48 protein-coding genes and 1 riboswitch are annotated in these 55,430 nt (G+C 44.9%); of the genes, 36 read left to right on the forward strand and 12 right to left on the reverse strand.

Annotated features, from left to right (window positions below; translation table 11 throughout):
- Positions 1 to 71: 71 nt before the first annotated feature.
- The 21 genes from AC1TPC_RS19315 to AC1TPC_RS19415 all read left to right on the forward strand — a co-directional run bounded on the left by AC1TPC_RS19315 (position 72) and on the right by AC1TPC_RS19415 (position 24,985).
- Entirely contained in the window at positions 72 to 929 is an 858-nt protein-coding gene (locus tag AC1TPC_RS19315; protein WP_482068429.1) for a hypothetical protein, read from the forward strand.
- The gene (gene murJ / locus AC1TPC_RS19320; RefSeq protein ID WP_482068430.1) at positions 926 to 2,494 is read left to right on the forward strand and encodes a murein biosynthesis integral membrane protein MurJ; all 1,569 of its coding nucleotides are present in this window, start codon (positions 926 to 928) and stop codon (positions 2,492 to 2,494) included. Before AC1TPC_RS19315 ends, murJ begins: the two co-directional genes overlap by 4 nt.
- Entirely contained in the window at positions 2,475 to 3,632 is a 1,158-nt protein-coding gene (locus AC1TPC_RS19325; protein WP_482068431.1) for a glycosyltransferase, read from the forward strand. Before murJ ends, AC1TPC_RS19325 begins: the two co-directional genes overlap by 20 nt.
- Positions 3,633 to 3,657: 25 nt before the next feature.
- Positions 3,658 to 5,037 (forward strand): O-antigen ligase family protein, encoded by a 1,380-nt coding sequence (locus AC1TPC_RS19330; protein WP_482068432.1) that lies wholly within the window; start codon positions 3,658 to 3,660, stop codon positions 5,035 to 5,037.
- A 37-nt stretch (positions 5,038 to 5,074) separates the two neighbouring features.
- Entirely contained in the window at positions 5,075 to 7,051 is a 1,977-nt protein-coding gene (gene asnB / locus AC1TPC_RS19335; RefSeq protein WP_482068433.1) for an asparagine synthase (glutamine-hydrolyzing), read from the forward strand.
- A 24-nt stretch (positions 7,052 to 7,075) separates the two neighbouring features.
- Positions 7,076 to 8,356 (forward strand): nucleotide sugar dehydrogenase, encoded by a 1,281-nt coding sequence (locus AC1TPC_RS19340; protein ID WP_482068434.1) that lies wholly within the window; start codon positions 7,076 to 7,078, stop codon positions 8,354 to 8,356.
- A gap of 3 nt (positions 8,357 to 8,359) precedes the next feature.
- Positions 8,360 to 9,241, forward strand: coding sequence for an NAD-dependent epimerase/dehydratase family protein (locus AC1TPC_RS19345; protein ID WP_482068435.1), 882 nt, complete (start codon positions 8,360 to 8,362; stop codon positions 9,239 to 9,241).
- Entirely contained in the window at positions 9,238 to 10,386 is a 1,149-nt protein-coding gene (locus AC1TPC_RS19350; RefSeq protein WP_482068436.1) for a glycosyltransferase family 4 protein, read from the forward strand. Before AC1TPC_RS19345 ends, AC1TPC_RS19350 begins: the two co-directional genes overlap by 4 nt.
- Before the next feature lies 1 nt (position 10,387).
- Positions 10,388 to 10,960 carry a sugar transferase gene (locus AC1TPC_RS19355; protein WP_482068437.1) on the forward strand — a complete coding sequence of 191 codons (573 nt, stop codon included), beginning with the start codon at positions 10,388 to 10,390 and terminating at the stop codon, positions 10,958 to 10,960.
- A 38-nt stretch (positions 10,961 to 10,998) separates the two neighbouring features.
- Positions 10,999 to 12,003, forward strand: a complete 1,005-nt coding sequence (locus AC1TPC_RS19360; RefSeq protein WP_482068438.1) for an SDR family oxidoreductase — start codon at positions 10,999 to 11,001, stop codon at positions 12,001 to 12,003.
- 262 nt (positions 12,004 to 12,265) lie between these two features.
- Positions 12,266 to 12,350, forward strand: a riboswitch (cyclic di-GMP riboswitch).
- Between the two features lie 51 nt (positions 12,351 to 12,401).
- The gene (locus AC1TPC_RS19365) at positions 12,402 to 12,557 is read left to right on the forward strand and encodes a hypothetical protein (RefSeq protein WP_482068439.1); all 156 of its coding nucleotides are present in this window, start codon (positions 12,402 to 12,404) and stop codon (positions 12,555 to 12,557) included.
- Between the two features lie 116 nt (positions 12,558 to 12,673).
- The gene (locus AC1TPC_RS19370; RefSeq protein WP_482068440.1) at positions 12,674 to 13,456 is read left to right on the forward strand and encodes a hypothetical protein; all 783 of its coding nucleotides are present in this window, start codon (positions 12,674 to 12,676) and stop codon (positions 13,454 to 13,456) included.
- 24 nt (positions 13,457 to 13,480) lie between these two features.
- Positions 13,481 to 14,434 carry a copper amine oxidase N-terminal domain-containing protein gene (locus AC1TPC_RS19375; RefSeq protein WP_482068441.1) on the forward strand — a complete coding sequence of 318 codons (954 nt, stop codon included), beginning with the start codon at positions 13,481 to 13,483 and terminating at the stop codon, positions 14,432 to 14,434.
- A 625-nt stretch (positions 14,435 to 15,059) separates the two neighbouring features.
- Positions 15,060 to 15,257: an aspartyl-phosphate phosphatase Spo0E family protein gene (locus AC1TPC_RS19380; RefSeq protein ID WP_482068475.1), complete on the forward strand. Its 198-nt coding sequence runs from the start codon at positions 15,060 to 15,062 to the stop codon at positions 15,255 to 15,257.
- A 421-nt stretch (positions 15,258 to 15,678) separates the two neighbouring features.
- A complete protein-coding gene (locus AC1TPC_RS19385; protein ID WP_482068442.1) occupies positions 15,679 to 16,221 on the forward strand; it encodes a VanZ family protein in 543 nt (180 codons plus the stop codon).
- Between the two features lie 77 nt (positions 16,222 to 16,298).
- The gene (locus tag AC1TPC_RS19390) at positions 16,299 to 17,687 is read left to right on the forward strand and encodes a stalk domain-containing protein (protein WP_482068443.1); all 1,389 of its coding nucleotides are present in this window, start codon (positions 16,299 to 16,301) and stop codon (positions 17,685 to 17,687) included.
- A 117-nt stretch (positions 17,688 to 17,804) separates the two neighbouring features.
- Entirely contained in the window at positions 17,805 to 18,986 is a 1,182-nt protein-coding gene (locus AC1TPC_RS19395) for an acyltransferase family protein (protein WP_482068444.1), read from the forward strand.
- A 240-nt stretch (positions 18,987 to 19,226) separates the two neighbouring features.
- Positions 19,227 to 19,715, forward strand: a complete 489-nt coding sequence (infC, locus tag AC1TPC_RS19400; RefSeq protein ID WP_482068476.1) for a translation initiation factor IF-3 — start codon at positions 19,227 to 19,229, stop codon at positions 19,713 to 19,715.
- Between the two features lie 263 nt (positions 19,716 to 19,978).
- Positions 19,979 to 22,333 (forward strand): FdhF/YdeP family oxidoreductase, encoded by a 2,355-nt coding sequence (locus tag AC1TPC_RS19405; protein ID WP_482068445.1) that lies wholly within the window; start codon positions 19,979 to 19,981, stop codon positions 22,331 to 22,333.
- 64 nt (positions 22,334 to 22,397) lie between these two features.
- Positions 22,398 to 23,210, forward strand: a complete 813-nt coding sequence (gene fdhD, locus AC1TPC_RS19410; RefSeq protein WP_482068446.1) for a formate dehydrogenase accessory sulfurtransferase FdhD — start codon at positions 22,398 to 22,400, stop codon at positions 23,208 to 23,210.
- A 56-nt stretch (positions 23,211 to 23,266) separates the two neighbouring features.
- Positions 23,267 to 24,985, forward strand: a complete 1,719-nt coding sequence (locus AC1TPC_RS19415; RefSeq protein WP_482068447.1) for an ABC transporter ATP-binding protein — start codon at positions 23,267 to 23,269, stop codon at positions 24,983 to 24,985.
- Positions 24,986 to 25,446: 461 nt separating this feature from the next.
- Here AC1TPC_RS19415 and AC1TPC_RS19420 read toward each other — a convergent pair whose 3' ends face one another.
- Positions 25,447 to 26,142: a hypothetical protein gene (locus tag AC1TPC_RS19420; RefSeq protein WP_482068448.1), complete on the reverse strand. Its 696-nt coding sequence runs from the start codon at positions 26,140 to 26,142 to the stop codon at positions 25,447 to 25,449.
- A gap of 123 nt (positions 26,143 to 26,265) precedes the next feature.
- Between AC1TPC_RS19420 and AC1TPC_RS19425 the strand changes: the two genes are divergently transcribed.
- Both AC1TPC_RS19425 and AC1TPC_RS19430 read left to right on the forward strand, forming a co-directional pair.
- Positions 26,266 to 27,045, forward strand: a complete 780-nt coding sequence (locus AC1TPC_RS19425) for a gluconate 2-dehydrogenase subunit 3 family protein (RefSeq protein ID WP_482068449.1) — start codon at positions 26,266 to 26,268, stop codon at positions 27,043 to 27,045.
- Between the two features lie 16 nt (positions 27,046 to 27,061).
- The gene (locus AC1TPC_RS19430; protein ID WP_482068450.1) at positions 27,062 to 28,777 is read left to right on the forward strand and encodes a GMC family oxidoreductase; all 1,716 of its coding nucleotides are present in this window, start codon (positions 27,062 to 27,064) and stop codon (positions 28,775 to 28,777) included.
- A 77-nt stretch (positions 28,778 to 28,854) separates the two neighbouring features.
- Here the strand turns inward: AC1TPC_RS19430 and tatA are convergent, their stop codons facing one another.
- The gene (tatA, locus tag AC1TPC_RS19435; protein WP_169087736.1) at positions 28,855 to 29,058 is read right to left on the reverse strand and encodes a twin-arginine translocase TatA/TatE family subunit; all 204 of its coding nucleotides are present in this window, start codon (positions 29,056 to 29,058) and stop codon (positions 28,855 to 28,857) included.
- A 19-nt stretch (positions 29,059 to 29,077) separates the two neighbouring features.
- Complete coding sequence (gene tatC, locus AC1TPC_RS19440; RefSeq protein WP_482068451.1) at positions 29,078 to 29,809, reverse strand: twin-arginine translocase subunit TatC; 732 nt, start codon at positions 29,807 to 29,809, stop codon at positions 29,078 to 29,080.
- A 182-nt stretch (positions 29,810 to 29,991) separates the two neighbouring features.
- Here tatC and AC1TPC_RS19445 point away from each other — a divergent pair, with 182 nt between their 5' ends.
- The 5 genes from AC1TPC_RS19445 to AC1TPC_RS19465 all read left to right on the forward strand — a co-directional run bounded on the left by AC1TPC_RS19445 (position 29,992) and on the right by AC1TPC_RS19465 (position 33,636).
- On the forward strand, positions 29,992 to 30,366 hold the full coding sequence (locus AC1TPC_RS19445; RefSeq protein WP_482068452.1) for a c-type cytochrome: 375 nt from the start codon (positions 29,992 to 29,994) through the stop codon (positions 30,364 to 30,366).
- A 102-nt stretch (positions 30,367 to 30,468) separates the two neighbouring features.
- Positions 30,469 to 30,975 (forward strand): hypothetical protein, encoded by a 507-nt coding sequence (locus AC1TPC_RS19450; protein ID WP_482068453.1) that lies wholly within the window; start codon positions 30,469 to 30,471, stop codon positions 30,973 to 30,975.
- A 170-nt stretch (positions 30,976 to 31,145) separates the two neighbouring features.
- Positions 31,146 to 31,766, forward strand: coding sequence for a DUF4275 family protein (locus tag AC1TPC_RS19455; protein WP_482068454.1), 621 nt, complete (start codon positions 31,146 to 31,148; stop codon positions 31,764 to 31,766).
- 269 nt (positions 31,767 to 32,035) lie between these two features.
- Positions 32,036 to 33,343, forward strand: a complete 1,308-nt coding sequence (locus AC1TPC_RS19460; protein ID WP_482068455.1) for a YVTN family beta-propeller repeat protein — start codon at positions 32,036 to 32,038, stop codon at positions 33,341 to 33,343.
- A gap of 74 nt (positions 33,344 to 33,417) precedes the next feature.
- Entirely contained in the window at positions 33,418 to 33,636 is a 219-nt protein-coding gene (locus AC1TPC_RS19465) for a hypothetical protein (RefSeq protein ID WP_482068456.1), read from the forward strand.
- Between the two features lie 618 nt (positions 33,637 to 34,254).
- On the opposite strand, the gene AC1TPC_RS19470 is transcribed toward AC1TPC_RS19465, so the two are convergent.
- The 3 genes from AC1TPC_RS19470 to AC1TPC_RS19480 all read right to left on the reverse strand — a co-directional run bounded on the left by AC1TPC_RS19470 (position 34,255) and on the right by AC1TPC_RS19480 (position 36,402).
- Complete coding sequence (locus AC1TPC_RS19470; protein WP_482068457.1) at positions 34,255 to 35,496, reverse strand: cation:proton antiporter; 1,242 nt, start codon at positions 35,494 to 35,496, stop codon at positions 34,255 to 34,257.
- A gap of 2 nt (positions 35,497 to 35,498) precedes the next feature.
- Complete coding sequence (locus AC1TPC_RS19475; protein WP_482068458.1) at positions 35,499 to 35,990, reverse strand: cation:proton antiporter regulatory subunit; 492 nt, start codon at positions 35,988 to 35,990, stop codon at positions 35,499 to 35,501.
- A 94-nt stretch (positions 35,991 to 36,084) separates the two neighbouring features.
- Positions 36,085 to 36,402 (reverse strand): hypothetical protein, encoded by a 318-nt coding sequence (locus AC1TPC_RS19480; RefSeq protein WP_482068459.1) that lies wholly within the window; start codon positions 36,400 to 36,402, stop codon positions 36,085 to 36,087.
- Between the two features lie 204 nt (positions 36,403 to 36,606).
- On the opposite strand from AC1TPC_RS19480, the gene AC1TPC_RS19485 reads away from it, so the two are divergent.
- Complete coding sequence (locus AC1TPC_RS19485; protein WP_482068460.1) at positions 36,607 to 37,068, forward strand: cupin domain-containing protein; 462 nt, start codon at positions 36,607 to 36,609, stop codon at positions 37,066 to 37,068.
- Positions 37,069 to 37,147: 79 nt separating this feature from the next.
- Here the strand turns inward: AC1TPC_RS19485 and AC1TPC_RS19490 are convergent, their stop codons facing one another.
- Positions 37,148 to 38,692 (reverse strand): HD-GYP domain-containing protein, encoded by a 1,545-nt coding sequence (locus AC1TPC_RS19490; RefSeq protein WP_482068461.1) that lies wholly within the window; start codon positions 38,690 to 38,692, stop codon positions 37,148 to 37,150.
- Positions 38,693 to 38,833: 141 nt separating this feature from the next.
- On the opposite strand from AC1TPC_RS19490, the gene AC1TPC_RS19495 reads away from it, so the two are divergent.
- On the forward strand, positions 38,834 to 40,030 hold the full coding sequence (locus AC1TPC_RS19495; protein WP_482068462.1) for an MFS transporter: 1,197 nt from the start codon (positions 38,834 to 38,836) through the stop codon (positions 40,028 to 40,030).
- A gap of 31 nt (positions 40,031 to 40,061) precedes the next feature.
- On the opposite strand, the gene AC1TPC_RS19500 is transcribed toward AC1TPC_RS19495, so the two are convergent.
- Positions 40,062 to 41,723, reverse strand: a complete 1,662-nt coding sequence (locus tag AC1TPC_RS19500) for a PAS domain S-box protein (RefSeq protein WP_482068463.1) — start codon at positions 41,721 to 41,723, stop codon at positions 40,062 to 40,064.
- A gap of 350 nt (positions 41,724 to 42,073) precedes the next feature.
- On the opposite strand from AC1TPC_RS19500, the gene deoC reads away from it, so the two are divergent.
- Positions 42,074 to 42,763 (forward strand): deoxyribose-phosphate aldolase, encoded by a 690-nt coding sequence (gene deoC, locus AC1TPC_RS19505; protein WP_482068464.1) that lies wholly within the window; start codon positions 42,074 to 42,076, stop codon positions 42,761 to 42,763.
- Between the two features lie 121 nt (positions 42,764 to 42,884).
- On the opposite strand, the gene AC1TPC_RS19510 is transcribed toward deoC, so the two are convergent.
- Together AC1TPC_RS19510 and AC1TPC_RS19515 are read right to left on the reverse strand one after the other, a co-directional pair.
- Complete coding sequence (locus tag AC1TPC_RS19510; protein WP_482068465.1) at positions 42,885 to 43,760, reverse strand: aldose epimerase family protein; 876 nt, start codon at positions 43,758 to 43,760, stop codon at positions 42,885 to 42,887.
- Between the two features lie 457 nt (positions 43,761 to 44,217).
- A complete protein-coding gene (locus AC1TPC_RS19515; protein WP_482068466.1) occupies positions 44,218 to 45,372 on the reverse strand; it encodes a peptidylprolyl isomerase in 1,155 nt (384 codons plus the stop codon).
- 376 nt (positions 45,373 to 45,748) lie between these two features.
- Here AC1TPC_RS19515 and AC1TPC_RS19520 point away from each other — a divergent pair, with 376 nt between their 5' ends.
- The 5 genes from AC1TPC_RS19520 (at position 45,749) to AC1TPC_RS19540 (ending at position 54,688) form a co-directional block, all read left to right on the forward strand.
- Positions 45,749 to 47,194, forward strand: coding sequence for an HD-GYP domain-containing protein (locus AC1TPC_RS19520; RefSeq protein WP_482068467.1), 1,446 nt, complete (start codon positions 45,749 to 45,751; stop codon positions 47,192 to 47,194).
- Positions 47,195 to 47,304: 110 nt separating this feature from the next.
- Complete coding sequence (gene mgrA, locus AC1TPC_RS19525) at positions 47,305 to 48,300, forward strand: L-glyceraldehyde 3-phosphate reductase (RefSeq protein WP_482068468.1); 996 nt, start codon at positions 47,305 to 47,307, stop codon at positions 48,298 to 48,300.
- Between the two features lie 197 nt (positions 48,301 to 48,497).
- Positions 48,498 to 52,358 carry a response regulator gene (locus AC1TPC_RS19530; RefSeq protein ID WP_482068477.1) on the forward strand — a complete coding sequence of 1,287 codons (3,861 nt, stop codon included), beginning with the start codon at positions 48,498 to 48,500 and terminating at the stop codon, positions 52,356 to 52,358.
- Between the two features lie 102 nt (positions 52,359 to 52,460).
- Positions 52,461 to 53,192 carry a response regulator transcription factor gene (locus tag AC1TPC_RS19535; protein ID WP_482068469.1) on the forward strand — a complete coding sequence of 244 codons (732 nt, stop codon included), beginning with the start codon at positions 52,461 to 52,463 and terminating at the stop codon, positions 53,190 to 53,192.
- 200 nt (positions 53,193 to 53,392) lie between these two features.
- Entirely contained in the window at positions 53,393 to 54,688 is a 1,296-nt protein-coding gene (locus AC1TPC_RS19540; RefSeq protein WP_482068470.1) for a putative bifunctional diguanylate cyclase/phosphodiesterase, read from the forward strand.
- Positions 54,689 to 54,789: 101 nt separating this feature from the next.
- On the opposite strand, the gene AC1TPC_RS19545 is transcribed toward AC1TPC_RS19540, so the two are convergent.
- Together AC1TPC_RS19545 and AC1TPC_RS19550 are read right to left on the reverse strand one after the other, a co-directional pair.
- Positions 54,790 to 55,008 carry a hypothetical protein gene (locus tag AC1TPC_RS19545; protein ID WP_482068471.1) on the reverse strand — a complete coding sequence of 73 codons (219 nt, stop codon included), beginning with the start codon at positions 55,006 to 55,008 and terminating at the stop codon, positions 54,790 to 54,792.
- A 129-nt stretch (positions 55,009 to 55,137) separates the two neighbouring features.
- Positions 55,138 to 55,305, reverse strand: a complete 168-nt coding sequence (locus AC1TPC_RS19550; RefSeq protein WP_482068472.1) for a hypothetical protein — start codon at positions 55,303 to 55,305, stop codon at positions 55,138 to 55,140.
- Between the last annotated feature and the right edge of the window lie 125 nt (positions 55,306 to 55,430).

The following is a 55,430-nucleotide window of genomic DNA, read 5'->3' on the forward strand; positions in this document are numbered from 1 at the left end:
GTTATTAGATGTTATGGTTACGCGAAACCGTACATTAACATGTTTTAATTGTAATGGGAGTTGGTGTTTAGTTGAAAAAAAAAAATATCACATCAAATATTTGTTTAATAAGCGGTTTGTTATTGCTTATATTTTCTTTTCTGGGGTCAACTCGCTTAGGGCAGTATAATAACAAATCTGCTCGTGATTTTGAAAAATTCGATATAAATCTAGTTAATAAAACATCTACTCTTAATGCGTTGTATAAAGAAGCAGAGAATAGAGTTAATGGCCAAATGAAAGAACTATCTAGTAATGAAAAAATGGAGTTATTATTCAACGTTACAGCAGAACGATTTACCCATGGTGAAAATGCGAAATATAATATTTTTAGTAATTGGTTCTTATGGGGTTTAGGTTTAATTAACGTGGAGTTTCAATTGATTCGAGAACCAAATGATTTACTGAAATATGGTTATTCAGTTATTTGCAGCGAGTCATCTTTTATATTATTAAAGCTTGCTCAGAAAGCTGGAATTACTGTAAGGCATGTAGGATTAAATGGTCATGTTGTTATGGAAGCTTGGTACGATAATGATTGGCATATGTATGATCCAGACTATGAGGTAATACCTGAAAACGATATAGGGGAAATTTTAAGTGTAGAAGAATTAAGCCATAGTTCAGAACAGATAAGGACATCATACAATGAAAAAAAATATAACGAAGCTAATCTTGAAGAACTGGTCTCCATATATATAAGTCGGGAAGATAATAGTTATACGACCATATCTCAGGGGGCTCAATTTAACATAAAAAGTGAAATTTTACTAAATGCACAAATAACCTCTAAGTATTTTAAAAATGGTTTTCCTCTCCTATTAATTATTTTAGGTTTATATATTAAGTATGATATTTATAATATGCGTAGAAAAGTGCGTGCATCATGAAAGTCTATCAATTTAATAAGACTCACGTAAATATTTTTAAAAATGCTACTTTTATTCTAATGGTTTTTGTTCTGTTAAATAACTGTATTAGTTTTTCTAAAAATATTATCATTGCAAACCTCTTTGGAACAAATGGTAATTTAGATGTTTTTTTAATATCGTTAAATATACCGACCCTTTTTTCAGGTCTTCTTATGGGACCATTGCAGGGGGCATTAATTCCAATATTAATTTCAAGCATGAAATCATTGGGGGAGACAAAGGCATTACAAATTTATAAGGGGATTAGTCTTTCAGTTATTGCCTTGGTGATAGTACTCTCAATTGTATATGTCTCTCAGTCGAGGAATATTTTGAATGTTTTATCGATTGGTTTTAATGTAGATCAATTGAGTCTTGCAGTGTCTTTAAGTAAAATTTTAATATTTATGTTTCTATTTAATTGCATAATAATACTTATAAACAATCTTTATCAAACGAAAGGGAATTATTGGTTCCCCGCATTGTCTTCTTTAGTAGGAGCTATAGTTTCTATAGGATATCTTATTTGCTTTAATAATTATGGCATTTATTCTTTATGTTACAGTTTAGCAATTGGATCAATTACGGATATCATAATACAACTATTATTTTTAAAAAGATTTAGAATTATATTACCAAAAGGAATTGTACTTAAAAGTAAAGAAGCAAGTAAAATGTATGTTCTTATGCTTCCTCTTTTAATAAGTGCTACTTTAGGTCATGCAAGTCCATTAATAGATCAAATAATGGCTAGTAGATTGTATGAAGGGGCAATTGCGGCACTTAGCTATGCTGACAAATTACATAGTATGCTAGTACAAATATTTGTAATGACGTTATCGTTAACTCTGTTAAGGAGCTTTTCTCAATTTGTAAGCGAAGGTAGAATGAACGAATTAAAAGAAGATGTTAATAAAATACTCTATTTATATAGTGCAATATTATTTCCGATAGTGTCAATTATTATTGTATTTGGAGACTTGATTGTGAGCTTATTATTTGAGAGAGGGGCTTTTAACCAAGAATCAGTGACTAATACGTCTAGTGCTTGGGTTTATTACTCAATTAGTATCTATATAGTTTTGTGTGGAAATATATTTGCAAGAGTTTATAATGCACTACAGGCAGTTACTATTCAGGTGTATGTTGCATTGATTGGTTTGTTATTAAACATAGTATTTAATATCGTGTTAATACGATATATGGGACACAATGGTATTGCTTTAAGTACAACACTTTCAACACTAGTGACCACCACATTACTTTATTATTTTTTGCGTAGAAGGATAGGGAATCTAGTTAAAAGAGAAATTCAAGTCCAGATATTTAAGATAATATTAATAAGTACAAGTAATTGTTTGTTTTTGTACTTTATAAAAATAATCGTGATGACAAGCAATAATGATAAGTTAAATATGTTTTTTCAATTGATAATTGCGATAACATTAAGTTTTGTATTTTTTCTAGTTGGATATAAGATATTTAATATTCGCTTAAATATGTTTATAAAAGGTGAGGAAAATAATGAAATCAGAACCTCGTAAGAAAATTGTTTATGTCATAGGAAGTCTTGCTTCAGGTGGTGCAGAGAGACATCTAGTTGAGTTGATAAAGGTTATGGATAAAAACCTATATGATCCACTAGTTTATTGTTTAGTTGAAAAAGGTATATTAGCAAAAGAATTGGATTTAATTGGAGTTGTAGTGAAAGATTTTGGTTTAAAATTAAATAATGAATATACAAAATGGTCGTATATTAAAAGAGTAATTAAAACAATATTAGCTATGATTGGTGAGCTGAAAAAGGATAAACCTATAATTGTTCATACTTATTTATATTGGGCTAATATTTTTGGTGGAATGGCAGCAAAGTTAACGGGTGTAAAGTATTTAATTACAAGTAGAAGAAGTATGGGGCATTTTAAAGACAGAAAAATATATATGCAAACAATAGAAAATATTCTTAATCTGTTTACTGACGTAGTTACTACAAATTCTAAAGAGGTATATAAGGATTCATTAATAAGAGAAAAATTTAATAAGAAGAAGCTTCAGTTAATTTACAACGGAGTAGATCCAGAACGTTTTAAAAAAAACTATGATACTGGAGGTAAAGAGCTTAGGAAATACATTGGAATACCTTCTGAAGACATAGTAGTAACAAACATCTCTAATTTAATTCACTACAAAGGGCATAAGGAATTTATCAAAGCGGCAATTTATTTATTGACTAGGCATCCAAATTTAACTTTTTTATTAGTTGGTCGTGATGGAGGAATGGAACAAGAGTTAAAAAGATTGGTCCAAGAACATAACGTCGAAAGTAAAATTCTTTTTTTAGGGAGCCGGAGTGATGTAGTTAATATATTGAATACAACTGATATACAGGTGTTATCCTCTTATGAGGAGGGATTCTCGAACGCTATCCTTGAGGGTATGGCATGTGAATTACCACTTATAGTTACAGATGTTGGTGGTAATGCAGAAGCTGTCCAGCATAATTTGAACGGCTATATTGTTAAACCTAAAGATTCAATGCAATTAGCAAATTCTATAGAAGAATTGGTTAATAATAAGGAGAAAAGATATTCAATGGGAAAAAAGAGCAGGGAATTAATTGAACAAAATTTCACAATTAATAATATGAAGAGACAGTATCATAATTTATACAAAAATTTGTAAAAAGTCGTATTGAATGGTGAAAATAATGATGCACATTAAAGCTAATAATTATTTATTAATAGCATTGCTAACTTTGTTGGCTTGCGTGACTGGATGGTTAACAATAAACAATTTATTTATAGTTGTAGTTGTACTTTCGTTAGTAATAATCTGCTTAGTAACAGTGAAAAACTTTTATTACTTCATATATTTTCTAGTTTTAATTATTCCTATGAAAAATCCGCATATTGTATCAGTAATATGGCTGAAAGATTTAATTATTATGATCTTCTTCACGTTAATAATACTAAAAGTAGTGAAAGAAAGAAAATATATACTCGACAAAATTGACATTGCTGTTTTTTTTCTTATTGTACATGCTCTTGTATCGATACAATGGGCGCTATCAAATGTAAACACAGTTTACCATGAAAATATTTATAGTGGCTTGAAGTACTTTGTATTAAATTTAATATTTTTAATAGTGATAAAACATTATCTAAAATTAAAGCAACAAATTTTATTAGTTAACAGTTTAATTATAATTTCAAGTGCAATAATATCTGGTCTTGTAATCTTACAAAGTTATCAACCAGAAATTTCGTCGAATCTATCTTTTTTATACTATACTTCTGAGTTTTCGAGGATATCTGCCACTTTTGCAAATCCAAACTATTTAGGTATCTATTTAGCTATTTGTGTGCCGATAACATTCAGTAAAGTATTTTTTTACAGAAAGATTTCAATTAAATTGATGACTTTAGGTATACTATCAATGCAATTTTATGCAATATACTTAACTTACTCAAGAGCTGCTCTTGCGCTATCAATTGCTGGTTGTTTTTTATGTTTATTATTTAAGATTAAATCATTTGCTTTAAAAATAATTTTAATTGTTTTAATATTGTTTTCCTCGTATATCTCATACATGTATGTATTACCTATTTTTATGGAGTCTCGGATTAGTGTTACATATAGTGGCGATATATCTGATGGATATGCGTCACAATCAGACTCAGATTTTGTAAGACTAGCAATGATATATTCTGCAATAGAAATTGTAAAAGAGAAGCCCTTTCTTGGGATCGGTTATGGAGCGTTTAATTATACGAGTGGAAATTATAATATGTGGGGATTATCAGCGAATACTCATAATGAATATTTAAGAATTTTCACCGAATTGGGTGTTGTAGGGTTTTTAATTTATTTATTTATCTTAATAATGTGTTTGGTTAAAGCAATAAAAGTAGTTAAAAATGAACCAAACTATATTAATATAGGATTATTTAGTTCATATTTCGTTTTTTTGTTCTCAAGTTTGATAATAAATCCTTTGGAAAACTTACAAGTTATTGGTGCGGCGTGGCTAGTTATAGCTAGCATACTCAATATTAATTCTATACATCAAGAAGAAAGTAAAACATAACAGAAAATCATAAAATTATTAGACAGAAGGTGAATATATGTGTGGAATTGTTGGGTTTTTAAATTGCAAAAATAGCAATTATTCATATGACGTGGATAGAATTATTAGGGAAATGTCTAATAGTATTGCGCATAGGGGACCTGATGGAAGGGGTCATTGGTTAGATAAAGAAAATGGAGTGGCATTAGGCCATCGTCGCTTAGCGATCGTTGATCTTTCAGCAGAGGGCCAACAACCAATGCTATCGAATGAAGAAAGGTATGTAATTGTATTTAACGGTGAGATTTATAACTTTAGGGAAATAAGAAAACAATTAATAGATAGTGGTTTCACATTTAGAGGGAACTCAGATACTGAGGTAATGCTTGCTGCCATTGAAGCTTGGGGTATAAAAAGTGCTACTAATAAATTTATTGGAATGTTCGCATTTGCTCTTTGGGATAGGAGTAAACGATTACTACATCTTGTAAGGGATCGTATTGGAGAGAAACCTCTATACTATGGACAAATAGAAAATACTTTTATGTTTGGATCAGAATTAAAATCGTTTAAACGTCATCCGAATTTTAATGGTGAAATAGACCGTGATGCGCTAGCCCTTTATTTCCGACATAATTACATTCCATGCCCGTACAGTATATATAAAAATATTTACAAATTAAAGCCAGGTACAATATTAACTGTAGATACAAATAAGAATTCTTTCGAAGTATCTGAAGACACTTATTGGTCATTGGCAGCAAGCGTAGTAAATGGTCTAAGTAATACTAAAGAGATATCTGATCAAGAGGCGGTTTCTGAATTAGAAAGATTACTTATACAATCAATTTCCGAGCAGATGGTAGCGGATGTACCTCTCGGAGCATTTTTATCAGGTGGAATTGATTCTAGTACGACTACTGCAATCATGCAGTCCCTTAATAATCAGCCAGTTAAAACTTTCACAATCGGGTTTAATGAAGAAGGTTACAACGAAGCAGTACATGCGAAGAAGATTGCTGAGTATCTTGGTACTGACCATACTGAACTGTACATTGATTCTAAAACTGCAATAGATGTAATACCTAAACTACCAAGCCTATATGATGAACCATTTTCAGATTCTTCTCAAATTCCTACATATTTAGTTTCAGAGCTTGCTAGGAAATCTGTGACGGTTTCAATATCAGGTGATGCTGGTGATGAGTTGTTTGCTGGATATAATCGATATTCATTAGCAGAAGGTATGTGGGGCAAAATTGAGAGAATACCTGATATTGCTCGTAAAATTTCATCGCGCGCATTAATAAGCATTTCTCCACAAATATGGGATGGTGTTTTCTCAGTCGTATCACCAATGTTACCTGATAAATATAAATACAAACAGTTTGGTGATAAACTTCACAAGCTTGCAGATATCCTAAAAATAAACAATCCAGAATTAATATATTACGATTTAGTTTCTCATTGGAAATATCCAACTGAGATAGTGATTAATTCTAAGGAACCTTTGACGGCACTTACAGATGTAGCTAAATGGATTGATACAAAATCTTTTACAAATCGTATGATGTACCTGGATATGCTTACATATCTACCGGACGATATTTTAGTAAAAGTTGATAGAGCTAGTATGGGAGTTAGTTTGGAATCAAGGGTGCCAATGTTAGATCATCGAATAGTTGATTTCGCTTGGCAAACACCATTAAGACAGAAAATAAAAGATGGTAAAAGTAAATGGATATTAAGAGAGGTTCTTTATAAATATATTCCGAAGGATCTGGTAGAGAGACCGAAAATGGGATTTGGGGTTCCCATCGATTCATGGCTAAGAGGACCTTTACGTGAGTGGGCAGAAGGGTTGCTTGACAAGCAGAACATGTTGGATGACGGTTACTTGAACCCTGAACCAATTCATATTAAATGGAATGAACACATAGCTGGTAGTAGGAACTGGCAATACCATTTGTGGGATGTATTAATGTTTCAAGCATGGCTTAAAGAAGAGAAGAAAACATATTGTTCAGATATTTAACAATCAAACTATGGGGTGAAATAATTGACTAGAAGAATTGGTGTTGTTGGTTTGGGTTATGTCGGTTTACCCGTTGCAGTTGCATTTGGTGAAGTTAATTCAATTATTGGTTTTGATATTAATAAGAATAGAATTGAAACGCTTATGAATAATGAGGATTATACGGGCGAAATTACAGAAAAACAATTAGAAGACACAAGGATTTCCTTTACTTCTGATGCTAAAAGACTTCGTGAGTGTGACTTTTTAATTATAGCAGTTCCTACACCAATAGATGAAGCTAAGAGGCCAGATTTAACGCCTCTGATTAAGGCTTCTGAGACTGTAGGTAAAAATATAAAACCAGGAACTATTGTTGTTTATGAATCTACAGTATATCCGGGAGCTACGGAAGAAATTTGTATTCCAATTCTTGAAAAACATTCTGGTCTAAAAGCTGGAGAGGACTTTTATGTTGGATATTCACCGGAAAGAATAAATCCAGGTGATAAAGAACATACATTTAAAAAAATTGTTAAGGTTGTTTCTGGTGATAATGAATTCTCTGCATCAATTATTGCAGATGTATATGGATCCGTTGTTGAAGCAGGTGTTTATAAAGCGCCATCTATTAAAGTGGCAGAGGCCGCAAAAGTAATAGAAAATACACAACGTGATTTAAACATTTCATTAATGAATGAATTAGCAATAATATTTGATCGCTTAGGAATAGATACTACAGAAGTACTCAGAGCAGCAGGAACGAAATGGAATTTTCTAAAGTTTACACCGGGTTTAGTAGGAGGTCATTGTATTGGAGTTGATCCTTACTACCTAACACATAAAGCAGAAAGTGTTGGCTACCATCCTCAAGTTATATTGGCGGGCCGTAGAATAAATGATGGAGTAGGGCAATTTATAGCAACCTCATTGATAAAGCAATTAATTCTTAAAGGTATCCCAGTACAAGGTGCTAAAGTTACGGTTCTGGGGATGACTTTTAAAGAAAATGTTCCAGATTTAAGAAACTCAAAAGTAATTGATATCATATCTGAGTTAGAAGAGTTTGGTGTTAATGTACAGGTGACAGACCCTATTGCAGATTCGAGAGAAGCTCATGAGGAATACGGAAAATCATTATACAGTTTTGAACAGCTAGAACCCTCTGATGCATTAGTGCTTGCTGTATGCCATCGAGAATATCTTGATTTAGGTTGGGATGGTCTAGTCCCGCTACTAACAGGTGGCAAGGGTATCGTAGTGGATGTGAAAAGTGTGCTTAATAAGGAAGAGTGCCCAGAAGAGATCACATTATGGAGATTATAATCGATGATATTAGTTACTGGCTGGACTGGGAATACTGGTAGTTTTGTTGTAGACAGCTTATTAAAGCAATACCCTGGTAAGAGGATAGTTGGTGTATCTCGAGTGAAACCAGTAAATGAGCATCCACAAATAATATCTGAGACCATGGATCTCAATGACGTTCAAAATGTAAATGAATTATTTAATAAATATAATTTCGACTTAGTTATTAATATTGCTAACATAAGATATTCGACATTGTTGATGGAGCTTGCCAACCAATATAAGATTTCTCAGATCATTCTTATTCATACAACAGGAATTTATTCAAAGTATCGATCATACAGCCAATTATATAATGATATAGAAAATAAGATACTAAAGAATGATTATCCTAATACAAGCTTTACTATACTAAGACCGACTATGATATATGGGAATAGAAGAGATCATAATATGCATAAATTAATTAAATTTTTAAATAAGTACCCTATATTCCCTTTGTTTGGTAGTGGTAATTCTTTGATGCAACCGGTTTATGTAGAAGATCTCGCTAATGCAATTGTTACATGTATTGGGCATAACAAAGTCAAAAATAAAGCATATGATTTATCTGGTGGTTCAATAATTTCTTATAAAGAATCAATAAACATAATAAAAGAGATATTAAAGAAAAGAGTCATTTATGTATATATTCCAATGAGCATTGCAATTGGACTAGCTAATGTTTACAACAAAGTATTCAAAGGTGCGATTATTTCAGTAGAACAAGTAAGACGATTACAAGAAGATAAAGCCTACTCTCATAAACAAGCTCAAATCGATTTTGATTATAAGCCAAGGCCGTTTCGTGAAGGAATTGAGCAAGAAATAATGCTTCTAAAGAATGAAGGACATCTAACATGAAAATTCTTCAAGTAACAGCAGTGGATTTTACAATTGAGAAATTTTTACTACCATTAATTGATGCAAGTCAACAAGAAGGTTATGAGGTTGATATCGCTTGTCACTGTGGAGAGATCGCAACTCATTTACGGCAGAAAGGCTATCGTATTCATAATATACCTTTTTCAAGAAACCTTAATGTACTTAATCATTTAATTAATGTTATTCGATTGGTTAGACTTTACAAGAAAGAAAGATATGATGTAGTGCATGTGCATACACCATTGGCTAGTATTATATCTAGGTTAGCTGCTAAAATTGCAGGTGTTCCAACTATTATTTATACTGCACACGGATTTTATTTCCACGAAAACATGAAACCAATAGTGTATAAGATTGCATATCTACTGGAAAAAGCTTGGGGAAGGATGTTTACAGATTTAATTTTCTTTCAAAGTAAAGAAGATTATAAATTAGCTTTAAATAATAAATTCAATTCACCCAATCATCTATTTCACATTGGTAATGGGGTTTCGGCTAAAAGGTTTAATCCGACTCTTTACTCTAGACAGATGATACGGGAACAATACAATATTGATGATCAAGATACGGTTTTAATCTTTGTAGGACGACTAGTAAAGGAAAAAGGAATTAGAGAACTAATTGAAGCCTTTAATATAGTTAGTCATAAACACAATTCAATTAAGTTATTACTAGTGGGTGGAAGCGTTATGGGAGATAGAGATGGTATATCTCATGAGGAAATCACAACTTTACTTTCGGAAAATAATATGAAAAATGTGTATTTGCTTGGGCCAAGGAATGACATACCTGAGTTGCTAGTTGCATCTGACATCTTTATATTGCCATCTTATAGAGAAGGGCTGCCGCGATCTATTATTGAAGCTATGGCTATGGGCAAGCCAGTGATTGCAACTAATATTAGAGGTTGTCGAGAAGAGGTAGTTCCGGAATACAATGGGTATCTTTGTAATTCTAAAGACAGTAAGGACCTTGCTGAAACAATGCAAAGATTATTAAATCATCCGGAGAACATTCATATTTTAGGGGAAAATTCAAGGGAAATGTTTCTAACTGAGTTTGATGAAACTGTGGTGGTAGAAAAACAATTGAAAATTTTCCGGTCATTATCGAAAGAGGGATAATATGTACAGACATGTAAAGGCAATTCTTGATATACTTTTTGCTACATTAATATTTGTTATTCTAATTCCACTATTTATAGTTATCGGAATATTTATAAAAGCGGAATCGAAAGGACCAATTATATTCATTCAACGCAGAGTTGGAACAAATGGAAGGTTATTTAATATTTATAAATTCAGAAGTATGCGAATTGACACCCCAAATATTGCAACTGATCGTTTGGGGGACCCTACTAAGTATGTTACCCGAGTTGGGAGATTTTTAAGAAAATTTAGTTTTGACGAGTTACCTCAATTAATTAATTTAATAAAAGGGGAGATGTCTTTTATTGGCCCTAGACCTGCTCTTTATAATCAATACGAGCTAATTAAGTCTAGAAAAGAGCGAGGAATTGATAAATTGACTCCTGGAATAACGGGATATTCACAAATCATGGGCAGGGATTTCATATCAGATGAGTCAAAGGTTTTATATGATGAATACTATCTTGAAAATGCATCTTTTTTACTAGATATAAAAATAATTTTCCTTACCTTTTTCAAGGTAGTTAAAGCTGAAAATGTAAAAGGATAATTTTGAAATACATTTGTAACGAGAAGGGATTTGATTAAATGAATTATAAAAACTTACAATTTCCTCAGAATTCAACATTTCTTATTACTGGTGGAGCGGGTTTTATTGGAACGAATTTAGCCGAAGCTTTACTTGAAATGGGATACAAAGTGAGAATATTAGATGATTTATCAAATGGTAGACCAGAGAATATTGCAGAATTAAAAAAGAAATATAACTTTGAATTTATAGAAGAAAGTATCGTAGATTTTGATGCATGTAAGAAGGCTTGTGAAGGCGTTGATTATGTATTACACCAGGCAGCATGGGGCTCAGTTCCTCGTTCTATTAAGATGCCTCTTGTATATGACACAATTAATGTTCACGGAACTCTTAATATCTTTCAAGCTGCTGTTGAATCAGGCGTTAAGAAAGTTGTATATGCATCATCATCCTCTGTTTATGGTGATGAGCTTAATCTTCCAAAGGTAGAGCACAAGATGGGGAAACCACTTTCTCCATATGCAATTACAAAAACAGTTAATGAGCTATATGCTAGAAATTATTATGAAGTGTATGGTTTAAAGACGGTGGGTTTACGATATTTTAATGTATTTGGTAGAAGACAAGATCCTCAGTCAACTTATGCTGCGGTTATTCCTGTTTTTGTGAAAGCATTGTTAAACAATAAATCGCCTATTATAAATGGTGATGGAACACAGACTCGTGATTTTACATATATAGAAAATGTAATTGAAGCAAACCTTAAATCATGTTTAGCAGGTGATGAGGCGAACGGTGAAGCTTTTAATATAGCATTTGGTGAAAATGTGACTCTAAATGAACTTTATGACAAACTATGTACACTACTTAATAAAGATCTTCAAGCAATACATGGTATCCCGCGTGCAGGTGACATTCCTCATTCTCTTGCTGATATTTCTAAAGCCAAAGCATTAATTGGATATAATCCCAAGTTTGATCTTAATACAGGTCTAGAGTTAACAATAGAATGGTATGTAAATAACTTAAAAATAAATGATCCTATTCCAAAACCAGTTTGATCGTTTATAATTTTTAAAGTTGAATTAAATGCGGCTACACAAAAACTGACTAAATTATACTTGTTTACTAGCTATACCTGATTGGATAGGTTATCTTATTGTTTTTTTGTAATATTGAATAGTTAAAAGTGAAATCGAGTATTCCATAACAATTTATCCGAATACAATCATCTAGTTTAAACAAATAAGGTCATAGTAATAATCCCTATACACCCTCCTGAAATTTTGTTAACATACCATTAAACAACACAACACATAAACCGTACGATAAATGCAAAACCATTGAAAAGTGGCGACGCAAAGCTAAAGGGGCTTATCTGAAATCAGACTGCCAGCCAGCTACCGAATATCGTGCCTCCCGTCGAGGTTTATGTGGAAAATTGGAGGTTATTCATAGGATGATACACACAAATATTGTACGTGAATGGCATCAGCTTTGGATGGAGTTCCATGAAATGCTGTGGAAAGATTGCTTGGATGAAGAGAAACGTATGGAGCTCTATCTAAAAATGGTTTATCATAAGAATAAACTAGCGGCTGTCACTCTCTCATAAACAAGCTCATGGAGTACGATTTCTTGTTGGTCTGTAAAAAGCGATATCTGAAGCTGGCGCCCTGTCTTATAAGAAGCGTCAGCTTGTTTTTTTGAAAATAAGACAAGGAGGATCATATGGGGTCATTGCTCATGCAGCGCCCGTATGAAACCAAAACGATGAAAATATCGAGTAAAATGCTATTTATAATTGCAGGCGCAATCGTTGTTATCGGTATTGTGATTTATGGAAGTATGAGTCTCTTTTCAAAGCTGAATCAGGTAGAAGAGCTAAATGGACGTATAGAAGAAACGGCTCGGATTGATGGGGGGCAAAATACTGCTGCGGGCACAGAGAAGCCTAACGATCAGCCGGAGCAGACGCCTGAAGCTGTTCCAGCTCAGACGCCTGAAGCTGTTCCAGCTCAGACAGAGGTGCCAGTTCCATCGCCTCAGACAGCGGAAGACCTTCAGCCTAGCCCAACTTCATCTTTGACACCTGAACCAACGTCTGATAATTTAGATGTAGGCCAGAAGTCAGGGGATGAATCTGCCAATTCGGAAGAAAAGTCCCGAAAGAAGAAAGAGATTGATGCCTCGGTTACAGCGGAGCTGGAGAAGCTGAAGTCTTCGTGCAAGGCAAGCAGCAATAGCCTGGTCCGTCAGATCGCACAAGAGCTTAGCGGTGATGAAGATGCAGCGATTGCGACTATTCAGAGCAAATATCTGAATAAGGTTTTTGCAGCTGAGGCTGACTGTGATGCGAAGTACAATCTATTAATCAGCAATGCCAAGAGCGAGTATAAGGCAGCAGATTTAGGCGATCAACCCTTTCCTGATTGGAGCTCGCAATATGAAAGTGCTAAAGCTGGAGCCAGAGCCGATGCGCTTGCCATTATTGCCAACTCGCTCGACAAGTAAGCTCTATTATTCTGAGGAGGCTCTATGAAAAAGTCACGAGCATTATCTATTTTTCTAGTTGTTACGATGCTTTCATCTTTACTTGCTGCCGTCGCATCAGCGGCAACGACAACAATAAAGGCGACAACGCAGCCGATTAAACTGCAATTTGATGGTCAATCGCTACAACTGCCGGAAGGTCAATACTCGTTTATTTATCAAGGTCGTACATATGTGCCGATTCGCTACATTTCCTATGCGCTGCAAAAAACGGTGAAATGGGATGGAACGAAGGCTGCAATTTCTAAACCAACGGAGAAGGAGCTTGCTGCGCTGAAGAAGCAATTGCAAACTGGAGCATCAGGCAGCCAAAAGCCGCAAGCAAGCATTTCAATTGCGATTCAACCTGTTAAGGCATCCTTGGTATTCGATGGGAAGACAGCAGCCTTGCCGGCTGGCCAATCTCTTTACGTTTTTAGCGGTTCAATCTATGCGCCTCTTCGTTTTTTGTCAGAGGCGGCAGGGACGCTGATCAACTTTGACCCGGTGACGCAGATGGTTAGCGGTGAATCCGCTGCATATCGGTCAGAGCTAGAAGCCGGCGGCGGTATACAGCCAGAAACAAGCACAGTTACGGGTAAAACCGGTAATACTGGCGCAGGTGCTGGCGGCGCAGGTGAAGGATCTGTTAAACCGACAGAAGAACAAATTACGGATGATGCCAAAGCGAAGCTCGTTGCGCTTCAGAATAGCTGTGACGCGGCTCTTCGGAAAATTCTTTTGGAATACAATTCGGCAAAGGCTGAGGATAAAGCTAATATAGAGGAAAAAGGGCGTCTGACGCTTAACAATTGCACCACGAGGTTTGAGGACATTATATCAGACACGACGTCAAAGCTGACTGCGAACGGGTATAGTACGGACGTTATTGCTGCCTATCGAGAAGAATTCAATAATCTGCTTAAGGCTGGAAGAATAGTTGCGGAGAATTTGAAATAATCGTTATTTTATTGAGCATTTAGGAGCAGTTGTGAAGTCTCATTGACTTCATTACTGCTCCTTTGTCTGTTGACCAGCAACTACTGTTGCTTTCGCTATTCTCCTGAGTTCAATTGCAAGCGAGATGGATAGCGTAAAATCCGATTCAATGGTAAGTCGAATATGTCAAAATGAGCCTCGAGTATGCCTTTTTTTTTCATACTTTTTTCTTTCCTTCCTTCCAATTGTGGAGTAATGCGAAAAATTAACACATTTCATTAGCAAACCCACTACCATAGTACTAAAATTTGGATTACACTATGATTAGAAACTAACCTAAATCTATACAAAAGTGTCAATATAGGGGGACTAAGGTCATAATTGAAGTGTTCCATCTATTCGATCGATGTACTTTCAGTCTATTTAGCCTAGATACAGATGCGATTATGCTTTCTCGCGGATTAGGTCTAAGTGCTCAAGAGATGGGCTGCTTGCTGGATTGGATGATAATTGGCCGTTATGTTGGAATGATATAGGTTTGGCGAGGGAAAGCCCGTTGATGTCGATTCTAATCGTTTTAATCAGGGAGAGGTGAGGGTCCATTAATAGAGATACTGTTCTACAAAAAAGGAAGCTAGAGCATACGATCGAGCAGCTGCGGCAGGAAATGGTCGATAAGCTATTTGTGTACCAGTCATACCAATCTGATGAAGTGTTAGGAGCAAGCCAAGCGTTGGATCGTGTGCTTAATTGCTATGATTGCGTAAGATATGAGAAAGAGTGTATAAATAAGACGAATTGTGCTTCGTTTGTGTTCACATGGAAAGAAAATAACTCTATTTAAACAGACGCTTCCGTTTATTTTTTCTGAATTTGTACCAATATTTCCCGTTTTCATCCTTAAAAATCCTAATTCCGATTAGTTTGAATGGTGTTGCTATTTCAGTAAACATTAAATAACTAGACATCATGATCACCCTCGTTTCTCTTCCTTTAAGTCATAATACCAAACTTTAGATGTATTGACTATATGAAAATAGGACTTTCATACCTCTCCCTTATGAAAAATGGTTGGGTTATACTTCTTTTTTTTCCAATTATGTACTATTAAAAATGTCAGCGGCTGCTTCTTTTGAGGAAGTAGGCCGTTCTTTGGCATGTCTCTCCAGCTCTCTGCATGCTCAAATTTTGTTTGTGCCTTTCTTTTCAAGTATGATAGATGAAGAGAATAGGGATAAGGTTTCTTTGCAGGAGGTGCTGGAGAATTGACCAAATCTATGAAATGGATGCCAACCCTCATATGGGGGATCCTGTTTGCGGGTTGGCTCGCGCTTTTATTTATGTTTTCGTCCCAGTCGTATGAGCAGCAAAGCATTCAGCCTTTCTTGCGCAGCCATTTTGATTACCATCAGCTTGTAAGATGGCTGCCTGATGTGACGATTACATATCGAACCAGCGTTATTAATTCACATGAACGTCCATATAGCTTCATTGAATTCCTATTTCGCAAAGGCGCGCATTTATTTGTGTACGCTGCGTTCGCTGCCATGCTGTACATGTTCCTGCGTGCGCTGAGCGGTGGACGTTGGTTTATTTCGATTGTGATTACGCTGCTGGTTGCAATTGCTGTCCCGGCGTTAGATGAATGGAATCAGCTTGGCTCTGACGAGCGGACGGGCAACGCCACGGATGTTGTGCTTGATTTTGTCGGGGGCAGTGCGGGCCTATTTGTCTGCTTGTGCATCTTAGGGTTAGTTAAGCTATGGCGCTCCCTATCACGGTCGAGAACAAGAAATAACATGGAATAGGCATGCAGCAACTTTTTTATACGTCTAAACGTCTAATTGGTATAAAATGCATAATTTGCTAATTAGGAGTGTTTGGAATGAAAAAGTCCATTGCTTTGCTGTTCGTTATTTTGTTTTTGCTGTCAATTGGGAACTTGAGCTTTGTTGCCGGTGCGAAGGCCCAAACCATCCAATCGATCTCTCTCACCCGTATTATCGATATGGATGATAGGAGCCATTCGGAGCACTATTATGCTTTGCAGGCAGATGGAACGATATGGATAGGCACTGTTGATGCTCCTGCAGTTAGAGGGCCACGAATCGAAGGCGCCGTAAAAATATCAGGCAACCTTGTCCTTACCGCATCTGGCGATGTATGGACTTGGAGTACCAATCCTCTTGAGCGTCCAAAGCGAGTCCCTGAGTTGTCCAATATTCAAGATATCAGTGCTGGTCCAGCATTCATGGCTTTGAATAGTAAGGGGCAAGTATTTGTATGGGGCAACGTATGCTTTGTGTCGCTTATGAGACCTGACTTGCAGAATCCCCAAGAACCGACCTGCTATACACCTGATCAGGCGACACAAGCAGATGTTGATCTAGCGAGCATTCCTAAGATTGCGCTTGAGCATGTGAAGGCGATTCGGAGCTCTCTGCAAAGCCTGATGGTGCTGATGAATGATGGGAAGACGATTCGTTGGTATGGCAACACCTACATAATGGACATGGGAATGTACGAGGTGGTATCGAAATCGCTTATAACGGATTTTACCGGCTTTGATAGCGATGCTGTCGGGAGAGGGGAAGTGAAAATGCTTCCGGATAAAGAGCTTGTATCCTCGGTGCCGAATGCACAGTTTCGCAAGCTTAGCGTGAGTTATGAAAGCTTCTACTCGTTATATTTAAACCAAGATGGCACCGTATGGGGCAAATCAGACTGGGTGAATAGAGCGCTGCAGCGGATACAGCCCTTGAATAATATCGTTGAGGTCAATGCTGTCGCCTTAAATAGCGGTACAGCCTTAGATAAGAATGGAGTAGTCTGGACATGGGGAAATCGTCGTAACATGCCCTATAGCGGGAAACCGGATAAGTTTGAAAGTAAAATCGATGCCAAGCCGGCGCAGCGGCAATTATCGTTAAAAATCAATGGAAAATATATTGCTTCAAATCCCGGCCCTATCCAAATGAATGGAGTCACCTTCGTACCGCTGCGTGTATTATTCGAGTCGATTGGCGCAAAGGTTAACTATGCTAACGACGAAATTTCGATCTCTTACAGCAATCAGGCCATGCAGATCAGGGTGTACGACACGAAGGCTGTATGGAATGGGAAAAGTGTTAAAATGAACGCCGCTGTGACCTCTTATCAGGGTAAAACGTATGTGCCTGTCAGGTTTATTGCAGAGGCATTAGGTGCAAAGGTGCAATGGGATGCCGGAGATGGCTGCGTCATTATTCAGCTTGCAGCATCTAATTCGGATTAACAGCTGTTATGGATTGGAAAATAGCGAAAAAAACAAAAAAACGGACAAACAGGCCGGCTATCCTATATAATCGTCTTTGTTACTATAAAGACTCATTACATGTGGAGGTATCACAGCTTGCAGCGCTATGAAGAGTTGGATTCGCTTAGAGGTTTGGCGGCGTTAGCCGTTATGGTTGGCCATTTCTTAATGGTGTTTACGCCAATCGTGCAAAATACATCAGGCTTAAGCTTTCTGGATTATCCGCTTAACCTGCTGAAATATACACCGCTGCATGCGATTTGGGGAGGCCATGAAGCAGTTATTATGTTTTTTCTGCTTAGCGGGTTCGTGCTCTCCTTGCCGTTCTTCAGCAATCGCCAGCAGAATTATACGAAATATGTGATTAAGCGGATCTGCCGCATTTACATCCCTTTTCTGGTCGCTTTAGTGATCGCCATTCTAATGAGGGAAGCGGTCTACGTGTCGAAGCTTACGGACTTAACGACCTATTATAACAATCTATGGGTAGCACCTCCGGATATGGGCTCCATTATTCATCACCTTCTGTTTGTGGGGAATTACAATACGACGAGATATGATCCGATATTGTGGACGCTGGTCCATGAGATGCGAATCTCGTTATTATTCCCTTTCATTATGTTTGCTATTGTGAGAGGCGGATGGAAATTCGGACTTCCGCTTGCGATTGTCTTATCCTATGGAGCAGCAATTATGCTCGAAAATATAGAAACCCGTTACATGACTAATTTTGTTGTATCCCTGCATTATGCCTCTTTCTTTATTGTGGGAGCGCTGCTTGCCAAATATCAGAAGCAGCTGAGGGCGGTTTTCTCGAAGTTAAATGGCTGGTGGACAACCTTGCTTCTTATTGCAGCATTATGCTGCTATTCGTTCAAATGGATCGGTTATGGCGAGGATTTCCATGACAGGTTCATGCCGCATGGCGGCGATTGGATGACGGCGATCGGTGCTTCCATCTTCATTATAGCAGTTCTATCGTCCGTTCGATTATCGCAGCAGCTGCAGCGGAAGCCGTTATTATTTTTGGGCAAAATCTCGTACAGTCTTTATTTATATCATATGATCGTGCTTCTATCGCTCGTTCATCTGCTTGATGGAGAGCTTGATAAAATGTTTATCGTCATGCTCGCTTTTGTTGTTTCATTCGGCGCGGGGGCGCTAAGCTATTATTTCATAGAGCTGCCTTCCATTCGTTTAGGCAGGTGGCTTACAGGTTGGGGAAAGAAGCCGAGCGTGGTTGTAGGAAGCAGTGGAGAAAGAAGCATCTCGTCTTGAGTAGGATGATCGACTGAACAGAGGAAAGGAATGGCTCTCCTAGCGGGGGCATTCCTTTTTTTTGCTTATCCATGTGCTAGAGTAATGCAGCAGAAGCTGCTGATCGTTCGATTCAAAAACAAACCGCGCTAGACGTCTAATAAAAGCGTATAATAGAAGTAGGAAATAGCAGCGGCTTTGCTAGTAAAGGCTGCTGTTTTCCTTATTCACGGTATGGGAGTGATACGTTGTATGGCATCAATGGTTATTATGAATGAAAAAATACGCGCATCCGAGGTGAGGCTAACAGGTTTGCGGGGCGAGGATCTGGGCATTGTCTCGCGTGATGAAGCGCTGGCGAAGGCGCGCGAGCTGAAGGCAGACCTCGTCTGCACCTCGCTTATGAGCAGCCCGCCGCCTTGCAAGCTTGTTGGCAAGGGACAGGCTAAGCAGCAGGCGGATCAAGAGAATCGCAGCGCTAAGGTGAAGGAACAGCCTAGCAAGGTAAAGGAGCTCCGCTTGACCCCTCATATCGAGGAGCATGATTATGATACGAAGCTGCGGCAGGCGGCGAAGCTTCTCGGCTCGGGCAACGGCGTCCAGCTCGTTGTTAAGATTCAAGGCAAGGAAGGTCCGAAAGCGAAGGAGCTTCTGGAGCGTATGCTGAAGGATCTGGCGGAGAGCGGCAAGAAGCAATCAGGCATTCAAGTGAGCGGAAAGCAAGCGGCTGTGCAAGTATTGCCATTGTGAGCAGTTCGCGTCTAATGAAAGCTTTTTGAAGGGGAAGGATCGCTGAGCGGCGCTTCGAATGACTTGGTGTACCATCATGCCATTCTTGGGCTGCTCAGCATTCTCGGCGTCAACGCTAACGCTCTGCATTTGTATACGCTTACTTTAAAGCAGGGGGCTGTTAATGAGGCTTATCGTATAGGAGCAGAACCAGTTGGTGCAGCATGAACAGATTTATGGGCTTAATAGTATTTATACCATTCTATTAACGAGGTGAATGATTAATGAAGAAAACCGTTCATACTGGACCCATCAAGCTGCCTGCGCGGCCTGATCCGAAGCTGTGGGTCAGCAAAGCGCCGTTTGGGCTAGGAAAAATCAAGCCGCATCATATTCGGGATACGCTCAAGGTAGCGTGGGACAACCGCGATAATTTGCCTTATGCTTACCGGATTTTGACACAGGGGGTATGCGATGGCTGCGCGCTGGGCGTATCCGGGTTATATGATCAGACGCTGGATGGCCCGCATATTTGCACGACTCGTCTGAATGTTCTGCGACTTAATACGATGCCGGCCATTAAGGGGGCAACGCTGCATTCGGATATCGATGAGCTGCGTAAGCTCGACAGCACGCAGTTGCGCAAGCTGGGGCGCTTGCCGTACCCGCTTATTAGGGCGAAAGGGGAGCGCAGCTTCCGCAGGCTGTCATGGGAGGATGCGCTTGACCGGATTGCGGCGAAAGCAAGGTCGATCGATCCGAAGCAGCTGGCCTTTTATTTAACGGCGCGCGGAATAACAAATGAGTCCTATTATGTGGCGGCGAAGGCGGCGCGGCTTATCGGAACCAACAATATTGATAATGCCTCGCGAATTTGCCATTCCCCCTCCAAGACGGCGATGAAGCGCTCGGTTGGGGTAGGGGCTTCAACCTGCAATTACAAGGATTGGATCGGTACGGATGTGCTTGTATTCTGGGGCAGCGTAGCCGCAAACAATCAGCCTGTATCCACCAAGTATATGTATGCCGCGAAGCGGAAGGGGACCAAGATCATCGTCATCAATCCTTACCGCGAGCCGGCGATGGAGGGCTACTGGATTCCGTCGATCCCGGAATCGGCTCTGTTTGGCACAAAGCTGGCTGATGACTTCTATCAGGTAAATATCGGCGGCGACATTGCGTTTATGCACGGCGTGATGAAGTGGTGGTTTGAGATGGAGGAGGAGCAGCCGGGATCGGCGATTGATCATGCATTTGTTCAGGAGCATGCGAATGGCTATGAGGAGCTGAGGGCGCATGTCGTGCAGCAGGAATGGGAGCTGCTCGAGCAGTCATCCGGCCTCACAAGGGAGCGGATGAGGGATTTCGCTGTAGAGCTGGCAGGGGCGAAGTCCGGCGTATTCGTCTGGAGCATGGGGCTTACGCAGCATCGGTTCGGAACGGACAACATATCGCAGGTGGCGAACCTTGCGCTGCTGCGAGGCTTCCTTGGACGCGAGCACTGCGGCTTGATGCCGATTCGCGGCCATAGCGGCGTTCAGGGCTCGGGCGAAATGGGTGCCGATCCGTTCAGCCTGCCCGGCGGCGAGTTTAAAGGCGGGGATATCGGCCGAATCGAACGCCTATGGGGCTTCAAGCTGCCGGATTGGCAGGGCGATATCGTCGGCGTATCGCTGGAGAACGCTTTGCTGCCGGAGCAGCATGAGCGCAGGCTGAAGCTGTTCTATACGTCTGGCGGCAATTTTGTCGAGACGATGCCGGACCCGGATTTTATGAAGCGATGCTTGGAAGCGGTTGATCTGAGGGTGCATCAGGATATTGTGCTGAACAGCTCTACGCTGCTGGACGCGCAGGAGGAGGTTATCGTGCTGCCGGCGATGACGCGTTATGAGCAGCCTGGCGGCGGCACGTCTACCTCGACGGAGCGGATGGTTTATTTTTCCCCGATGATTGAAGGCCCTAGGTTGGAGGAGGCTCGTGCGGAATGGCAAATCTATGCGGACCTCGCTGCTCGCATTCGGCCTGAAATGAGAGAGTCGATTGTCTTTAAGGATGCCGACGCAGTCAGGCGGGAGATTGCTTTGGCAGCGCCTAATTATGATGGCATTCAGAAGCTGCGCAATAAAGGCGATGTGTTCCAGTGGGGAGGGGCTTGGCTGTGCGAGGATGGCATCTGTCCAACGGAAGATGGCAAAGGCCATTTAATCAAGGTTGATCTGCCTGAGCTGCGTATACCAGAAGGCCATTTCTATGCGACAACGCGGCGAGGCAAGCAGTTCAATTCCATGATTTACGGAGAGAAGGATGTCTTCAACGATGCCGGCCGCTACGATGTGCTGATGAGCGGAGCAGATTTAGCCAAGCTTGCGATTGCTGAAGGAGAAGCGATTGTGGTCTATAACCGGAACGGCGCCTACCATGGCCGGGCCAAAAGCGAGGATATCGCGCCTGGGAATATTGAGCTGTACTGGCCGGAGGGCAACAGTCTTTTTCCAAGAGGGGTATATGAGCCGGTTGCCGGCATTCCTGAATACAATACATCGGTTATTGTGGAGCGGGCGGAAACATATCATGCATTTAAGGACACGAAATATATCGAGAAGCGGATTGTCGAGCTTGAGATTGAGCCGCCGGCTTAAGCATGTATGATTGGCAGGAAGCGAAGCATGCCTAAGCGGGAAGCGAAAGGGGAGGGGCACTCGGATGGATCTATCCAACACGACCAAATGGCGGGTACTCAAATACGACGGAAGCGCGAGCTTCGAGAAGGATGATGATATCGCCGCGGAATTTCCGCTTACCTTGAAGCTGGATGGCGAGGAGTTCGCAACCTTGGTGTGCTCGCCATCTGACCTGCAGGAGCTTGTCATTGGCTTTCTCGCTTCCGAAGGCGTTATACGCACGGCTGGTCAGGTGAAGTCTCTGAGCATCCATGAGGATACGGGCTTTGCCTACATCGAGCTTGAACATAAGCATACGGTGAGCCTCGACCATTACTCCAAACGTTTTATCGGCTCCTGCTGCGGGAAGGGGCGCCAGTTTTATTTGCACAACGATATGCTTACGGCAAAAACGATCATGACCCGCACGAAAATATCGGCTGAGCAGTGTATACGCTTTATGCGGGAGCTGCAGGACAGCTCTGCGGATTTCCGCAGCACGGGCGGAGTCCACAACGCAGCAATCGGAACGCCTGCCGAGCTGCTCGCCGTACGAACGGACATCGGCCGTCACAATGCGCTCGACAAGCTCTTCGGTTATTGTCTGCTGCATCGGTTGCGCACCTCGGACAAAGTGATCGCCTTCAGCGGAAGGCTTTCCTCGGAAGCGGTGTTGAAGGCGGCGAAGATCGGCTGCGGTATTTTGCTCAGCAAGTCGGCGCCTACCGATCTCGCCCTTCGGCTCGCGGACGATCTGGGCATCACCTGCGTAGGCTTTATACGGGGCGGGGAAATGAACGTCTATACGCATCATGATCGGATTGAATTTGGGAATGGATTGACAGGCTGGCAGTGATTGTATATCATTTTAAATGAAAATGATTATCACTACAGAAAGAGAAGGAGTTCAAGATGTTTTTACGATTTTTTGCTTATTATAAGCCTTACAAAAAGCTGTTCTTGCTAGATTTCTGCTGTGCAGTTCTGCTGTCGGTGCTGGAGCTATGCTTCCCTCTAGCGGTCAGCTATGTGATTGATACGCTGCTGCCGGACGAGAACTGGGGTTTGATTATAACAGCCTGCGCTATCCTTCTCGTCGTTTATGTCATTAATACCATATTGCAATATATCGTCACCTACTGGGGGCATATGCTTGGCATTAATATTGAGACGGACATGCGGAAGAAGCTGTTCGATCATATCCAGAAGCTGTCGTTCCGATTTTTCGATAATACGAAAACCGGCCACCTGATCTCGCGCCTTACGAATGATTTGTTCGAGATCGGCGAGGTTGCCCATCACGGACCGGAGGATATGTTCATAGCCGCGATGACGTTGGTCGGAGCATTCGGCATCATGGCCTATATTAATTTGGAGTTAGCCATTCTAACGTTCATTATCGTTCCAATTATTATATGGCTCGTTCTGCTGTTCAACGGCAAAATGACGAAAGCAGCGAATCGGCTGTTCTCGGATATGGCTGATTTCAACGCACGCGTTGAGGATACGGTTGGCGGCATTCGTGTCGTTCAAGCGTTCTCGAACGAGAAGCATGAGAAAAAGCTGTTCAAGGTCAACAATCTGCGCTTTCGTGAAGCCAAGCTTATTTCCTACAAAATTATTGGCTTGAACTCGTCGATTACGTACATGCTGATGAGGCTTGTATCGGTATTTGTGCTCGTGGCGGGGACATGGTTCGTTATTAAGGGAGACCTGAAATACGGCGAATTCATTAGCTTTGTTTTGCTGACAAACATCTTCTTTAAGCCGATTGAGAAAATTAATGCCGTTATTGAAAGCTATCCGAAAGGCATCGCCGGCTTTAAGCGCTACGTGCAGCTGCTGGAGACAGCGCCAGACGTTGCAGATAAGCCGGATGCTGTTGAGGTGGATCGTTTAAGCGGAAATATTGTTTATCAAAATGTTACGTTCGGCTATGAAGGCGAAGCGAAGGTTCTGCAAAATATCGATCTGAAAATCCGCGCAGGCGAGACGATTGCTTTTGTTGGACCATCCGGTGCCGGCAAAACGACGCTTTGCAGCTTGCTGCCGCGTTTCTATGAGATAGAGGGCGGCAGCATTTCAGTCGACGGCTACGATATTCGCGATCTGAAGATGGAATCGCTGCGGAAGCAGATTGGTATCGTACAGCAGGATGTATTCCTGTTCGCGGGCACGATTCGTGAAAATATTATTTACGGCAAGCTGAGCGCATCCGATGAGGATATTTGGCAGGCAGCTCGCAGAGCGAAGCTCGAGGAGTTCATCCAAGCGCAGCCACAGGGGCTGGATACGGTTGTCGGCGAACGCGGCGTGAAGCTGTCCGGCGGGCAGAAGCAGCGCCTGGCAATTGCGCGGATGTTCCTCAAAAATCCGCCAATCCTTATTCTCGACGAAGCGACGTCGGCGCTCGATACAGAAACAGAAGCGGCGATTCAGCAATCGCTGGCTGAGCTGTCCGTCGGTCGCACGACGCTCGTAATCGCGCACCGACTTGCGACGATCAAGAATGCGGATCGCATCGTCGTTGTAACGGAGCAGGGCATTACCGAGCAAGGCCGCCACGAGGAGCTAGTTTCGGCGGGCGGCATTTACAGCCGCTTGCACCACGCGCAGTTCGGCGCCAATTAATCGCAGGGCGATGCCTTCGCGAGCGTTGAGGCTGGGAGAATGGATGGGGCTGGCTCGAAAGTTATACCGGATGTCCCCTTCCCCGAATACTGACAGGAAGCATCCATACCGAAAAACGCCCCCAACCCTGCTTGAGCAGCGGTTTTGGAGGCGTTTTTCTTTTTATTTGGGACTCATGACTCTGATTAATACTCGAACCATTCCCGTTTATTCGCTGATGCCCCTTGAAACAAGCTTCTTCATTATGATTGCTGACAACTCTTCGGTTGCTGTTTCAGCTCTAATCGCTACAGTGCAGAAAATACAGCAGAAACCTGACATGCCTCTCCAAATGACGGCTACACTGCAGAAAATACAACAGAAATAGCCTCCAATGCGGAAAATGAGCACATTGATTCAGCTACGGTTTGAACTGGCGGCTGCCAGCCTTTTGCCGGCAGCCGCTGCTTTATTTAATGAGATTAACGGTTGCGGCGTTGCTCTGCCTTTACCAGCCTCAGTAGATCCCGGATACCGTTTGCCACCTTATCTGGGGATATGTTTTTAGCCATCGCATCCGCACGAATCTGCTCGATGACCTTTACTGCTCTAGCGCCCGTTACGGTCAGTACCTTGACGTCTCCGCCCATGAACGTCTTGATCTGGCTTGCTGCCATCGCCAGATTGTCGTGGCTGTCCTTGTCCGTGCCGCTCATGCCGCCGAGGCCATCTTCCGGCGAATAGCCTTTGCCAGAAAGCCCTTCGGTCTGATCGAGCAGCTTTCTCTGAAGGCTGTCATATTGCGAGGCGGAAGCCGCATGCTTCTCCGCGGCGAGCACGACCGTATCGTCAAAGACGAATACGCGCACGTCAGGGATGCCGATGCCGCTGAGGCGCGATTCCAGATGCGCGGAGAAGCCGCTTGCGTTCAGCCCTGAGCTGCCGATCATACTGTAGACGGATGTGCCCATGCCGTAAGTGGTTTTGCCATGCTCATTGGTCGTATGCAGCTTCGGTCCGCCTTCACTTGGAATGATGGAGGGATCATGAAGCATATGAGCCTGCTGCTGCTGATCAGATTTTGTTTGGGTGTTGGGCGTTGTCCCATTGGCGCAGCCAGTTAAAGCCAAAGCTAAAGCGGCGGATGTCAGTACGAGCAGTTTGCGGGTGGTAGTCATTGAAAAATCATCCTCCATAGGTTGCATTTTGCTTTTAGGATGACCCTTTCCATGAAATGAATATTCATGACTTCTTGGAAAATAATAAAGGAGAAAGAGTGAAGCTTCCAGGAGGTGCAAGCATTGGATCGGATAGACAAACAGAAAGACCCAGGCAAACGAGCAGTAGACAACAGCTCCCGACGTAAGTTTCTTGTCAATACAGGCTATGCGCTGGGCGGTATTATGGTGGGTGGGGCACTCGGCTCCCTGATCAAGAGAAAGCCAGCCACAGATAATGCGCCGGCAGCGCCAGATGAAGGAAAGACGCCCGAGGCCAAAAACTACAATCACGCGCTCATGTTTTTTACGCAAGAGCAGTTCCGAATCACCGAGAGCGCCACAGAGCGTATCTTTCCTGAGGATGAGAATGGTCCCGGTGCGAAGTCGCTTGGGGTTGCCTTCTTTATCGACCACCAGCTGGCTGGGGAATGGGGCTTCAACGGGCGGGATTATATGACGCCGCCGTTCTTCACAGGAGAGAAGGAGCAGGGCTACCAAGGCCGGTTGAAGCGGCGGGAAATTTTCGAAATCGGGCTGCGTGAGATGGAGAACTATAGCATGACCAAATATCAGAAAAGCTTCGTGGAATTAGCCGGCGAGGAGCAGGATGAGGTGCTTAAGAGCTTCGAGTCAGACGCTGTGAAGCTGACGACGATCTCTGCGAGCAGCTTCTTCAAGATGCTGCGAACCAACACCCTTGAAGGCGCGTATAGCGACCCACTATATGGGGGCAATACGAACATGAATGGGTGGAAGATGCGCAGCTATCCGGGCAATCAGATGAGCTATGTCAGCATTATTGATAAGGATTTTACCAAAATCGAACCGAGCAGCCTGCAAGATCATTTGGTTTCTCATTAGTGAATCGGAGGATAATATGGCCAAAACATTACCGAAAACCGATGTCGTCATCGTAGGCGTCGGATGGTCAGGCGGCATCATCGCTGCCGAGCTGACAAAGAAAGGCTTAAATGTAGTTGGATTAGAGCGAGGCAAGGAGCGGAAGACTGAGGACTATTTTATGATCCATGACGAGCTCCGGTACGCGCTTCGCTACGAAATGATGCAGGATTTGTCGAAGGAAACGATCACGTTCCGCAGCAATGAGAAAATTCGTGCGCTGCCTATGCGGCAATACGGCTCCTTTCTAATTGGAGACGGGCTTGGCGGAGCCGGCGTTCATTGGAACGGCCAAACGTATCGTTTCTTGCCTTACGATTTTGAAATCCGCAGCAAAACGATTGAGAAATACGGAAAAAATAAAATTCCGGCTAACATGACGATTCAGGATTGGGGCATCACCTATGACGAGCTTGAGCCGTATTACGATAAATTCGAGATCATGGCCGGTATTTCAGGCGAGGAGAACTCGCTTGGCGGCAAACGAAGCAAGCCTTATCCGACCCCACCGATGAAAAAATCGCCCGCGATGCAGCTCTTTGTCGATGCGACTACCCGCATGAAGCTGAATCCGTATATGATGCCCTCTGCGAATTTATCGGAAAATTACACGAATCCCGACGGCATTGCCCGCGCGGCATGCCAGTACTGCGGATATTGCGAGCGCTTCGGCTGTGAATACGGGGCCAAAGCTGATCCTGTGGTGACCGTCATTCCGGTTGCCAATAAGACGGGGAAGTTTGAAATCCGCACCCATTCAAATGTTCGTCGCATTTTACATAAGGGCGGAAAGGCGACAGGCGTCATGTATACGGATGTGACCACGGGAGAGGAAATCATTCAGCCTGCGGATATCGTCGTCGTGACGAGCTATGTGTTCAACAATGTTCGCCTGCTGCTCATGTCCGGGCTTGGGAAGCCTTACGATCCGTCGACAGGTACTGGAGTCATCGGCCGGAACTATGCGTATCAGGTCATCAAAGGGAGCGCTGTAGGCTTTTTCGAAAAACAGCAGTTCAATAGCTTTGCGGGCGCAGGCGCGCTGGGCGTCTCAATTGACGATTTCAATGGCGATAACTTCGACCACTCCGAGCTGAATTTTATCCATGGAGGCGTCATCTCGATCGGTCAAGCCGGCGCTCGTCCGATTCAGAATAATCCCACTCCGTCGGGTACAGCCTCATGGGGCTATGAATTCAAGGAGAAATCAGTCCATTATGCGAATCGTACGCTTAGTATTGGAGTGCAGGGGTCCTCGATGGCGTTCAAGCATCATTTTCTCGATCTGGATACGACTTATAAAGACGTCTATGGCGACCCGCTGCTTCGCATAACGTTTGATTTCGAGGAGCAGGATCGAGAGCTGGCGAAATTTTTGTCCCAGCGCTGCTCACAGATTATGAAGGAGATGGGTGCGGATAAAGTCGATTATTTAAAGGAGCTTGGTCCGTACGAAATTATGACCTATCAGTCGACGCATAATACGGGAGGCGTCATGATGGGAACTCAGCCAGACACATCAGCAGTCAATAGGTATAGTCAAATGTGGGATGCGGACAATGTTTTTGTCGTTGGTGCAAGCTCATTTCCGCAGAACGCCGGCTATAATCCGACGAATACCGTTGGGGCGCTGGCGTACCTTGCTGCAGAGGGCATCTTGAAGTACAAAGAAAAGGTCGGATTGCTCGTCTAATGGAAAGAAGCGTCCGTTAAACGCAAAGAAAGACCGCTCCCGAAGCGATACGGGAGCGGTCTTTTTATATCCGCGGACTAAAGCAGCTTCTTGATGTCATCCTTTTTGTCCGTGGACGGATCGTCTTGCTCCTCGTCGACAATGCCGCGCGTTGAGCTGCGGAATTCACGCAGCGTATCGCCGAATGCCCTGCCGAGCAGCGGCAGCTTGGCAGGCCCAAACACGATGAGCGCGATAAGCAAAATAATAACTAACCCCGAAACGCCGATATTGTTAAACATGTGCAAATCTCCTTTTGGTTCAAGTAGGGGAAGGAACAGCAGCTAGCCGCTTGGCGTATCTCCGGGTAACGAGCACGCTGATCTCGAAGAGCAACAGCAGCGGAACGGTTACGGAGAGATGTGAGACAAAGTCCGGCGGGGAGATGCAAGACCCGACAACGGCTAGACTAACATAGGCATATTTGCGCGAGCTGCTCAGCCGCTCAGGGGTCAGCAGTCCGAGCCTCGTCAGAAACAAAATAATAAGCGGCATCTCGAACGCGACGCCAAGCGGGAACACGACGCTGAATAGAAAGCTGAAATACCGATCAATGCCGTATGTCTCGACTGCGCCTACATTATGATTCATTTCAATCATGAATCCGAGCATCATCGGAAATACAAGAAAGTAGCTGAAGGATACGCCTGTGAGAAACAGCAGGAAGGATACGGGCACATAGGCCAGCGTTCCCTTTGCTTCGGTTTCCGTTAGGCCAGGCCGCACGAATGCCCATGTCTGATACAGCAATACCGGCAGCGTGAACAGTATGGCGAACAGGAAGGCGCAGCGCAAATAAATGAACAAACCGTCCGTGAACGAGAAGACGTTCCACTCCACTGATTTGGCGGTTAGTCCTGACTTGATGTATCGCAAAATGGCCGGGGACACATACAGCCCTCCGCTCATCGCCACGAAAAAGCAGGTGATCACGATGATCAGCCTCTTCCGCAGCTCGGTCAAGTGGTTGACCAGATCCCCCTCAATATCCACATTTTCACCCCGCATCACAAGCTTTTTACAGTTAATCCCCCATGATATTTCCTTAGGATAACCAGTAACCTTACGGTTATGCGCTGTGCTGCCTTTTCTGAAAATCTTTGGGAGCGTCTGTATATGACATGTGTATTTCGGGAAACGTAACTACGATTTTCCCTGAATTAGGAGGCAAAAAAATGATGAGAAAAAACAAATGGTTTCTATGGGTTGCCGGCACTTTACTGGTAATCGGGCTGTCCGCTTGCGGCGGCAATAATACGAATAACGGAGCAAACGAGCAACCGCCTGCCGAGAACAACGGGGGGAACGGGGGAACAACCGTTAATACGGAAGAAGCGGAATCCCTTTACGGGAAAAACTGCGTAAGCTGCCATGCTGTTGACCTCTCTGGCGGCGTTGGTCCCAACTTGCAGAAAATAGGCTCCAGAATGACCGTCGATCAGATCAATGCGCAAATCAGCAATGGTGGAAACGGGATGCCTGCTTACAAAGGGCAACTGAAGGATACTGAGATTGCAGCGCTCTCAGCGTGGCTGGCCGAGCACAAGTAGTGAGGGCAGAATGAATAGTATAGGTTTTGAGAAGGGGCAGCTGCGGCTGCTTCTTTTTTTGTTGTAAAGGGAATAATCCTATACTCATGGATTATCGTTGTTTTGCACGGCATTTTTGGAATGGCGCTTGGTCTCCTCTTTCCTTATTGGTTGTTGGTCTTGTACGGCATGGCGACTGCATTAGGGTATGGGATTATCGACTGGTGGCTGAGAGTAAGGCCTCTAGGGTCAAAAGGAATGATCATTGTTGTTCTTTCTCCCGTGCTTCTGTATGGGGTGTCATGGGGAACGCTGCAGTCCCTTTCGCCGCCGTTGCCGCCTTTTACAATAGAGGAAGCCGTTGCATTTGCTACTGCTGGGGAAGGAACGTCAACAAGTCTATTCCCTGATGAAATCGGGCGTTGGCAAGGAACGGTCGACGGTTATCAGGTCGTTAGAGAAACAAGCGCGAGAGAGATGGCCAATAACAAATATATTGTTACCTTTAGCGAAAGCTGGACCAAAGATGCGCAAACGAACTCGCGGTACCTGTCTTATCGAGTAGAACGCTCAGGAATGACCATTTACAAAAGAGAAGGGGAAGACCCTCCATATCTAAAGCGGACATAGATTTTTGAAGGAAAGTGTTTGAAGCCGCCTCTAATTATAGATTAGAGGTGATTTTATGTTTTCAAAAAAGAGGCATATCCGGATTGATAACGATGATTTCGTTGAAGGTGATGAGAATGCTCAGGTTTGTGTAGTCGTAACTTTCCCTGATTCGTCGCAATGGCTTACGAATGTCTATACTTGAATATTTTGGTGCGGTTGAGACAAGTCAGATTAAACAGTACCCCGAAGGTTTTTTTGAAAAGGCTTCAACAATCGATCAAGATCTTGTCTTACGTCAAGCGAGCACGCTGCTGCAAATGCTGGGGCATTCGAGCGATGAATTTAAGGAAATGGTCAAAGCGGACTTATTTGGCGAAACGGTAGAAGGGTTCGAGTATTTGAAGCTCTTGCCGATTCTGGAAGCTAAAAATATAAGAGCGGTAAAAGCGGATTTTGACGGACAAGAGATCAAGCGCATGTGGGAGCAAGCTTTTGCCGATGGATTAGTTGCTCTTGAGAAAGAAGCCATTTATATGGATCAGTTTTTATGGCATCTATTTAGCTATAAGAGAAAGCCGTGCTTAAGCGATGATGCGGCAGTTGAAGCATTTTGTAACGTTGAAAAGCAAGGCTGTTACGTCTTTTACCAGTATGGACATTCGTCTATCTATATCGAAAATGCGGCTGATTTGACCTCGGCAGATTTGGAAGGCGAGTCTGACATCTATATCGTGGACAAGTCGTTTCAATGGACCTATGTGCAGACGCATGAGTCACAGTGCGGGCCTTATTTTAGCTGCAAAAGTTAACCAATGGATGAGTCCACATTACTTTATGGAACCCTATACTCTCTAATTCTCATACCCCTTAATCCTCGGAATAGGCGGATAATTAGGCTCGCCGTAATGAATAGTGACGGTACCGTGAAAGCTTTGCGGAATTTGGTGGATAACCCACGGACGCTGTTGGAGATCAGATGTAATAAGGCTTGGGTTTCAAGCTCCAATAGACGCAAGTCCATGCCCCCGATAGATATTAAGCATAGGATTTAGTAAATGTATCTATAAGGTGGTGATTGATGGTGGATTTTTGCGAAAATCCAAAGAAAAGAAAGTTAAAACGAAAACCTTTGCACATTCGACGAGATTTAAATAGGCTGTGTAAAAAGGTATGCAGGCTTGAAGGGGAAGTTGAGGAGCTTGAAGAAACAGGAAGGCTTCGCGGACCACGTGGATATAGAGGGGCGCGCGGATATAGAGGATCCGAAGGCGCTCAGGGTGCTCAAGGTCCACAAGGTCCACAAGGTCCACAAGGTCCACAAGGTATTCAAGGTCCACAAGGTACACAAGGTACACAAGGTCCACAAGGGCCAGTCGGGCCGTCAGGTGAAGTCGGAGCAACGGGGGCAGTTGGACCTCAGGGTGCTGCCGGAGCAACGGGGGCAGCCGGACCGGAGGGTCCGATCGGGCCACAAGGACCTGCCGCAAATCAAGCGGTTAATCGTATATATGTAGCCAATTTCATTAGCAACAATGTTTCCGTGATTGATGGTGCAACAAATGTGGTGATTGCTACCATCCCTGTTGGGGTAAGTCCTGCGGGAGTAGATGTTAATCCATTAATTAATCGGATCTATGTAGCGAATCTGAGCAGCGATGAAGTATCCGTAATTGATGGAATAACGAATACGGTAATCGCTACTGTTCCAGTCGGGAGTGGACCGAGCGCAGTGGCGGTGAATCCGGCTACCAATGCCATTTACACAGCAAATTTCAATAGTAATGCTGTTTCTGAGATTGAAGGCTTGACCGATACCGAGGTTGCGACCATTGTGCCTGTCGGAGGCCTCTCTCTTCCAACTGGTGTAGGAGTCAATCCAACCACCAATCGTATTTATGTTGCGAATTTTAATTTTGATATCGTTTCTGTCATAGATGGAGCAACGAATACGGTGATTACTAACATTCCAGTGGGGGTAAACCCATTTAGAGTAGGGGTCAATCCGGATACTAATCGTATTTATATTTCAAATTTTACAGGCAATTCGATATCAGTAATCGATGGTGCCAGCAATACGGTCATCGCTACCGTTCCTGTAGGAACTACACCAGGGGAAGTGGGAATTGATCGTGCTACGAATGCGATTTATGTACCAAATCGAGATACTAATAACGTATCGGTTATTAGTGGGCTTACAAATATCGTCATTGCTACAATCCCAGTAGGGAATAATCCGAATGGAGCAGGGGTCAATCCAATAACGAATCGTGTTTATGTAACCAATCAGGATGATAACAACATTTCTGTCATTGATGGAGCTACCAATACGGTAATTGCAAGCATTCCAGTTGGCGCTAGTCCATTTGCAATCGGAGTTAACCCGTAGGTTTTTTTGAAGCGCAGATAACAAGATAGGAACCTTTGTTAGGATTCATGATTTTACAACGGGCGGTGATGTAGATGAAAGAAGTTAGAACGAAAGAGAATCTAATGGAGCTGTTCTCAACTATGAGTAAAGAGAATGCTGTCTCCCAAGTCTTTATTCCGGGCATTGGGAAATTCACTATAGTACTGCAAGAGGTGGACGATCAGTCCTCTGAACCAGCTATTTTAGAGGAAGCAGTCAAAGTAGGACATGCCAAATCGATATCCGAATTAAAGAGGAATCCATTTATTTAAGAAGCGGTAGTCTAAAACATGATTCTCATGTTCTAGACTGCGGCATTCATAAGACAAGCTTATATTTCTTTGCGTTTAAAATAGAGCAGACCGGCTGCCAGGAATAAAATAAAGCTGCCCGTAATGGTGACCAGTATGTTGGTCAGCGGCAGGCTGACCCCATATGATCATGCCTGGGGTTGGCTGAGGCTGTAGCAACAAAGTTTGGTACGTTGTAGAAAGTGCAATAGAAACCTGACATGGCAGAGTATTTAAGGAGCTACGCTGCACTTTTGCAACCAAAATCGCCCCTAAAGCAGAAAATGGGCTAGTTAGCGTCCATTCTGTTGTAGTAACTGCAACGTAGCTGATGGGGTTCAGCTGGGAAGGGGTTTACGGTGTATTAACTGCAACGTAGCAAGGAGAGTAGAGTGTGGTGAGTGGTTAGTTTTTTGGAGCTGTAACGTAGCAAGGGGAGTTCAGAGTGGTGAGTGGTTAGTTTTTTGGAGCTGCAACGTAGCAAGGAGAGCAGGGTATGGTGAGAGGTTGTACCACCCAACCACCCAACCGACCGACCGTCGCAGCTATGTCCACTAAATAAAGAAGAGGCCTGGATAAAGCATCCAGGCCTCCTTTGTGTCAACTATTGTCTGCCGGTTCCTTCGCTGGCACTGGCTCACGAGGCTTTTTCGGTTTTTCCCATCGGAAAATCGAATTTAATCCTTTGAACACAAGCTTCGACTCCTTCGTCAGAAGCGGTCCTAGTATCGCAAGGATGAGCACATACAAGGCAGCGAACGGCTGAAGAAGCTCGAGCAAGCCGCCGGTCTTGCCTAGGTTCGCCATAATGATGGAGAACTCGCCGCGTGATACGATAGTCAGACCAATGTTAGCGGATGCCTTGGGCGACAAGCCGGCGCTTTTTCCCGCTAGCATGCCGGCGACGAAGTTGCCAAATAGCGTAATGCCAACGGCTCCAAGCGACAGCCATACCGCACCGCCAAGCGCGAACGGGTCGATGGTCAGACCGAAGCTGAAGAAGAATAACGCTCCGAAGAAATCGCGGAAGGGTAGGATAAGATGCTCGATCCGCTTCATATGGACCGTCTCCGCCAGCACCAAGCCAACGAGCAGCGCTCCGATTGCCTCTGCCACGTGAATCGTTTCAGAGAAGCCTGCCACGAGGAACAGGAAGCCGAATACGAGCAGCAGAAACAGCTCATTCGAGCGAATATTGAAAATTTTGTTCAAGAGAGGGGCTGCTTTCCTGCCAATGATAAGGAAGAGCAGCATAAAGCCTAATGCGTACGATGCGGACAGCAGCACGCCGCCTAAGGATGACGAGTCGCTGAGGACAAGTCCGGAGAGGACGGATATATAAACAGCTAGGAAAATATACTCAAACATAATGATTCCAAGAATCATCTCCGTCTCCGGGTTTGCTGTCCGCTTCAAATCGACGAGTACCTTCGCGACGATGGCGCTCGACGAAATCGTTGTAATTCCGGCAATGACCATCGTTTCCTCAACAGGGAAGTCGTTGATCCAGCCGAATAACAAGCCAAGTGAAAAGTTGATAAGGATATAGATGGTTCCGCCTATCGCAATAGAGCGACCCGATTTCATTAATCGACCCACAGAAAACTCCAGACCTAAATAGAACAGCAGGAACAGCACGCCGAGCCGCCCCATAAATTCGATTAGTTCTGCACTATGAATAAACCTAAAGTCCAATATGCCTACGTGAGGCGCATGAGGACCTACGGCCATGCCGATTAAAATATAAAACGGGATGACGGAAAACCGAATTTTTGCAGCTAACAGCCCGACTAAGGCGATGAGTATAACAGCAAGACCGATCTCCAGCACCATATGATCCATAATTAACGGCTCCCGTTTTGCAGCATAAGCTTAAGAAGCTTCAAATGCTGGCGTTCACCTGCGACGATGAGGGTCGTATCTGTCTTGAAAATATAGTCGGGGCCGGGATTAATATGCTTTGCTTCCTTCTCGACAGCAGCGATGATCGTCGCTCCGGTCGTTTGGCGGATATCGGCTTGGCCGATCGTCATGCCGATGCATGCGGCGTTTGGTTCGATTTTGTACCATTCAATCGTCAGGTCGTCAAGCGCCACCTCGATGGTCTCGAGCGCCTTCGGCTTGTAGGTCATGCCGCCAATGATGGCAGCGACTTGCCTTGCTTCTTCATCCTCAAGGGTAACCATGGAAATGCTATCATCTGGATCCTCGTAGTCAAAGTGGTACATCTCGCGGCGCCCGTCATCATGAATGATGATCACAAACTTATCGCCGCTTCTCGTCATAACTTGGTATTTACGCCCGATACCGGGCAGATCGGATTCTCTGATATTCATTGTATGTGCCTCCTCATTTGTTGTTAGTATACGAACCAAATGAGAGGATTAACCAACGAAATGGGATGTGAATTTAATTGGAGTCATAAGCAAATCACGCAATCGCTGCGGAACAGTCGTGCGAAGTGCGGACAGGCTCGCGGCTAGCCAGTGCATATGCATGAATGCATGCATATAAGCAGCCAGGAGTACGTTCTCGGGAAAAAAAAACTTTCGTTGTGGTGTTCTGTTTCCCAACAATTGCTGTCGAGTATTTCGCTGACGCCGTCATTCGACTTGCGCCAGCAGTCAGCTCGAACGTATTGCCTGCTTGGTAGGCGAACAGCGCTGCCAGCAGCAGCGGAACAATAATAAGCAAATTCATCAAATGCTTGCGGCTGATTCGACCAAAATCATATACGCTATTGTTCATCTGTCCACCTCCAACAAGTTAGTTAATATAAGTATAACTTATAAATCAAAAATAACAAAGCCGATTCCATATATTAGTTGGGCAAAAAATGAACATTATCCTTCAATCCCACCTGAATTGACGATATAAGCTGATGCGTTATAAAATGAGGGAACGAATGGATGAACGATATGTATGCAAAAGAGAGAAAGAAGGTTGAGATGGATGGGAGTATCAGTAAAACAACTGTCGCCGCTGGTGCAGTCGCTTGGACTCAAGCAGCATGTGGAAGGCGGATGGTACAAGGAAATTTGGAAGGCTGGATTTGAAATACCGCAGGAGGTGCTCGGTGCTCCCTATTCAGGGCCTCGCTTTGCGGCATCGTCTATATACTTCCTGCTGCATCCCGACGAGTTTTCCGATTGGCACACCGTTTATTCGGACGAGCTGTGGATGTGGCATGCCGGCAGCCCTTTGATGCTGACGCTTGGCGGAACGCAAGAGTCGCCGGAGACAAGGAAAGAAATCATTGTTGGGCCAGATGTGCTGGCAGGTCATCACCCGCAGGCGCTCGTGCCGGCGAATGAATGGCAAATGTCTCGTCCGCTTGGCGATGAGCCGGTGCTCGTTTCCTGCGTCGTGGCGCCAGGCTTTCACTATGATGATTTTAAGCTTATCCAACGGTAATCAGCACTCTTATTCATAAGAACATAGAAAGAGCCATTCGAGAAGGGGAACATCCCTTGCCGGATGGCTCTTATTGTATTTAAGAGGCTTCTTCGTCAACTCTTTCCTTCCCGCGAATCGATTCAATGAAGAGCTGCGCGAGCTTAGGATCCCATTGGGTGCCTTTGCCTTCTTCTATAATCGAGATAGCTCGCTCAAAGGTCATGCCCTTCCGGTACGGTCTATCCGAGGTCATCGCATCGAAGGCATCTGCAATGGCGATCGCGCGGCCAAACAGCGGGATATCGTTGCCAGCCAGCCCGTCGGGATAACCTTTGCCGTCGTAACGCTCATGATGCGAGCGAACGCCTGGCAGCAGGTCAGCCATCGCATCAGCCGGCTCGATCTGCTTCAAAATATTTTCGCCGAGGACGGGGTGCAGCTTGATTTGATCAAATTCCTCGTCAGTTAGACGGCCCTCTTTAAGCAGCACAGCATCGCGTACGCCGATTTTTCCGATATCATGGAGCAGCGCTGTTTTGTGAAGAAGATCGATATCGTTCTCGGACCACCCGCCCAATCTGCCGATTTGAACGGAAAATTGGGCTACCCGAGTCGAGTGGCCGGCCGTATAGGTATCACGAGCGTCGAGCGCCGCTGCCAGCGTCATGAAATAGCTTTGAAGGAGCTGGTTATTGCGCTGCTCGCGCTCCTTCAGCCCATTTACCATATGATTGAAGCCCGCAACAAGCTTGGAAAACTCGTCGGAGTAAATGTCTGCCGCGCTCGAATCGAAATTGCCGGCTTGCACGCTGCTCATGCCTTCTTGAATGGTATGGATAGGATCTTCAATGTTGCGTGATAGGAGTGATGCCCCAAGCAGGGAGTAGAGGACTCCGATGATGAGAATAATGACAGCCCACTGCCAATACGCAGAAGTGGCATCACCTTGGATATGATCGAGCCTGATTTGCGAGGCAAGCCCGAACAGCAATAAAGGCAGCGTTCCGATAAGAAAGGCGCTTAGGCGGAACTTCGTGCGGATGGATACGAGAACTCGGCCGCCTAACGTAATATCCTGTTTGTATAATTGCTTATGCTTATCTCGAATAAATGCAACGACAGGCCGAATCGCTTTGGATGTCAAAAAAAATTCAATCATCGCATGCATACTGGCGATCATGAAAGCTACTGCGGAAGCGATTCCGATGTAAGAGTAGGGGAGATTTAAATAACCTGACTTTATGAGCACGTATGCCATAATAACGGCTGGCACCAGCAAGCCGAGAAAATGCGGGCCGAAGGTACGCCTAACCGATAGGGTCGGAAATTGATGCGTTTGAAGATAGGCGGTTTTGAGCTGCTCTGACGTGGGCTGCCCGTTTTTGAAGATGGCCTGAATCGGCCGGAGATGACGATAGAAGACAAATAGCTCACAAGCGAACATAATGAGAAGGGAAATCATCATAATGGCGCCTAACAGAATACGTTCCTTGGATGGGATCATAAGGGTAGAAAATACAACGATACCGCCTACTCCAAGAACAGCGACTGTCGAGCCGAAGATATAATTACGAAGGAGCTGAGAGAGGAAGGCGGTATACTCGCGGCCTCCGCTTTGTTCGCGCTCGCTTAGTAAATGCATAAGATGTGACCTCTTTTCTCGAAATGTCTATTAGACTAGTACACAGTACCTACAGTATAAATCGGCATTTTAAAAATGTATATTAAATATAATGAATAAAAACTGCGCGTAAATATGGTGAACATGAGAGGAAAACAAAAGGTGAAGGAAACGCTTTGGACCAAACCATTTATTTTGCTGATTTTGTCTAATTTATTTTTATTTTTAGCGCTCGAGATGCTGCTGCCGACGCTTCCGATGTTTGCGGCGAATAAGGGCGGAACGGATGCGCAGATCGGACTTATTATCGGCCTATTCACGTTCTCAGCGGTATTATTGCGACCCTTTGTCGGCATGGCTTCTGATAAATTCGGCAAAAAGCTGCTGCTGCTTGTCGGCGTAGCGATCTGCTTAATCGGAACAGCCAGCTACTACGCCGCAGTGACCATAACGATGATGCTCATGCTTCGTATCGTGCATGGGGTTGGCTTCGGCATTTCGACGACCTTGTACGGTACGGTCGCCTCCGACATTATTCCAGCCACTCGCAGAGGCGAGGGGATGGGCTTCTTCGGCACGGGCAACGCGGTAGCGATATCGCTAGGGCCCTTTCTTGGGATTTGGCTAATGGAGGAGTTTGGCTTCTCCGTCTTGTTCATTGTCGGAGCGTGCATTCTGCTTATCGCAATCATCTGTACCGCCTTCGTAAAGGGGGATTCGCGAGAGGAACGGGCACAAGCGCAAGTAGCATCAGCAGCAAACACAAGCTTCATGCTTCGGTTCGTGGAGCCGAAGGCGTTGATGCCGTCTTTGCTCGGGATGCTTGTTGGCTTATCCCTTGGAGGGATTATCAGCTTTATTACGTTGTTCGGCAAAGAAGCGGGCGTGGAAAATATCGGCTTCTTCTTTCTTGTGCTTGCGATTAGCGAATTTCTGATCCGATTTGTGAGCGGAAAAATATTTGATACGAAAGGACGGATCTGGGTGCTGTTCCCAGCGGCTATTTTTTGCATAGTGGGATGCGTCATTCTCTTTTTTACAAAATCAACGGGGCTTCTGCTGCTTGCAGCGGTTTTTTACGGAGCGGGCTTTGGGGCGATTTTTCCTGGCTTGCAGGCTTGGGTAATCGACAGAGTGGAGCCGCAGCGCAGAGGGGTGGCGACGGCTACGTTCTACAATGCCTTCGATATTGGCATCGGCAGCGGTGCGATGCTGCTCGGTTTGGTCGCAACATGGTCGAACTATGCAACGATGTATTTGGTGTCCAGCGTGTTCTTCCTTATTTACTTGGCCGTGTACTTCTTGTACGAGAGGCGGCTGAAGCGGGAGCATCAGATAACGAAAGGAATGCGATCGTAGCGCTGCGAGGCAGCGTCTACGATCGCATCCATTATTGGGAGATGTATCGATTTTTTCCTTCGCGCTTCGCCTGATAAAGCGCACTGTCCGCATGGGTGAACAGCTCGTTCTGCGTAAAGGAGCAATCGGGCTTCCAGGTTGCAGAGCCGATGCTGATCGTGACATAAGGATTGCAGGCCTCCTCGGAATGAGGGATTTGCAGCTTCCGAACCGCTTCGAGCAGCCGCTGCGCGATTGTAGCGGCACGCTCCTTGCTCGTTTGCGGCAAAATAACGCCAAATTCCTCGCCTCCGTAACGGGCGACAATATCGAGCGGGCGCTTCAGTGCGCTGCGCATGGCAGAGGCGATCTGTCTGAGGCATTCGTCGCCTTTCTGATGCCCGAACGTATCATTATAGGCTTTGAAATTGTCGATATCGCCCAGCATCAGCGTAATCGGCATATGGTGGCGCTGCGCATCCTCCCACTCGTTATTCCACGATTCATCGAATGTTCGCCTGTTGGCGATATTCGTCAGCTCATCGATGTGAGAAAGAGCATGCAAAATTTGATACTGCTCCAGCATCTTCAGTTCGATCTCTTTGCGAGGCGTAATATCTCTGGATACCGAAACCAGCGTTTGCGTGCGGTCGCCATCGTGAAAGACGACGCGAGATGTAGATTCAAACCACCGATAGGTGCCATCCTTGCGTTTCATTCGGTAAGTAATGGCGCTGTCGTCAAAGTTTTTGTAAATTAGCTCTTGGTTGTCGAGCATCCGCTGCTTGTCGTCAGGATGGTACATGTGAAAGGGCGATTGCCCGATCAACTCATCGTCTCGGTAGCCGAGCAGACTGTAGCAAGCAGGAGAGACGTAAGTAAATAAGCCGTTCCGGTTATGCTTGGAAATCATATCGCTTGAGTTTTCGGCAAGCAGACGGAAGCTCTTCTCGCTTTCCTGCAGCTGGTCGGCTGTCCGCTTGCGCTCTGTAATTTGGCGAAAATGAACGGAGAGGCCGAATTCGTATGGATATACATTCGCTTCAAACCATTGGTTCAGCTTCGGAACAAACTGCTCGTACAGCCTCTGCTGTTTGTTTTCCATAGCAAGCTTAAACTCGTGCTGACTGTTTGAACCAACTAACCACGGGAACACTTCCCAGATGTTATGGCCGATCAGCTCCTGCTCGCTTCGTCTAAACAGCTTCTGAGCGGCTTCGTTCGTATAAATAAACCGGTACTGCTCATCAAGCGAGAAGAAGGCATCCAAGATGCTCTCCAAAATGTTGGAGATGCGCTGCGTCAGCTGCTCTACTTCTGATATCGCTTTCTCTTTTTCGGATATGTCCATCATCTGAGATATAAAGTGGCGAGGATTGCCCTCCTGGTCGTATACAAGCGATACGGATAATATCACAGGTACAATTTCGCCGGTTTTTTTGAAATATCTCTTTTGCATTTGATATGTATCTATTTCGCCGTCCAAAAGCTGCTTCACATAGCTGTTATCCTGCTCCAGATCATCTGGATGGGTAATATGGGCATAGTTTACGGTGCTAAGCTCATTTTCCTCGTAACCAAGCATCGTTTGAGCGGAAGGGTTAATCACCATAATGCTGCCGTCTAAATCAACTAAAGCCATACCGATTGGGGCGTAATGGAATGCGCTGCGGAATAAATCGGCTTCGCGATTCGGTTTTGAGATCAAGGTCAAGCTTCGCACCTCTTCTGCTGTCCATACTGGATAAGAATGTTAGTATATATTAAAGAATAGAACACAATAATTCGTTTGTCCACAGCTCTTAAGCATTAATATTTAAGCAGCGCTGCAAAAAACAGCTGCCCATAAGCCAGCTGTTTCCAGCCAGTCCAACAATTGATGCCATTACTCGTGCCATGCGCCTTTGCCAGCATATTATTGTTGTTTTTTTGGAAGCTACGTATAATGAAACATAACATGCGTATCTCGTTCTTCTATTTGGATAGGATAAGCTAGTGACGATGCGCTTTGGCGGCGCGTTGCCAGAAGTTGGAATAGTATGAGATGAATCGGAGGAATAAATAATGAGTAGCGCCACTAATTACACGCCTGCTGAAGTAGCGGCGATGATCGATCATACAATTCTAAAGGCGGATGCGACGAAGGAAGAAATTTTGCAAATATGCCGCGAGGCTAAGCAATATCAATTTGCAACGGTGTGCGTGAACGCGGGCTGGGTAGCAGCTGCTGCTGAAGAGCTGAAGGGCTCGGGCGTTGGCATTACTACGGTCGTTGGTTTTCCGCTTGGGGCAACTACGACGGCCTCCAAGGCTGCGGAAGCGAAGTTTGCGATCGAAGATGGGGCGACTGAGGTAGACATGGTGCTGAACATCGGGCTGCTGAAATCAGGCGATCTTGCAGGCGTGCAGCGTGACGTGGAAGGTGTAGCTGCTGCCGTTAAAGGAAAAGCATTGCTTAAAGTCATTCTTGAGACTGGACTTCTGACAGACGAAGAGAAGGTTGCGGCAAGTCAACTATGCAAAAAAGCAGGTGCTGACTTCGTGAAGACGTCGACGGGCTTCGGCAAGGGCGGGGCTACGGTAGAGGATATCGCACTTATGCGCCGCACCGTTGGTCCTGACCTCGGCGTGAAGGCATCGGGCGGCATACGCGACCGTGAAACCGCGCTGCAAATGTTCGCGGCTGGCGCAACGCGCATTGGCGCAAGCTCCGGCATCGCCATCGTCACAGGCGGTAAGGGCGAAGGCTATTAATATTCAGCAGCAATTTAATCGTTAAGAAGCTGTCAGAGTAAAGAAATAAAGGAAGCCTTGTTTACCGTGAGACGATTCTCATGGTGAGCAAGGCTTCCTGTTTTTTTGGAGAGGACCGTGTTTAACGCTCGCAGCTTATCGTAAGGTTAGCATGCAGCTCTTCGCCTGCATTCAGCAGCACAAGCTCCTCTTGGCGATTAAGCTCCCCGTTCATAGCCATCCACGGCTCAACGCACACGAATGGACGATCCTTCACTGACCATAGCACCATATATTTGAAAATGTCATCGTAAGTCAGGCGAACACGTGCGCCCTGAAGGGCAAGGAAGGAAATTTCACTTTTCTTGGGATCAAGCAAGGTTACGGACTCTACAAGTCCTTCCAAATCCAGAACGCCTTCGAATGGCTTCTCGATATTATCGTTGTAATCGAGGTAGCGAGTCGCATCGATGTTGTCATAGGCGATCTTCTTATCCGAATCAATGGCAAAGTAAGGGTGGAAGCCTGCATAGAAAGGCATTGCAGCCGCTTTGCTCAAATTGCGGTATTGCTGACGCGTATGCAGTTCGCCGTCCTTCAGCTCATAAGTGAACAGCAGCTCGAAGTCAAAAGGGTAGGAGCGAAGCGTATCCTCATTGCTTTGCAGGCGAATCGTAATCGAAGCCTCGTCCTCGGCTTTGGTGCCGACAACCTCCCACACAGCCGTGCGGGCTACCCCGTGGTTAGCCATTTTGTAAGATTGCCCGTTCCATTCATAGGCTTGTTCCTCAAGCTGGCCGCAGATCGGGAACAGGATGGGATTGCCGCCGCGAATGTTCGCGGTTGGATTCTCAAACGTCGACTTGTCCAGATAAAAGAGTTCAAGTCCGTGCAGCTGGCAGCCAATCACGATACCGCCTCGCTCCGGACATACAAGCACACGTGAATCGGTGCTTTTCTCCGTTAATTCATATAACGTAAACGTATCCTTGTAGCTGCGTACTTCGTAGTTGCTCACTTAATTTCCCTCCAATTAATAGATGAATGACATATTGTTCCCATCATATCATATTCGCTATGCACGATCTCGTATAACTTGCACATGATGATCACAGCGCAGCCTATAGTGTCATATCTCCATCCCAGTCATCAGCCGGCTCATCTTCCGCTATTACGACGCTGGTTTCAAAATGGTCGTATCTAGTAAAACAATCATCTATTCCTCATTTAAGAGATTCGCATACAATAGATTAACTTCAGAAAGCAGCGGGCTATACCGATCGAGCAGGCAGATCATAGGACGACAGCATCAAATGACAGCCTCCTGCTTTTTACTGAAGCCAAAGCCATCCCTAGCTCCTCCCTCCGGGCGAAGGATGGCTTTTTTTATATTTCGCATTTGCGGAAAAAAAAGGGGCAGCGTCCCGCGGGCCATAAAGCTCCTGCGAGGCACTGCCCCTTTATTCCATGTCAGTTTATTCCGCTTTTGGTGCTTCAGTCGCAGCAGGGTCCGTAGTTGCTTCCGGAGTCAGCGTGTTAGTGATTTTCGCCTTTGTGCGAATTTCACTCATCCAAGCCTCGGATAGCTCATTAACCTCTGCAGCAACAAGCTGCTTCTTGATTTCTTCCTTCTTCTCTTCGAAGGTTGGTACAACAGCGGCTTTCTCAGCTGTTTTCTTAATGATGTGGAAGCCATGCTCGGATTGAACAACACCGCTAATTTCATTAACCTTTAGTGCGAAAGCAGCCTCTTCGAACTCAGGCACCATAGCGCCTCTGCCAAAGAAGCCAAGGTCGCCGCCATTATCCTTTGAGCCTGGATCGGTTGATTTCTCCTTCGCAATAGCTGCGAAGTCTCCGCCTTGCTTAAGCTCAGCAAGAGTCGCGTCTGCTTCTTCTTTGGTAGCTACCAAAATATGCGATGCTTGAATCTGCTCAGGCGTGCCGAGTTGACCCTTGTTCGCATCATAGGATTGCTGCATCTCTTCAGCTGTAACGTCCGTTTGTGGCTCCAAAATTTTGCGGATCGTCAGATTGATCTTTGTATCCTTCTTCAAGCTGTCAAGCGTCATGTTGTACTGAGCAAGCGCGGAGTTGAACTGCTCATCCGTTCCAAAGGTCTTCTTAATGAGCGCGATTTCGGCATCAATGTCTGCATCTGTAACCGTAATGCTTTTCGCTTTGGCCTCTTGCTGAATGAGCTCTTGCGTAATGATGTTCTCAAGCGTAGCAGGACCGCCTGCTTTAACTAGCTCATCGTAAAGCTGGTCTTTGCTTATATCTGTGCCGTTGACGGTAGCCACGGCTTCATTGCTAGGTCCGAATGGCGGCTTAATTAATACGACGATGAGCAAAATGACCAGAACAGCCGAGATGATCATCCATGCTTTTCCGCCTCCGCCTTTTGGCGCTTGATGAGCGCTCTCTGCTCCTAAAGCTGCAGTGTGAATATCGTCGTTTGATGCTTCTGGCAGATCTCCGTCGGATTCTTTAAGAAGCTCCTCTTCGATGGCTGCATCTTGATTTGAAAGCTTGTCCTGCTTTTCGGTTTCTTCGAACGTATAACGTTCTTCTTTCGCGTCCAATTCTTTTTCTGGCTCTTTGTTGGACTGCGAGTCCTTGTTAGTCATTAAATAAACTCCCTTCGTATTTGCCTGTCTTTCAATACTATAACAAAACATGCATGAAAAAACCTTAATCTAACATAAAAATATAGTTTGCTGAAATTGTCGATACCTAATTGCTTGTATAAAAAATGATCGATGCGTTTTTTTAAGCTAACGAATGGCTGGAAATGGAAATCCTCACATTTCAGCATAAACTTCACTGTTTAAAGGAAGCTTGCGGGATGATATGATAGTGACAGAGCAGATTCCAACATTATCCTACAAATTTCGCGTTAGGATAAGGCTGATAATTGCTTTTCACATGACTTGGAAATCGTTAAAAGCCTTAGCGGCTTATTCATAAGTATAGCAATTATGAGAGATGGTAGGAGGAATAAGCTTGAGCAAAAATGCTGTAGTTTTCATACGTTTGTCAATATCCATGCTTATCCCTTTGGCAGGCTATTTGGTACTTCGTGGTTCTGAGCTGGATAAAAGCATTAATGCGCCTCAGGAACATTTTTATATTGTCAGTTTCGTATCTGCTCTCTCGCTGGCATTAGCGATTGCGGTCGGTTTCGTCGCTATCCAGCTTCGCAATATTAAGATTAGTTTTTTATCATTATCTTATGTATCTCTTACGACGATGTTTGTTCTGCATGGCTTATCCACGCCAGGGTTTCTTCTGCATCATACGAATATCGCAGGCAATGCTGCCCAGCTTAGCGTTATGCTGGCTGTTGTATGGCTATGGATGTCTTCGGTTTCCGTGGACCGGCCTCTGATCAAATGGTTCGCATACTGGCAGAGATTGCTGCTCCCGGTGTGGACGCTGCTGCTGCTCGTTTTCTGTGCAGCGCTTTGGCTGAATCCCGAAATCACTTTATATTTTCTTCTGAGAGAGCTTCCGATGAAATGGTCTGTCAGTATTTTCATTATCGCCTTGAACAGCTGGACGATATACCGTTATTTGAATACATACTTATCCTCCCGTTTTCCTCTGCAGCTGGCAATCGTCTATAGCTCAGGCTGGATGATTATCGCCCAGATCATCGTTGTTAGCAGTAATATCTGGGATATGAGCTGGTGGCTGTACCATTTCCTGCTGCTTGCCTCCGTGATCGTTATGGTCATGGGCATTATCAATCAATATGTCAGCTCCAAATCGATCACCTCTTCCGTCAAGCTGATGTTTCGCGCCAATCCGCGCGATTGGATCAATACCTATATGTCAACCAGTGTGCGTGAGCTAGTCATGACTACGGAGGCGCGGGACTCGTATACAGCGGGGCATAATTATCGGGTTGCCTTATATGCGCTGAAGCTTGGCGAGGAGCTGGCGCTTACTTCTGCTGATCTGAGAGCGATTGCTCAAGGCGGACTTGTTCACGACGTCGGCAAGCTGCGCATTCCGGATACGATTCTGAATAAGCCAGGCAAGCTTACCCCCGAAGAGCGTCTAGTCATTGAGGTGCACCCCGTTTCGGGTTATGATCTGTGCAAACGGCTAGGCTTTATGCCGGAGGAGCTATCGGTCATACGCTCGCATCATGAGAAATGGGATGGCAGCGGCTACCCGGATCAGCTCACGGGAGAACAGATTCCGCTTCTTGCGAGAGTAGCCGCCGTGGCGGATGTTTATGACGCGTTGACCTCTTCGCGCTCCTATCGGAAAGCAATGTCGCATGAGGATGCCATGGCAATTATCGTGAAGGAAAGCGGGCATCACTTTGACCCGCTTTGCGTCCATGCATGGATGCGGCTAGTGAGCGAGCAGCCGGGATTTTTCGAGGAAACGGTGCGAAACAGTCCGCACCTCAAGCTGGACAAAAAAAATACGAGATAGAGAGTGAGAGAGTTCCCTTTGTCCATATACAGTTGTACAATAGACGGGGAGCCTCGGATTTATTCCATATGAGAAGAGGTTTACCAATAACGGGTTAGGGGATATCGAACATGACGTATTTAGCGGCAAATAATCGGTATGAGGGAATGAAATATAATCGCGTCGGACGCAGCGGCTTGAAGCTGCCGGCTATTTCCCTAGGGCTATGGCATAATTTCGGCGGCGTTGACCGTCTTGAGAATGGGCGAGCTATGGTGCACCGTGCATTCGACCTAGGCATTACTCATTTCGACCTTGCTAACAACTATGGGCCGCCTCCAGGCTCGGCTGAAGAAACATTTGGCCAAATTCTAAAGCAAGATCTCACTGCTTATCGCGATGAGCTTATCATCTCGACCAAAGCAGGCTACCATATGTGGGAAGGGCCTTACGGTGACTGGGGCTCTCGCAAATATTTGATTTCAAGCCTGGATCAGAGCTTGAAGCGGATGAATTTGGATTACGTCGATATTTTTTATCATCACCGTCCAGATCCGAATACGCCGCTTGAAGAGACGATGGGCGCGCTCGATCATATCGTACGACAAGGCAAGGCGCTGTATGTCGGCGTTTCGAACTATAATGCGGAGCAAACGGCTCGTGCGGCAGCTATTTTGAAAGACCTTGGCACACCTTTCCTTATCCACCAGCCATCCTATTCGATGTTTAATCGCTGGATCGAAGATGGTCTGCAGGACGTGCTGGAGCAGGAAGGCATTGGCTCTATCGTATTCTCTCCGCTTGCAGGCGGCTTGCTTACTAACCGTTATTTGAACGGTGTCCCTGCCGATTCGCGCGCGGGAGGACCAAGCGTATTCCTGAAGGCTGATCAAATTACAGATACCAAGCTTAATAAGGTTAAGCTGCTCAATGAGCTTGCTCAGGGGCGTGGACAATCGCTCGCCCAGATGTCGCTTGCATGGGTACTTAGAGGCGGAAAAGTAACCTCTGCTTTGATCGGCGCAAGCCGTGTAGAGCAAGTAGATGACAATGTTGCAGCGCTCAGCCGACTGGATTTCAGCGACGACGAGCTTAGCCGCATTGAATCGATACTAGCAGCCGAGTAATAGTATAATCACTTCTAGCAAAATGATTGAAGATCAAATAAGTTAAACGCTAGAGCAGCAGACCGCAGTCATGCGGAATGCTGGCTCTAGCGTTTTTTTATTCTCCAAGCGGTCGTTAAAGAGGTATAATAGTGTCAAAGTTCGACAGTTTCGGCTAAGTTAAGGAGCAGCGGGAGGAGAAAGCTTGCTTGAAAAAAGTGTCGTTACGAACTAAAGGGTTGTTTTTGATTGTTCTCATTTCTTTTATCCCGCTGTTGATTGCCGGGGTGGGCAACTATTCCGCCGTGAAGGAAGCGATGCTTCAATCGGAGATTGAGAAGACTAGCAGCCGGCTAAGCAACCGCGCAAATGTATTGGCGTCATGGATGGCCATTCGCAAGGCAGAGGTTGTCGTGATGAGCCGCACGGAAGTCGTGCGATTCGGTACGGATGAAGAGCGGCTTAATTATTTTGGGCGTGAGCTCATCCGCGGCGGCTTCATTTATCAAGCGATCGGGTTTATTGATGAGAATGGACTCGGCTTGCATAGCGATGGAGGAAGGCAGGATATGAGCGGCGAGTCCTTCTTCCAAGAGGCTATCAAAGGTCAGGTGGTCATTACAGATCCTATAACGCCATCGTTTTCCGAAATGAGGCAATCGCTTATCGTTGTACCCGTATATGGGGTCATGAATGAAATCAAAGGGGTTGTGTATGCTTCTTTCGTATTCTCAACCTTGCGGCCATTCCTTGCGTTTGCAGACGAGAACTCGATTATACGTTTGTTTAATGATCGAGGAGGCATTCTATACCACTCGGATCAAGGCGCTCAGCTGCGTCCAAGCTTGTTCGATAAGCAATCCCCGCTTTATCCGATTGTAAACAAGGTGCTGGAAACGCAAGAGGGGATGACAGAGTTAAGTATTGAAGGCAAGGAATATGCCGTCTTCCACACAAAGGTAAGCGATACACCGTGGCGCTTTGCGCTGCAAGAGCCGATGTCGAAGCTGCAAGAGAAGATGAAGCCGATCTTTTGGCGTATTTTTACGACAATCGCCGTTTCGGAGATCATTATTGTTATCTTTTTCTATCTCTATTTCGAGCGTATTGTGAAGCGATTGGAGCGCATTCTAGGCGTTACGGAGCAGGCTGCTGCCGGGAGATTCGAGGCCGAGCATCTTGAGATTGAGCCGCATGATGAGATTGGCCAGCTCGGCCATTCCGTCAACGGCATGATGGAGCATCTGCAAGAGATGTTCGACCGGCTTGAGGCTATTATCAACCAGAACCAGTATGCCTTCATCGTTCTTGACGATCAATATAAGGTTTCCTATTTGAACAAAACGGCTGAGGAGATGCTTGGCTATAAAAGCGAGGAGCTGGCCGGGATTGCTACGCCGCTATTGTTCATGGATTTGGACGAGGTTCGCTTGGAAGCCGAGAAGCTCTCATTAGAGCTTGGCAGAGAGGTTAAGCCTGGCATTGATCTATTTAAGGAGCTTCGCAAACAGAGCTTCTCCTATGAGCGGGAATGGACCTTTATACATAAAGACGGTACGCGAATTCCAACGTTGCTTAGCTCGAATGGCCTGCGTGACCGCAATGGGCGTTTCTCGGGAGTCGTCGGCATGGTTCTGGATATTTCAGATCGCAAACAGATGGAGAAAACACGCAATCGCTTGCTCGACATTGTGGAATCAGCGAAGGATTTGATCGCCTCAGTCAACTCCGACGGCAAGGTCGTTTACATGAACCGCGCCGGCAGGGAGATGTTAGGCTTGCAAAGCGTTGTAGATGGCGAATATACTGTCAAACAGCATTCCCAGCCGGATATGTATGCGGAGCTTGTGAATGGAGCTATTTTAGCCAAAGAATTCGGGTACTGGGAAAGCGGAGCACAGCTGCTGAAGAGCAGCGGCGAGCCGCTTCATGTGTCGATGGTCGTCGTCGCTCATCAGAATGAAGATACGGGAGAGCTGTTTTTCTCATGCATCGCCCGTGATATTTCCGAGCAGAAGATCGTGCAGGAGGAGCTTGTGCGCGCAACGCTGGAGGCGGAGGAGGCGAATCAGGCAAAAAGCAGGTTCCTTGCACTGATGAGCCATGAGATTCGGACCCCGCTTAACGGGATTATTGGTTTGGCGCAGTTAATGCGCAAGACAGGGCTTTCCGCGTCGCAGAAGGATTATATGGATAAGATGAATACATCCTCTGAGACGCTTCTGCGCATTATCAATGATATTTTGGACTTCTCCAAAATTGAGGCAGGCAAGGTTGATATTGAACGATTGCCGTTCCAGCCGGATGAGCTCATGCACCGCATAACCGACCAGTTAAGCATTTTTATGGGGGGCAAGGAGCAATTCGAATTTATTGTCGATATGCCTGAGCATATGCCCCAGACGGTTATTGGGGATGCGCTGCGGCTTGAGCAGGTTCTTCTCAACCTGTGCATGAATGCCATCAAATTTACGAACCGAGGACGCGTGAAGCTGCAGCTGGAGCTTGTGGAGGAGTCGGATAACGTCGTGAGCATACGCTTCATCATCTCGGATACGGGCATTGGGATGAGCGCAGGACAGGTGGATAGGCTATTTAAACCCTTTACGCAGGCGGATGGGTCAACGACCCGGAAGTTTGGCGGCACGGGTCTTGGACTGGTCATTTCAAAATCGTTGGTTGAATTGATGGGAGGCAGGCTGGAGGTTTCAAGCGAGGCTTATGTAGGCAGTCGGTTTTTCTTCACCCTTCCCTTCACCGTCCTTCACAAGTACAAGGAGCAGATCAGCCTGGTTCGGCAGGATTTGAAGGAGCAGCTTGTATGGATCGTTGAGGATGACGACGAGATGCGAGAGCATTGGAGTGAGATAATCGAGTCTATAGGCTTAACGCCTCTGCCGTTCCATTCGTGGAAGATGGCACGGGATCGCCTTCGCCGCATCGGAGAGGGTGCATTGCCGAAGCTCATTGTGCTGGATATGGAAATGCCCGATATGTACGGCGCGGAAACCTGGCTTGAGTTCCACTGCGACGCGGAGGCGGCAGGCGTCAAGACGATTGCGATGACGACCTCTTACGGTCGTGATGAGATGATGCAGCTGCCAGCAGAGCAAAGGCCGGTCATGCTGCTTATCAAGCCGATCATGCGAAGGGGCATGCTGCGTGCGATCGAAAGCGTCCTTGAGCAGAAGGGCATAAGCGCAAGCGAACAGGAAAGTGCGCCTCCCGTTGTGGAGATGCGGGAGAACGGTGTGAATACGCGCATTCTGCTAGCGGAGGACAATAAGATCAATCAGCTGGTCGCGATTGAAATATTGAAGGAGCAGGGTTACGAGTTGGGCTTAGCGGAGACCGGCGAGGAGGTTCTTCAAAAGCTAGCAGAAGAAAGCTGGGATCTCATATTGATGGATATTCATATGCCGATCATGGATGGCTCAGAGGCGGTTCGACTAATTCGCACCCAACCGATATATGATGATATTCCCATTATCGCAGTAACGGCAAATGTGCTTCGCAATGATCACGAGCGGTATTTAAAGCTTGGCATGAATGATGTGGTGACAAAGCCGATCTCATCCGAGCGGCTGCATACGGTTATCACTTATTGGCTGAAGCAGGGCAGTGAGCAAATAGCGAAGTCAGAGGCCAAGCAAGAGCCGCTTGCAAAGGCAAATCGTTCCCCTGAATTAGACGCTGCAACGGGCAGCGCTTTGCCGGACATAGCCGGAATGGATGTGGCTGGCGCTCTGGCGAGAGTAAATGGGAAGCTGCCGATACTGCTGCATATGATGGAGCAATTTATGCTCGATTACGATTCCTATGCCGATAAGCTGCGTATCGCGGTCAAGCAATCTGAGCTAACCGTAGTCAAACGAATGGCGCACACCCTGAAGGGAGCAGCCGGATATTTGTCTGCTTTTGAATTGTTGGAAGCGGTATGCGAGGCGGAGCGCATCGTTAAGCAGCAGCAGCTTGAGACAGAAAGCCTACATGCCGCTATTGACCAGGTGGAAGAGAAGCTGAAGCAGCTAATGGACGGGCTTCGATATGCCAAAGAAGTATTCGACAATAAACACTAACAATTTTCTAACAAGTTGTTGTTCCTTTATTATCGGTATTGTATAGTAGAGATACGTTAAATATTTGACAGAAATCTTCTATCCTCAAAAAGGGTGACGACAATGTATAAAGTTTTAGTTATTGAAGATGACGTCATGATGAGTGATATGCTGTCTATGTATTTATCAGAAGAAGGCTATTCCGTCATGCAAGCCTACAGAGCGGACGAAGGGTTGAAGCTCACGTCAGAGTTTGTTCCTGACTTGGTGCTTCTTGATTTAATTCTGCCCGATTTGGACGGTATGGAGGTTTGTACACGCATAAGAAAGCACTCTAACGTGCCGATTATGATTCTATCCTTGAAGAGTGAAGTGTCTGAGAGGGTCCAGGCTTTGAAGGCTGGAGCGGATGACTACATGTGCAAGCCATTTAGCATGCACGAGATGACGGCTCGGGTAGAAGCATTGATTCGACGTTCGAATACGATGCAGGCTGAAACGAAGCAGCAGGCTGCTGCAGCACTAGAAGCGATAGATGATCGTGAGCCGATCCAGCTTGATTTTGAAAGACGCCTATTGCTTGTTCGTGGTCAACTCGTTGAAACGACCTTCTCGGAATACGAGCTGATGAAGCTATTTCTAGCTTACCCAGGCAAGGTGTTCAGCAGGGAAGAACTTATAAATATGATTCGCGGCTTTGACTCCTTTGTGACGGACCGTGCCATCGACGTTCATATCGTCAATCTCCGCAAGAAGATCGAACAAAACCCGAAGGAGCCAAGGCTGATCCGGACGGTTTGGGGATTTGGCTATAAGTATACGGCCGAGCTTACAAGCAGCATTAGCCAAAGCTAAACGCAGCTGAGCTTCAGCTTATATTTCACCTAAGTGCCATTTCGCTGCTGCGGAGTGGTATTTTTTCTCTAGCCACACAATGAGGGATGTTAAGGCAGGTATTAAATTATCTAACATTCTCCTAAATAAATCCCCTAAATTTTCCTAATGTTTATATGACAGAATATTTAATTATAGTATTGGGACGGTGGTTGAACAAAATGGATGCGTTGACCGGTTTGCCTGGTCGCAACGAAGCTTTTGCACAGCTTGAAGTTGCCGTCAATGTCGTACGTGCGGCGGGTAAGCGTATGGTAGTGGCGTTGGTCGATTTGGATCGGTTTTATCGTGTGAATGAAACAATGGGAACAGAGTTTGGCAATGAAGTCCTTTGCATAATGGGGAAGCGGCTGGCAGAAGCAAGAATGGTATCTAAGACTGTGAGCAGGGTTGGAGGAAATCGATTTTTGGTAACGATGCCAATCGAGCATGATGATGGGCAAAGCCAGCAAGCGGTGGAAGAGATCAAAAATGTAATCGAGCGTCCTATAGATGTCGATGGGACTGAGCTGTATTTGACCACGAGCATCGGGGCAGCGTTGTTTCCACAGGATGGCCGTACAAGCGAGCAGCTGATAAGCCGAGCGGAGTTGGCCTTATACCAATCCAAGGAGCAGGGCGGCAACCAAGCTCGGTTTTATAATACGGAGGGTACTATCCATCTTAATCGTCGCATCGATATCGAAGCGGCACTGAGACCGGCTTTATCTTTGCAGCAATTCCATCTCAGCTACCAGCCTATCTATCGCATGAACGATGGCAGGCTAAGAGGATTCGAAGCGCTGATTAGGTGGCGGCACCCGGAGCTGGGCGTTATTACGCCAACGGAATTTATACCAATAGCCGAGCATAGCGGCCTGATCGTTCCTATCGGAGAATGGGTGCTGCGAGAAGCGTGCAGAATGCTCGCGAGTATGAGTGAATACGGTATGAATAGCTTGATTATGTCCATTAATATCTCGCCACTGCAGCTGCAGAATTCAGCATTTTCGCAGACGATGCTTCATGCATGCCAAGATTATGGGCTTGACCCGACCTATTTTGAGCTCGAAATTACCGAAAATACGATGATTAACTCCACCGATACAGCCTTGTCCAACCTTAGCTGGCTTCGTGCCGCAGGCGTGCGCATTGTGCTTGATGATTTTGGCGTCGGCTCCTCTTCTCTCGCGAATTTAGAGCAGTTGCCAGTGCAAACTTTGAAGATCGACAAGTCATTTATCAAACAGATTGATCGCAATAGTGCGGAACAAATTATCGTCGAAGGCATCATTAAGCTTGCTCATAGGCTGGGGCTCGAGGTTATCGCCGAGGGCGTCGAATACAAGGAGCAATACGAACTGCTGAGTGAATGGGGCTGCAACTACGTACAGGGATTTCTTCTCGGCAAGCCGCAGGAGCCTGATGTGCTTGACCTTTCCATGATTCGCCGTGCCGACTACACCTTTGAAAATTAGGCATGCCCGGCGATTATTGCAGTGCCCGTTCTTTAAAAATATAAAAGACCTGTTTGGGCACAATAGGGGATGCGCCATCAGGTCTTTTTATCTATCAATAATCAGCATACTTCAAGATAAAGCTTTGTGCCGTCGTTATATTGGAAAATAGCCACATCACGTACCATTTCTACGGATTTAATTCTTCTCCATTTTTTGCGGAAATCAAAATCCAATTCCAGTTCATACAATTTATGATTAAGAAGATCTATGAATGCGGATTGTTCGTTAGGATAGTAGACAGGGACGGAACGACTTTTGAAGGTCACGATTTTCATCATTTCCTATAACACCTCCGATCAATTTCCCCCTATTCTAACGTAAACCTTTTAGCCTCTTATGAAACTGTCGTCAGAATTTTGTTTATTTTGTTGACACTTTTCTAACATTTTCGACATTTCCTGCATGTATTAGCTGGAATAGCTGCTGTACTTCTTCTTATAGTAACCGTGCCCGCGGTGAGGACGATTGTAAGGACGGTACCCGTTATGGTAATCACTGCTGCTGTAATGCCTTTGGCCGTGGCGCTTGCGTCCCATAAGCGAGTATAACAATCGTTTGAGAAGATGTTTTAGCATATGGTTAACCTCCCACTATAAAGTAATGTTTTCTCCTGTTTTCTCACTCATTCTTAGATTTACAACTTTGACACCTTAGAGGTGAGGGAGAAATGTTGGTATAAATCATATTTTTCTGCAAAAAC

The sequence above is a fragment of the Paenibacillus sp. Y280 genome (assembly GCF_056786335.1).

Bases quoted from the DNA above. Each gene is read 5' to 3' on its own strand.
- murJ (WP_482068430.1), top strand. From the start codon at position 926: ATGAAAGTCTATCAATTTAATAAGACTCACGTAAATATTTTTAAAAAT.
- AC1TPC_RS19325 (WP_482068431.1), top strand. From the start codon at position 2,475: ATGAAATCAGAACCTCGTAAGAAAATTGTTTATGTCATAGGAAGTCTT.
- AC1TPC_RS19330 (WP_482068432.1), top strand. From the start codon at position 3,658: ATGATGCACATTAAAGCTAATAATTATTTATTAATAGCATTGCTAACT.
- asnB (WP_482068433.1), top strand. From the start codon at position 5,075: ATGTGTGGAATTGTTGGGTTTTTAAATTGCAAAAATAGCAATTATTCA.
- AC1TPC_RS19345 (WP_482068435.1), top strand. From the start codon at position 8,360: ATGATATTAGTTACTGGCTGGACTGGGAATACTGGTAGTTTTGTTGTA.
- AC1TPC_RS19350 (WP_482068436.1), top strand. From the start codon at position 9,238: ATGAAAATTCTTCAAGTAACAGCAGTGGATTTTACAATTGAGAAATTT.
- AC1TPC_RS19355 (WP_482068437.1), top strand. From the start codon at position 10,388: ATGTACAGACATGTAAAGGCAATTCTTGATATACTTTTTGCTACATTA.
- AC1TPC_RS19360 (WP_482068438.1), top strand. From the start codon at position 10,999: ATGAATTATAAAAACTTACAATTTCCTCAGAATTCAACATTTCTTATT.
- AC1TPC_RS19365 (WP_482068439.1), top strand. From the start codon at position 12,402: ATGATACACACAAATATTGTACGTGAATGGCATCAGCTTTGGATGGAG.
- AC1TPC_RS19370 (WP_482068440.1), top strand. From the start codon at position 12,674: ATGGGGTCATTGCTCATGCAGCGCCCGTATGAAACCAAAACGATGAAA.
- AC1TPC_RS19375 (WP_482068441.1), top strand. From the start codon at position 13,481: ATGAAAAAGTCACGAGCATTATCTATTTTTCTAGTTGTTACGATGCTT.
- AC1TPC_RS19390 (WP_482068443.1), top strand. From the start codon at position 16,299: ATGAAAAAGTCCATTGCTTTGCTGTTCGTTATTTTGTTTTTGCTGTCA.
- infC (WP_482068476.1), top strand. From the start codon at position 19,227: ATGGTTATTATGAATGAAAAAATACGCGCATCCGAGGTGAGGCTAACA.
- AC1TPC_RS19405 (WP_482068445.1), top strand. From the start codon at position 19,979: ATGAAGAAAACCGTTCATACTGGACCCATCAAGCTGCCTGCGCGGCCT.
- fdhD (WP_482068446.1), top strand. From the start codon at position 22,398: ATGGATCTATCCAACACGACCAAATGGCGGGTACTCAAATACGACGGA.
- AC1TPC_RS19415 (WP_482068447.1), top strand. From the start codon at position 23,267: ATGTTTTTACGATTTTTTGCTTATTATAAGCCTTACAAAAAGCTGTTC.
- AC1TPC_RS19420 (WP_482068448.1), bottom strand. From the start codon at position 26,142: ATGACTACCACCCGCAAACTGCTCGTACTGACATCCGCCGCTTTAGCT.
- AC1TPC_RS19430 (WP_482068450.1), top strand. From the start codon at position 27,062: ATGGCCAAAACATTACCGAAAACCGATGTCGTCATCGTAGGCGTCGGA.
- tatA (WP_169087736.1), bottom strand. From the start codon at position 29,058: ATGTTTAACAATATCGGCGTTTCGGGGTTAGTTATTATTTTGCTTATC.
- AC1TPC_RS19445 (WP_482068452.1), top strand. From the start codon at position 29,992: ATGATGAGAAAAAACAAATGGTTTCTATGGGTTGCCGGCACTTTACTG.
- AC1TPC_RS19455 (WP_482068454.1), top strand. From the start codon at position 31,146: ATGTCTATACTTGAATATTTTGGTGCGGTTGAGACAAGTCAGATTAAA.
- AC1TPC_RS19460 (WP_482068455.1), top strand. From the start codon at position 32,036: ATGGTGGATTTTTGCGAAAATCCAAAGAAAAGAAAGTTAAAACGAAAA.
- AC1TPC_RS19465 (WP_482068456.1), top strand. From the start codon at position 33,418: ATGAAAGAAGTTAGAACGAAAGAGAATCTAATGGAGCTGTTCTCAACT.
- AC1TPC_RS19470 (WP_482068457.1), bottom strand. From the start codon at position 35,496: ATGGATCATATGGTGCTGGAGATCGGTCTTGCTGTTATACTCATCGCC.
- AC1TPC_RS19475 (WP_482068458.1), bottom strand. From the start codon at position 35,990: ATGAATATCAGAGAATCCGATCTGCCCGGTATCGGGCGTAAATACCAA.
- AC1TPC_RS19480 (WP_482068459.1), bottom strand. From the start codon at position 36,402: ATGAACAATAGCGTATATGATTTTGGTCGAATCAGCCGCAAGCATTTG.
- AC1TPC_RS19485 (WP_482068460.1), top strand. From the start codon at position 36,607: ATGGGAGTATCAGTAAAACAACTGTCGCCGCTGGTGCAGTCGCTTGGA.
- AC1TPC_RS19490 (WP_482068461.1), bottom strand. From the start codon at position 38,692: ATGCATTTACTAAGCGAGCGCGAACAAAGCGGAGGCCGCGAGTATACC.
- deoC (WP_482068464.1), top strand. From the start codon at position 42,074: ATGAGTAGCGCCACTAATTACACGCCTGCTGAAGTAGCGGCGATGATC.
- AC1TPC_RS19515 (WP_482068466.1), bottom strand. From the start codon at position 45,372: ATGACTAACAAGGACTCGCAGTCCAACAAAGAGCCAGAAAAAGAATTG.
- mgrA (WP_482068468.1), top strand. From the start codon at position 47,305: ATGACGTATTTAGCGGCAAATAATCGGTATGAGGGAATGAAATATAAT.
- AC1TPC_RS19535 (WP_482068469.1), top strand. From the start codon at position 52,461: ATGTATAAAGTTTTAGTTATTGAAGATGACGTCATGATGAGTGATATG.
- AC1TPC_RS19540 (WP_482068470.1), top strand. From the start codon at position 53,393: ATGGATGCGTTGACCGGTTTGCCTGGTCGCAACGAAGCTTTTGCACAG.
- AC1TPC_RS19545 (WP_482068471.1), bottom strand. From the start codon at position 55,008: ATGATGAAAATCGTGACCTTCAAAAGTCGTTCCGTCCCTGTCTACTAT.
- AC1TPC_RS19550 (WP_482068472.1), bottom strand. From the start codon at position 55,305: ATGCTAAAACATCTTCTCAAACGATTGTTATACTCGCTTATGGGACGC.